The organism is Citrobacter sp. Cpo148 (assembly GCF_030332375.1).
GTDB classification, from domain to species: Bacteria; Pseudomonadota; Gammaproteobacteria; order Enterobacterales; family Enterobacteriaceae; genus Citrobacter; species Citrobacter portucalensis.
In genome coordinates this window covers 1-57671 of record NZ_JAOWHY010000047.1, presented here as the reverse complement: position 1 = coordinate 57671, position 57671 = coordinate 1, and the positions used below count along the sequence as shown (strand labels likewise).

Here is a 57671-nt window from a genome sequence, read left to right as displayed (position 1 = left end):
GCCCTGCTGTAACGAGTCGTCCAGCCATTGGGGGGAATAATCGCCTAAACGACTAAACAGCACCAGGTAAGGACTGCGCGCCACAATATTGATGGTGTCGATTTGCAGTAACGACATGCGCAAAATGGTCGCGAGAATATCTGCCGGGGTTGCCCGGCGGCGTGTTTTTTTCAGCAGACCTTGAGCAGCAAGGTGAAGATGACGGGCATCCGTCAGAGAAAGGCGCGGCAACGACATTTATGGCCTCATAAATGGTTCGCTGCCGCAGCGTGAATCAGTTAGCGAGTCAGCGAGATTAAGCTATTCAGCAATACATCAGGCCGATCGCCTGACAAATGTGCATCAACAGGTAAATACCACCAGTTTTCATCGGCAAATGCCCGGCACTTAACCGCATCTTTTTCCGTCATGACCAGCGTTTGCCCGGCGTCTACAAACGCACTGACGTCACTGTAGGTCAGAGACTGATGGTCTGCCAGCGCAATGCTTTTTTGCACGCTGGCACCACATGCTTTCAGCGTGGCAAAAAAACGCGGTGGATGACCAATGCCCGCCATGGCGACAATATTGGACAATTGCGCCACATCACGGCGTTCACCTGTACGTAAATTAACGGCCAGCCCCGGTTCAAGTCGCATAGGGATTTCCCCTGGTTGCGCAACGCCACCGTTAACAATAGTCGCATCCACCGATTTAAGGCGACCTGCGCGTTCCCGCATTGGACCAGCGGGAAGCCACCAGCCGTTGCCAAACCGACGTTCGCCGTCAATGACTACGATTTCAACATCTCGCGCCAGACGATAGTGCTGTAGTCCATCGTCCGTCACAATAATCTGCACGTCGTGTTGGGCCAAAATGGCTTTTACCGCATCCGATCTTACCGGGGATACCGCTACCGGCACGCCGGTACGTTGGGCGATCAGCACAGGTTCATCGCCCGCTTCTGCGGTAGTAGTATCAGCGGTTAGCAACAGCGGGTAAGCAGTCGCTTTCCCGCCATAACCACGCGACACCACACCCACGCGAATCCCGCGTTGTCGCAGTTGTTCAACCAACCAAATCACCACCGGCGTTTTACCGTTTCCGCCCGCGGTAAGGTTTCCGACCACCACAACCGGGACTGGCGCGCGCCATGCGCGTTTAAGCCCCAACTTGTAGCATAAGCGGATCGCGCCACTCACCAGGCCATACAGCCAGGAGAGTGGAAGTAACAATCGCCACAGCGGCGATTCACCAGACCAGATACGTGCGATCATTGACCAAATTGCATTTTATGTAATTGCGCATACACCCCGCGCTGCTCAATCAACTCGCTATGGGTTCCGCGTTCGACAATCAGACCATCCTCCACCACGATGATTTCGTCGGCTTGTTCAATGGTTGAAAGACGGTGAGCAATGACCAGAGAAGTACGGTTTTTCTGTAGCTCATCCAGCGCAGACTGAATCGCGCGTTCAGATTCAGTATCAAGAGCCGATGTTGCTTCATCAAGGATCAGAATTGGGCTGTCACGCAACAAGGCACGGGCGATAGCGATACGCTGACGTTGTCCGCCGGAAAGCAGGACGCCGTTTTCACCAATCACCGTATCCAGGCCATTATCCATCTTGTTGATGAAATCCATGGCGTAGGCCATCTGTGCCGCTTTTTCGATCTGCTCACGGCTGTACATATCGGTACGCGCGTAGGCGATGTTGTTGGCAACCGTATCGTTAAACAAGTGCACATTCTGCGAAACCAACGCAACCTGATCGCGCAGTGATGCCAGGGTATATTCGCGCAGATCGTGTCCGTCCATCAGAATCTGCCCTTCATCAATATCGTAGAAGCGCGTAATCAGGCTGGCGATGGTGGATTTCCCTGAGCCCGAACGGCCGACCAGAGCAACAGTTTTACCCGCGGGAATATTCAGGTTGATGTTACGCAGAGCCGGTACTTCACGTCCCGGATAAGTGAAAGTCACGTTGCGGAACTCGAGATCGCCGGTAGCACGCTCGATCACACGTTTACCTTCATCTTTCTCCTGTTCGCTATCCAGAATCGTAAATAAGGTCTGGCATGCCGCCATACCGCGCTGGAACTGCGCGTTGACGTTGGTCAGCGATTTCAACGGACGCATTAATGCGATCATTGAGGAGAAGACAACCGTAATTGTCCCTGCTGTCAGGTTTTCCATTACGCTTGGGAAGCTAGCCGCATATAACACGAAGGCCAGTGCCAAAGACGCAATCAGCTGGATGATAGGGTCGGAGATAGAAGAAGCGGAAACCATCTTCATACCCTGCAAACGCATCTTGTTGCTGACCTTATCAAAGCGCTTGGTTTCGACTTCCTGACCACCAAAAATCAGAACTTCTTTGTGGCCTTTCAGCATCTGCTCCGCACTGGTCGTAACCTGACCCATGGTGTTTTGCATGTTTTTACTGATGCTACGAAAGCGCTTGGAAACCACACGGATTGCCACTGACACAATTGGCGCCAGTACAATCAGGATCAGTGACAGCTGCCAGCTGTAATAGAACATCATGATAAACAGGCCAATAATTGAGGCCCCTTCACGTACCACGGTGATCAGCGCACCGGAAGACGATGACGCAACCTGTTCTGAATCATAGGTAATACGCGATAACAATGTCCCTGTAGACTGTTTATCAAAAAAGGAGACGGGCATGCCCATCATATGGCCAAACAGGCGGCGGCGCATGGTCATAACCACTTTGCCTGACACCCATGAAATACAGTAGCTGGAGACATAGCTGGTTAAGCCACGAACTATCATCAGCCCAATGACCACCAGCGGCATCCACAGCAGCACCGAGCGATCCGTTTTACCAAAACCATCATCCAGTAATGGTTTAAGGAGCGATAACATGAAGGTATCGCTGGCCGCGTTAAGGACTAACGCTATACCCGCCACGATCAGACCCGATTTAAAAGGCGCTATGGTTGGCCATAGTCGGCGAAACGTCTGCCACGTAGAGAGATCTTTATCGTTATGCATTCAAAAAACCAGCATTTGTTAGAATAGCCGCATATTCTACCCGTTATCCTCCGACACGCCAAACCACTGATGATACCAACGAGGTAAAATCTGATCCCGCATGCTGCGTATGCGCAAGTTTTTTTGGTAAAAATCCAGCGTAATCTGCCCCTGATGGGGGGTATCCAGCCATTGATAATTTTGTTGCCGATAACGTTGCTTCACTTTCCAGGACGGCAGACGCCAGGCGTTGTAACGGGATGCAGAGGCGAGTGCGACCTGCCCGTCAACCCGCTGAATGAGTGCCAGTGATGATGAAGTATTGCTGCCATGATGTGGAACCTGCATCACCGTCGACTGAAGGTGCTGCCAATAGTGACTTAGCATTTTTTGTTCAGCAGGAGATTCGATATCGCCGGTCAGCAGAATACTCTGATATCCGTCATCGACCTTAACCACACAGGAGTGGTTATTCCCCTGGTCTGTATTTCCACGCACAGGCCAGTGCGCACTGAAGGTTAACCCTTGCCATTGCCAATGATCTCCGCGAAAACACGGGAGATGACCTTTCCAGCTCAGCGGACTTCTTACCCATAGCGACGGCCAGGCTTGTTGTAAGGAGTGCAACCCGCCGCGGTGATCCATGTGCTCATGGCTTAAAATAATTCCTTCTGGCTCCAGATTATGCCAACGCAACCAGGGAATAATCAGATGTTCTGCGCTATCGCCTTCAGGCCATGCCAGACCGGTATCGTAAAGCAACGCTTTCCCATTTCGCGCGATCACCATCGCCAGCCCCTGCCCGACATCCAGCATATGCACTTGCCACACATCAGTACGCGGTGCACGCCAAAGCGGCCCACTCAGTAAAAGGAGCACAGAGAAACAGACCACCGGTAGCGTACGCAAGATATTTAGTCGCCATGCGATAATCATCATTCCGGGTAAAAATGCGAGCCATTGCCAGCGTGCATCAATATTGATCCACCCTTCAGGCAGACTTCTGAGCCCCCAAAATAGCAGCGCCAGAGAACGATCCGCCAGATACCACAGGCTTGATTCAACCATCACCGTCCCGGCTAAATGCATGATCATGCCTGCTAATATCAAGGGTACGGAAACAAACGTGACCAAAGGGACGGCAAACAAATTAGCCAGAAACGAGGTCAGACTAAAACCGTGAAACATTGCGATTTGCACGGGAAGAAGCAGAAGCGTAATACCCAATTGCAGATGAGCCAGCGCCAGAAATTGACGTCCAGCACGCGACAGCGGCCAGTCCGGGAGCGGTACCCATTGGTACCAGAACAGCAGTGCCGCAACGGCAGATGCAGACAACCATAGGCTTTGCGAAAGAACAGCAACAGGATCCACCACCACGATGGCTGCCAGACAGCAGATCCAGACCGACCATCCACTCCACTGTCTGCCGCTAAGTCTCAGCGCCCCCCAGACTAGCAGCGCAACAACCGTTCGTAATGCCGGGGGTTGCAGCCCCGTCAGCCAGGCATAAAATGTGGCGCAGACAATCCCACCCACTAATGGCATCTGCCAGCAAATCCACCTTGTTGGCATAAAAAATTGTCCAGCACGTATCAATCCTGCGGTCAGTAATGCAGCAAACGCAATATGCAGCCCGGAGATAGCCATCAAATGAGCCGTGCCGGTATCACGCATAATCGTTTTCACCTCTTGTGACACAGACAAGCGCTCCCCCATTCCCAGACCCAGTATGACCTGCTGCCAGGGATAGTCGGTGAGTGCCGTTTTCAGCGAGGAGAGATACCGCGAACGCAAACTGCATTGTGGTGTGATTACCGAAGCCTGCAAGAATCGTCCCGTCAGCGGTTGATGCTGTGCCAATGCGTAACGCTGGCTATCAAATCCGCCTTCGTTTAATTGACCATGTACAGCGCGGACTTTCAACGTCATCGCCCATGTCTGACCCGCACAAACATCACCGGGTAAATACTGCCCGTACAAGACGATTCCTTGCGCAGGAAAGATTCGTTTCCCCTGAAGGTGAGTGATCTGGCCGTAGTGCGTTGTCATATTGTCAGTTCCGGTTATCCGCACAATGGCTTGCTGGGTTTTCGCAGGCAGCGTATTACCGGCCCACAGAGCCTCTTTCGCGGCCAGGATTCCCCAAAGAAAAAACAGCAGGGTTAGTCCGGCGGAACGCATATATTTGTAGGGGAGAAAACAGAGCAGACATGCCAGACAAAATACAATGCCGATACACAACATGCCTGGCAGCATAGGTAATAGCATGAGTGGGAGAATGCCGAGTAATGCGCAGGTACTCACCGTTGTTATTTTCATCAATCACCTCCCTGTTACAGGGAGTGTGCAGTACTCTTCGACGGTTGTCTGGCATCAATTTATCGTTATACGACCTGAGTTCCGCAGACATTTAGTGATGGTTGTAACGTACAAATTAACTGGGATGAGGATTCCAGGATAGGTGGACAGAAATGAAAAAAGCACCCATTTGGGTGCTTTTCTCGGCGTTAAGTCTCGCTAAAAACTTAACCGTAAATATTGGCGCGATCGCGCAGTTCTTTACCTGGTTTAAAGTGCGGAACGTATTTCCCTTCCAGATCCACTTTATCGCCGGTCTTCGGATTACGTCCGGTGCGTGGTGCGCGGTAATGCAAAGAGAAGCTGCCGAAACCGCGGATTTCAATACGCTCGCCCTGCGCAAGAGTCGAGGCCATATGTTCCAGCATCTCTTTAACTGCATCTTCAACCGCTTTCGCGGGAATATGAGGTTGCTGGGTTGCAAGTCTTTCAATCAATTCTGACTTGGTCATGATTCCTCCGGTTCCTTAAAGGCATAATTAGCTGCTGCATTGATTAAGGGCGGCCGTAGCCGCCCTTTGTCATTGATTACAGGACGAATCCTGTAATCTGTCAAGCTACTCGTCACCCTTTGTGCCGTTAACAGCACAAAGGATTTAGAGCACTCGATATTACTCGCCTTTAGCTGCTTTGAAAGCTTCAGCCATTGCGTTGTTAGAGAAGTTAGCATCTTCCTGTTTGTTAACAGTTGCGATTGCATCTTTCTCATCAGCTTCGTCTTTAGCACGAACAGACAGGCTGATTGCACGGTTCTTACGATCAACGCCGGTGAATTTAGCTTCAACGTCGTCGCCTACGCTCAGAACCAGAGTTGCATCTTCAACGCGGTCACGTGAAGCTTCAGAAGCGCGCAGGTAACCTTCAACGCCGTCAGCCAGTTCTACGGTTGCGCCTTTAGCGTCAACTGCAGTGACTTTACCGTTTACGATTGCGCCTTTCTTGTTCAGTGCAACCCAGTTGTTGAACGGATCTTCTGCGAGCTGTTTAACGCCCAGAGAGATACGCTCACGCTCTGCGTCAACCTGCAGAACAACTGCTGCGATTTCGTCGCCTTTTTTGTATTCACGAACTGCTTCTTCGCCTGCAACGTTCCAGGAGATGTCAGACAGGTGAACCAGGCCGTCGATGCCGCCGTCCAGGCCGATGAAGATACCGAAGTCAGTGATAGACTTGATTTTACCTTCAACACGGTCACCCTTGTTGTGGGTTTCCGCGAACTGCTGCCATGGGTTGTTTTTGCACTGCTTCAGACCCAGGGAGATACGACGACGTTCTTCGTCGATATCCAGAACCATAACTTCCACTACATCGCCAACGTTAACAACTTTGGACGGGTGGATGTTTTTGTTGGTCCAATCCATTTCGGAAACGTGAACCAGGCCTTCAACGCCTTCTTCGATTTCAACGAAGCAGCCGTAGTCGGTCAGGTTGGTCACGCGACCAGTCAGTTTGGTACCTTCCGGATAACGCTTAGCGATAGCTACCCATGGATCTTCGCCCAGCTGTTTCAGGCCCAGAGATACACGAGTACGCTCGCGGTCGAACTTCAGCACTTTAACAGTGATTTCGTCGCCAACGTTTACGATTTCGCTCGGATGCTTAACGCGTTTCCATGCCATGTCGGTGATGTGCAGCAGGCCGTCAACGCCACCCAGATCAACGAATGCACCGTAGTCAGTGAGGTTCTTAACGATACCTTTAACTTCCATGCCTTCCTGCAGGTTTTCCAGCAGCTGATCGCGTTCTGCGCTGTTTTCGGATTCGATAACGGCACGACGGGAAACAACAACGTTGTTACGCTTCTGATCCAGCTTGATTACTTTGAATTCAAGCTCTTTGCCTTCCAGGTGCAGCGTGTCGCGGACCGGACGAACGTCTACCAGGGAACCCGGCAGGAACGCGCGAATACCATTCAGCTCAACAGTGAAGCCACCCTTGACTTTGCCATTGATAACACCAGTAACGGTTGCAGCTTCTTCGTAAGCTTTTTCCAGCGTGATCCAAGCTTCGTGACGTTTAGCTTTTTCACGGGACAGCAGGGTTTCACCGAAGCCGTCTTCTACTGCATCCAGAGCAACGTCAACTTCGTCACCAACCTGGATTTCCAGCTCGCCCTGGGCGTTTTTGAACTGCTCTGCCGGAATGGCGGACTCAGATTTCAGACCAGCGTCAACCAGTACTACGTCTTTGTCGATAGCAACAACAACACCACGAACGATGGAACCCGGACGGGTTTCGATTTCTTTTAAGGATTCTTCAAACAGTTGAGCAAAAGATTCAGTCATGTTTAATCTTCAGGTTTCATATTTAACGTCCACCTGGCTCCATGCCGGATGGGGTTGTTTAACATACCCGCTGTCAATCCATTGCAACGGGGGTACTGCAAATTCGGTCGCACTTAAGCGAGAGCCAGTTTTTGGCGCGCGTATTGTAACGCTTTTTCAATCACTTGCTCAATGCTTAATCGGGTTGAATCCAAAACTAAAGCATCAGCAGCGGGAACCAGCGGCGCTACAGCACGATTACGATCGCGATAATCGCGTTCTTCGATCTCGGCCAAAAGGCGTTCAAAGTTAACACTAAAGCCCTTTTCCTGCAACTGTAGCATACGTCTATGCGCACGTTCTTGCGAGGAGGCGTCCAGAAAAATTTTCACCGGCGCATCCGGGAACACCACGGTGCCCATATCACGTCCATCAGCAATCAGACCTGGGGATTCGCGAAATGCGCGTTGACGACGTAATAACGCTTCACGCACGCGGGGAAACGCCGCAACCTGAGAGGCGGCATTCGCTACTTCCTGAGTACGTATTTCACCGCTGACATCTTCACCTTCAAGAATGACTTCCAGGTTGCCGTCTGTTGAGATAAAACGCACATCAAGGTGTGAGGCAAGCGGTACCAGAGCATCTTCAGATGTGACATCAACATGGTGATGTAACGCTGCGAGCGCCAGTACGCGGTAGATCGCGCCTGAATCTAACAGATGCCACTGCAATGCTTCCGCCATTGCCTTGCACAAGGTGCCTTTACCTGCACCACTTGGGCCATCAATGGTAATAACCGGGGCAATTGCCGTCATCTTTTTCTCCTTAAACGGGCGTACATTAACGTGAACGCCGCGCATTATACGCGCCAACGCCAACGATCGTTATCTTTGTGTGAAAAATGCAGAATCATTGAAGCTGAGTGTAGAATAAATAGGCAATCGGAGATGTCAGAATGTGCCGCACCCGAAAGTGCGGCAATAAAATCAGGCAGATGTACTAATACGAGCCAACTGTTCGAAATAATCCGGGAAGGTTTTGGCGGTACATTTTGGGTCAAGAATGGTCACCGGCGTGTCAGACAGCGCCACCAGCGAGAAACACATCGCCATGCGGTGATCGTTGTAGGTCGCGATGTCCGCAAATTGCAATGTTGCAGGCGGGGTGATGCGGATAAAGTCATGCCCCTCTTCCACTTCCGCGCCCACTTTGCGTAACTCCGTCGCCATCGCGAACAGACGATCGGTCTCTTTGACGCGCCAGTTGTAGATATTACGTAATGTCGTGGTGCCTTTAGCGAACAGCGCCGCCGTTGCAATGGTCATCGCCGCATCAGGAATATGGTTCATATCCATATCCACTGCGTTCAACTCGCCGTGAGTACAGGCAATAAAATCGTCGCCCCATGTAATGGTTGCGCCCATTTTCTCCAGTACATCGGCAAAACGAATATCACCCTGCATGCTGTTGCGGCCAATCCCAGTAACTTTTACCGTACCGCCTTTAATAGCACCCGCCGCAAGGAAATAGGAAGCGGAAGAAGCATCACCTTCAACCAGGTATGCACCCGGTGACTGATACTGCTGCTGCCCCTTCACGACAAAGCGCTGGTAGTTTTGATTTTCAATTTCAACACCAAACGTTTTCATCAGGTTCAGTGTGATATCAATGTAAGGTTTGGATACCAGGTCACCTTTAATTGCGATCGTCGTATCCTGCGGCGCCAGCGGCGCAGTCATCAGCAACGCAGTGAGGAACTGGCTGGAAACGCTACCATCTACCTCAACCTGGCCTCCGGTAAAGCCACCGCGCAGACGTAAAGGTGGATAGTTTTCCTGCTCCAGATAGTCAATTTTGGCTCCGCCCTGGCGCAGCGCATCAACCAAATGGCCAATCGGGCGCTCTTTCATGCGCGGTTCGCCCGTCAGCACGATGTCATTGCTGCCCAGACATAGCGCTGCGGCCAGTGGGCGCATTGCGGTTCCGGCGTTGCCAAGGAACAGCTCAACTGCACCTTCTGCGTGCAACACACCGCCATTGCCAACTATCTCGCAGCGGGTACGATCGGCAGAAAGGGTATAGCTAATCCCTAACGCATTCAGAGCATTGAGCATATGGCGAACATCATCGCTGTCCAGCAGATTGGTCAGGACAGTGGTGCCATTGGCTAATGCAGCCAGCAGCAAAGCGCGGTTAGAAACACTTTTGGATCCAGGCAGATTGATGGTGCCATCCACCCGCGCAATGGGTTGTAACGTCAGGGATTCCATGAAACTCGACTCTCAAAAACAGACATAAAAACCCCACAGACGGGCTGTGGGGATGAAAAGTACAGCAGATTAGCCGCGGCGGCGTTCGAAATCGACCATGAAATCGGTCAGTGCTTTAACACCTTCAAGCGGCATGGCATTGTAGATGGACGCACGCATACCGCCGACTACACGATGCCCTTTCAGCGCGTGCAGGCCCGCAGCAAAAGACTCTTCCAGGAACAGTTTATCCAATGCGCTGTCAGCCAACTGGAACGGTACGTTCATGCGTGAACGGTTGGATTTCGCCACATCGTTACGGTAGAAATCGCTGTTATCGATTACGCCGTAGAGCAATTCCGCTTTTTGCTGGTTAATTTTATCCATCGCATTAACACCGCCCTGCTTTTTCAGCCATTTAAAGACCAGGCCAGACAGATACCAGGCAAAGGTTGGCGGCGTATTGAACATGGAATCGTTGTCATTCAGCACGGTATAGTCGAGGATTGACGGGCATGAGACATGAGCTTTACCCAGCAAATCTTCACGGACGATGACAATCGTCAGACCGGCCGGGCCGATATTTTTCTGTGCCCCGGCATAAATTACGCCATAACGACTAACGTCAAGCGGTGCGGAAAGAATGGTAGAGGACAGATCCGCCGTGACCACAACGTTGCTGGCAAAATTCGGCGTTTCATCGATCGCAATGCCATCGATGGTTTCGTTCGGGCAATAGTGCAGGTATGCCGCGTTATCAGAAAGCTGCCATTCACTCATCGGCTTAACAGCACGCAGGCCGTCCACGGTGACTTTGGCATCAATAACGTTTGGCGTGCAGTATTTTTTCGCTTCTTTAATTGCGCTGGCGGCCCAATAACCGGCATCGACGTAATCCGCGGTGGTTTTATCGCCCAGAATATTTAACGGGATACCCGCGAACTGCCCGCGACCACCACCATGGCAGAACAACACTTTATAGTTGGAGGGGATGCTGAGAAGATCGCGAAAATCCTGCTCCGTTTCCTCTGCGACCTGGATGAATTCTTTGCCACGGTGGCTAATTTCCATCACTGACGTGCCAAGACCGTTCCAGTCACAAAGATCCTGTTGAGCCAGTTTAAGTACTTCTGCCGGTAACATTGCCGGACCTGAACTAAAATTGAAGACCTGAGCCATTTCCCCTCACCACGTTGTGTTGTTGTCCAATCAACATCCTGTCATTGACGATAATCCGGTGACAGACATTGGTATAAGTTATTCCTGTGGATATCGGTTTTATCATTCAGTGACACGCGCCGCAATGGGTAAAACTGGCAAGGGTAAAAATGTGTCATCGGTCACACAACAGAATCTATCGGATTGACGGGTAAAAACCGAGATTTTTGCTGTCAGGTAACCCGTTTTGCCCGACTGGCCTTCGACCATTCTGGATTTGCACAGCGCGGACATAATTGATGATCTCCGGCCTTCATTTGCACCACTTCGCTACAACGTATGCAGGCATAGTCCCCTGCTTCAGGTATTACTTTAAATCGTTGCGTACAACGTTTAGGCAAAATACTGAGCCCCGGCTTTACGTCTTCATCGGCAAAGAAGTAGACGCTGATTTGCCCATTCGTCTCCAGAATAGCCAGTTTCACTTGTCCCAATTGCTCCACGCCGTTCAAACGCAGTTCCATAAAGAATTCAAATTCCGTCATATTGGCGCTATTGAGCTTTGACCATGCCAGCTCGCCGTCTTCAATGATCACGACGGGTTTGCCCTCCAGAAGGTCCTCCATTTTTTCACTATGCGCCATTAGCCACATTACCAGCCGATACAGCACAGCAAGAGTAATAAAGACCACCAGCACCGGCAGCATCGGAACATCGTCATAAAACGCCACGTCTCCCGCGGCGGAACCCAGCGTAAGGATGATAAGGACTTCAAAAAGCGACATCTGGCGTACGCCACGACGTCCGGTGATTTTTAAAAACAGAAAAACCAATATAAAGGTGTAAAGGCTGCGTAGCGCAACTTCCCCCAGAAAATCCATGGGCACCTTATCAAGCGCCATACGGTGTAAATCGAAAGCTTTCATTAATATGCTCTAAACGTGATTGGCTGTAAGAAAGCATAGCCAATGCTTTTATTTACGCATGGGCTCCGGCGACGATAGCGCCGTTCATTGAAAACCCGTATCATTGCGCGCTTTCCGTACGACAAAAGTGATTTTCATGACGCAAACATTTATCCCCGGCAAAGATGCCGCTCTGGAAGACTCCATCGCTCGCTTCCAGCAAAAATTGCTCGACCTCGGTTTTCAAATTGAAGAAGCTTCGTGGTTGAATCCCGTCCCTAACGTCTGGTCTGTACATATTCGCGACAAAGAATGCGCGCTGTGCTTCACCAACGGTAAAGGCGCGACAAAAAAAGCGGCGCTGGCTTCTGCGCTGGGCGAATACTTTGAGCGTCTGTCGACTAACTACTTCTTTGCAGATTTCTGGCTGGGCGAAACTATCGCCAATGGCCCGTTCGTACATTACCCGAACGAAAAATGGTTCCCGCTGACTGAAAAAGACGATGTTCCAGAAGGTTTACTGGATGAACGTCTGCGTGCGTTTTACGATCCAGATAACGAACTGACCGGCAGCATGCTTATCGATCTACAGTCTGGTAATGAAGAGCGTGGCGTCTGCGGCCTGCCGTTTACCCGCCAGTCTGATAACCAGACCGTCTACATTCCGATGAATATTATCGGCAACCTGTATGTTTCTAACGGCATGTCTGCGGGTAACACACCTAACGAAGCTCGCGTTCAGGGCCTGTCTGAAGTCTTTGAGCGCCATGTGAAGAACCGTATTATCGCCGAAAGCATCAGCCTGCCAGAAATCCCGGCCGAGGTGATGGCGCGCTATCCGGCAGTGGTGGAGTCCATCGCCACACTGGAAGCGGAAGGTTTCCCAATTTTTGCCTACGATGGCTCGCTGGGCGGCAAGTATCCGGTGATTTGCGTTGTCCTGTTCAACCCGGCCAACGGTACCTGCTTTGCCTCCTTCGGCGCACACCCGGATTTCGGCGTTGCGCTGGAGCGTACCGTGACTGAACTGCTGCAGGGCCGTGGTCTGAAGGATCTTGATGTCTTCACCCCACCGACCTTCGACGATGAGGAAGTGGCAGAGCATACCAACCTTGAAACTCACTTCATCGATTCCAGCGGTCTGATCTCCTGGGATCTGTTCAAGCAGGATGCCGACTATCCGTTCGTTGACTGGAATTTCTCCGGCACCACGGAAGAAGAGTTCGCCACCCTGATGGCCATCTTCAATGCTGAAGATAAAGAAGTGTATATCGCTGACTATGAGCACCTGGGCGTTTACGCGTGCCGCATTATTGTTCCGGGAATGTCTGACATCTATCCGGCAGAAGATCTGTGGTTAGCCAACAATGCTATGGGCACCCATCTGCGTGACACCATTCTCTCTCTGCCAGGCAGTGAGTGGGATAAAGAAGACTACCTCAATCTGATTGAACAGTTGGATGAAGAAGGTTTTGACGACTTCACCCGCGTGCGCGAGCTGCTCGGTCTGGCGACCGGTGCGGATAACGGTTGGTACACCCTGCGTATTGGCGAGCTTAAAGTGATGCTGGCGCTGGCCGGTGGCGATCTGGAGCAGGCCCTGGTGTGGACCGAATGGACGATGGAATTTAACGCCTCCGTCTTTAGCGCGGAACGTGCAAACTACTATCGCTGCCTGCAAACATTGTTGCTACTGTCTCAGGAAGAAGACCGTCAGCCGCTGCAGTATCTGAACGCATTCGTCCGCATGTACGGCGCTGAGGCGGTTGAAGCGGCAAGTGCGGCACTGAGTGGTGAAGCGCCGTTTTATGGACTTCAGCCAGTAGACAGCGATCTGCACGCATTCCCGGCACATCAGTCTCTGCTGAAAGCCTATGAGAAATTGCAACGCGCGAAAGCGGCACACTGGTCAAAATAGTGACAAAAAACTTGCCTCGAGTAGGCTAAATGTATTGTCTGAGCTATATTACGGGGCGCTTAAAGCGCCCCGTTTTTTATTTTGGTCAAACCAAAAAATAAATGTAAAAGCAAGGTTAAATATTAGTAGTTGATATTAAAAAAATTAGCTTATTAATGTGGTTTTTTATCTCAATTACTCCATTTTAATTAACCATCCCATAGGAGGCTGAAAGAAAAAATTCAACTCACTTTATAATTTTTAAAATTTATTTTTATATGGATAATCAACATGTTACACCGTAATCGCATAAAAACCATGCGTCTTGCGGGCCTATAAGCCAGGCGAGATATGATCTATATCAAATTCTCATCTATAATGCTTTGTTAGTATCTCGTCGCCGACTTAATAAAGAGAGAGTTAGTGTGAAAGCTGACAACCCTTTTGATCTTATTCTACCTGCTGCAATGGCCAAAGTTGCCGAAGAAGCAGGCGTCTATAAAGCAACGAAACATCCGCTTAAGACGTTCTATCTGGCAATTACTGCCGGTGTATTCATTTCAATTGCCTTTGTTTTCTATATCACCGCCACAACCGGCACTGGTACTATGCCTTTCGGCATGGCGAAATTAGTAGGTGGTATCTGCTTTTCCCTGGGGCTGATCCTTTGTGTTGTCTGCGGTGCAGACCTCTTCACTTCAACCGTACTGATCGTCGTTGCTAAAGCCAGTGGTCGTATTACCTGGGGTCAGTTAGCGAAAAACTGGCTTAACGTTTATGTCGGCAACCTGATTGGCGCCCTGATCTTTGTGTTACTCATGTGGCTTTCTGGCGAGTATATGACCGCCAACGGCGCATGGGGGCTCAACGTTCTGCAAACAGCCGACCACAAAGTGCACCATACTTTTGTTGAGGCAGTGAGCCTTGGTATCCTGGCTAACCTGATGGTGTGTCTGGCCGTATGGATGAGCTACTCGGGCCGCAGCCTGATGGACAAAGCGTTTATCATGGTATTACCGGTCGCAATGTTTGTTGCCAGCGGTTTTGAGCACAGTATCGCAAACATGTTTATGATCCCTATGGGTATTGTAATACGCGATTTCGCCACCCCGGAATTCTGGACCGCAGTTGGGTCTTCTCCGGAGAATTTTTCTCACCTGACCGTGATGAATTTCATCACCGATAACCTGATTCCGGTTACGATCGGTAACATTATCGGCGGCGGTTTGTTGGTCGGGTTGACATACTGGGTCATTTATCTGCGTGGTAACGATCATCATTAATCTGTTGATGCCCATTACACGCAGTAAATAAAAAATCCACTTAAGAAGGTAGGTGTTACATGTCCGAGCTTAATGAAAAGTTAGCCACAGCCTGGGAAGGTTTTACCAAAGGTGATTGGCAGAATGAAGTAAACGTACGTGACTTCATTCAGAAAAACTACACTCCGTATGAGGGTGACGAGTCCTTCCTGGCTGGCGCAACTGATGCGACCACTGCACTGTGGGACAGCGTGATGGAAGGCGTTAAACAGGAAAACCGCACTCACGCGCCTGTTGACTTTGACACCTCCGTTGCTTCTACCATCACTTCTCACGACGCTGGCTACATCAACAAAGCGCTCGAGAAGATTGTTGGTCTGCAGACTGAAGCTCCGCTGAAACGTGCGATCATTCCGTTTGGCGGCATCAAAATGGTTGAAGGTTCCTGCAAAGCGTACAATCGCGAACTGGACCCGATGCTGAAAAAAATCTTCACCGAATACCGCAAAACCCACAACCAGGGCGTATTCGATGTTTACACCAAAGACATTCTGAACTGCCGTAAATCCGGTGTTCTGACTGGTCTGCCAGATGCGTATGGCCGTGGCCGTATCATCGGTGACTACCGTCGCGTTGCGCTGTACGGTATCGACTACCTGATGAAAGACAAATACGCTCAGTTCGTCTCTCTGCAGTCCGATCTGGAAAACGGCGTAAACCTGGAAGCAACTATCCGTCTGCGTGAAGAAATCGCTGAACAGCACCGCGCTCTGGGTCAGATCAAAGAAATGGCTGCTAAATATGGCTGCGATATCTCTGGTCCGGCTACCAACGCTCAGGAAGCTATCCAGTGGACTTATTTCGGCTACCTGGCCGCAGTTAAATCTCAGAACGGTGCAGCAATGTCCTTCGGTCGCGTATCCACCTTCCTGGATGCTTACATCGAACGTGACCTGAAAGCAGGCAAAATCACCGAGCAAGACGCACAGGAAATGATCGACCACCTGGTCATGAAACTGCGTATGGTTCGTTTCCTGCGTACTCCTGAATATGATGAACTGTTCTCCGGTGACCCGATTTGGGCAACTGAATCAATCGGTGGTATGGGCGTTGATGGCCGTACTCTGGTTACCAAAAACAGCTTCCGCTTCCTGAACACCCTGTACACCATGGGTCCTTCTCCGGAGCCGAACATCACTGTTCTGTGGTCTGAAAAACTGCCTCTGAACTTCAAGAAATTCGCCGCTAAAGTGTCCATCGACACCTCTTCTCTGCAGTACGAGAACGATGACCTGATGCGTCCGGACTTCAACAACGACGACTACGCTATCGCTTGCTGCGTAAGCCCGATGGTTGTTGGTAAACAAATGCAGTTCTTCGGTGCGCGTGCAAACCTGGCGAAAACCATGCTGTACGCAATCAACGGTGGTGTTGATGAAAAACTGAAAATGCAGGTTGGTCCTAAATCTGAACCGATCAAAGGCGACGTTCTGAACTTCGACGAAGTTATGGACCGCATGGATCACTTCATGGATTGGCTGGCTAAACAGTACGTCACCGCGCTGAACGTTATCCACTACATGCACGACAAGTACAGCTACGAAGCCTCTCTGATGGCGCTGCACGACCGTGACGTTATCCGCACCATGGCGTGTGGTATCGCTGGTCTGTCCGTTGCTGCTGACTCCCTGTCTGCAATCAAATATGCGAAAGTTAAACCGATTCGTGACGAAGACGGTCTGGCTATCGACTTCGAAATCGAAGGCGAATACCCGCAGTTTGGTAACAACGACTCTCGCGTTGATGACATGGCGGTTGACCTGGTAGAACGTTTCATGAAGAAAATTCAGAAACTGACTACTTATCGTAACGCTATCCCGACTCAGTCTGTTCTGACCATCACCTCTAACGTGGTTTATGGTAAGAAAACTGGTAATACCCCAGATGGTCGTCGTGCTGGCGCGCCGTTCGGACCGGGTGCTAACCCAATGCACGGTCGTGACCAGAAAGGTGCTGTTGCCTCTCTGACCTCCGTTGCTAAACTGCCGTTTGCTTACGCTAAAGATGGTATTTCTTACACCTTCTCTATCGTTCCGAACGCTCTGGGTAAAGACGACGAAGTTCGTAAGACCAACCTGGCTGGTCTGATGGATGGTTACTTCCACCACGAAGCGTCCATCGAAGGTGGTCAGCACCTGAACGTGAACGTCATGAACCGCGAAATGCTGCTGGATGCGATGGAACATCCGGAAAAATATCCGCAGCTGACCATCCGCGTTTCTGGCTACGCAGTACGTTTTAACTCCCTGACTAAAGAACAGCAGCAGGACGTTATTACTCGTACCTTCACTCAGACCATGTAATTGGTTTTGACTGAAATCGTACTTTAAAAAGCGTACAATAAAGGCTCCACGTAAGTGGGGCCTTTTTAATAGCCTGCTTTGTCAGCTATCTATACTTATATACTCGATGGATTTCGAGTTGCATTGAGGCGGCAACGGAGTGAATCCCCTGGAGCGTACAGAAGTACGTGACTGGGGTGAGCGAAGGAAGCTAACAAAGATGCAGCTTGAAAGACGAAAAGTATGGGTAGCAGCCAAAACAGACTCGACACAGTTAATAACTGTGCACTAACACTGGCCCCGGATGGGCCACACCTGGAGAAACACCGCAATGTCAGTTATTGGTCGCATTCACTCCTTTGAATCCTGTGGCACTGTTGATGGCCCGGGCATCCGCTTTATTACCTTCTTTCAGGGCTGCCTGATGCGCTGCCTGTATTGCCATAACCGTGACACGTGGGATACACACGGCGGTAAAGAAGTCACCGTCGACGAATTAATGAAAGAGGTGGTGACCTATCGCCACTTTATGAACGCATCCGGCGGCGGCGTGACGGCGTCTGGCGGCGAAGCTATCCTGCAAGCTGAATTCGTACGTGACTGGTTCCGCGCTTGTAAAAAAGAAGGTATTCATACCTGTCTGGATACCAACGGTTTTGTTCGCCGCTACGATCCGGTGATCGATGAGCTGCTGGAAGTCACCGACCTGGTCATGCTCGATCTCAAACAGATGAACGATGAAATCCATCAGAATCTGGTCGGCGTATCTAACCATCGTACGCTGGAGTTCGCGCGTTACCTGTCAAACAAAGACATCAAAGTGTGGATCCGCTATGTTGTCGTACCTGGCTGGTCTGATGACGATGACTCCGCACACCGCCTCGGCGAATTTACCCGCGATATGGGTAACGTTGAAAAAATTGAGCTGCTGCCTTACCACGAGCTGGGCAAACACAAATGGGTGGCAATGGGCGAAGAGTACAAACTGGATGGCGTCAAACCACCGAAGAAAGAGACCATGGAGCGCGTGAAGGGCATTCTCGAGCAATATGGACATAAAGTGATGTATTGAGTTTTAGCCACCACGAAACGGCTGCCCTGAACGGCAGCCGTTTTGCTATCTAAGCGACAACCACTCGAATTAAAGGAAAGGACGCCATGCGGTTATTCATTTCTGGCATGTTGCTGTTATCTGCCCAATACGTAAATGCCGCCAGCAACTGTGATATCAACGCCATTGTGCAACATGCGTGGCCAGATGCAAAACCGACAGCGGAAGGCAAGCTACTCACACAACATAATCAGGTTATCGATATCACAGGTAACTCACCGCAAAGCGCAATTTGCCGTGTCTGGCCAGCCCACCCGGAACTGACCCTAGCGGCGATTCCGCTGATGGCACAACAATATAGCGATTACGATCGCATTGGCGATCTGGAGCTTCTGGTACTGGATTCCACAAACCTCGACGTAAAACAGCGGCTACGCCTGCCCGAACGTATGAATGACGATGCCATTCAAATTACCGGTCTGGCGCTGGATACTGCGCGCTGGAAAGTTACCCCAGATCAGACCGCATTTGGCTTACGAGTCGCCCGCACCAGCAGTTCCCGTGTAAATCCTTTTAGTGAAGATGCGCTATCGCTGTTTGTTATTGAAAATAATCAACTACGGGCGGTATTAAACGGAATCGTACTTGAGAATAGCACCGGTGAATGGGACGGGAACTGTGTGGGAACATTCCACGATATTAAACGCACCCTTGCCCTTGCGCCTGATTCACATAATGGATACTTCGATATTCGGGTAAACGAGAAAAACGTGGAATCAACGGCCTATACAGACGCCAACGAGCAGTGCGCATCAAAGGATAAACCGGGGAAAGCCAGTTGGGTACTGCGTTATGATGGCAAACAGTATGCCATCCCAAAAGAACTGTCCCCGTTGTTTTGAGAGGCAAAGCAGGAGATAGCATCACTATCTCCTGCTCTTCTGCCACACTTGTCTTTAGCGTCCTCTTCTCGCCAGTAGCGGGAAAATCAATCCCAGCCCAACCAGCACAAATGGCGTCACGATATTCAGCGTGAGCTGGAATGTCCACTCAGGGGTAAAGGCTTCCATTTTCGGGAAAATCCCGGTCAGACAGGCAAATGCGGTAAAGGCAAAGCACCAGATCCCCACGGTCATCGCAAGCGAGCGGTTGCGAATAAAGACATATTCCGATTTATATTTTTGCGCCAGGCGAATAACGGCAATGAACGCCACAAACACCCATAAATAACGCAATGGCATCACGACAGAGTTAAGATTCAATAGCCATTTATACAGGTTGTTCATATCGCCAATTCCCAGTGTTGGCAACATAATCAAAATCGCCACCAGCACCAGCGTCAGAATATAACCATTTACCGGCGTACCGGAAGCGTTGGTTTTACACAGGCTCTCGGGAATATATTTACGATCAGCATCACCCAGCAGAACTTTAAGCGGTGCATCAATAGAAAATACCAATGCCGCAATCTGTCCCAGCGTATTGGCAATCGCGTAAATAACCATCAGCGAATTACCCATACCATAATACTCACCCAATTTCTGGAAGGCGTAATATTGACCATTCGTCATCAGGTCATCTGGAATATGCCGGGAGTCAAACATCATTCCCATAGCCAGCGAACCGAGAATCGCGCATACCGCCACCATAACAGCCAGAACGAGCATCCCTTTTGGAAATTCTTTGCCCGGATTACGTGTCTGATTAACGTATGGCGAAATTTTCTCCGCACCGCCCACGGCAAAGACCAGCATGGAGATCGTAGTAATGTAGGTAAAATCGATGTGCGGGATAAACGATTCCCAGGTGATATTGGTTGTCGCTATTTGCACATCCGTAATTGCAGGCGCGGTTACCGCCATCACGACATACAAAATGGACATCACAAACATCGCGATGCCAGCAACTGACCCAACAATTTTCAGCGACTTCATGCCACGGGACGCAACCCACATGAAAAAGACAAACAGCGCCAGCGTCAGCCCCTGCAACGCCACGACGGTGTACTCTTTAATCAACGAACCATCGCCCTTCAGCGCCCATCCCAGCGCAATCAGAATAGCCTGCGGTTTTTGCGCCAGATAAGGTATATGAACAACCCAATAGGTCCAGGCAGCAAGATAGGCCAACCCTGGCCCCATGGTATGTTTAATCCAGGTACTGACGCCGCCTTTACCCTCTTTAAAGGTTGAGCCAAGCTGCCCGACGATCAACGCATAAGGAATAAAATAGAGCGCGAAAATAAATATCCAGGAGGAGACAACAACCAATCCCTGATTAGCATAGTTGTTGACGACGTTACCAAAACCCCAGACGGTAATAAATGACATTAATGCAATGTTGTACCATCGCAATTGTTTTTCCTGCACACCAGCCATACGCAATCCTTTGTGGAAGCTTTTTGATTATCAATATATGAGGCGTGGGATTATGCGCGGTAAAATGAGCGAGCGGAAACGGCAGGATGTAAAACTATAACCTTCTGCACACTTTATTTTCAGGGCAGACGTGTGCGATTAAATAATGCAGGTTCCCATAAAGCATACATAAACAGTATGTATGGGAACCTGTTCATATTCTGTTAAATCAGGTCAAATGTGCGCAATAGAATTGGGCGTATGGCCCGTCTTACGCAGCAGCATTAGTAAATAAATAAACGATACGCTGGCGATCATGATAAACAGCAAGCTATCTGAATAATTCTGCATCAGCATCGCAGTAAATGAAGGTCCCAGCAGGCTGCCCACGGTATAGCTCAATAACAATGCCTGATTCATGGCGACCAGCTGATGATGTTCCACCTTTTCACAGGCCCAGGCCATCGCGACCGGATAGAGGGTAAAGCCTGCCGCACCCAACATAAACAACGCGGGCGCCATCGCCGCCTGGTTCAGCATGGCGATACTCCCGACGATCACCACGAAGACCTGGACGCGTAAAACCAGCAGACGTCCCAGCTTATCCGCCAGACGGCCAATCGGCCATTGCCCCAGAATACCGGCACTTACCAGAACCGCCATCCAGAAACCAATGCTGGCGTTGCTCACCCCCTGATGGTTGAGATACAGCGGCATCAGGCCATACAAAGACCCCAGCACGATCCCGGAAATAATGCAGCCATTAACGCCCAGGCGCGCCTGACGCAACCTCAGCATGGAGACAATAGGCGTAGACTGCTGTTCATCGCCCTGCTGATTAGCAATGCGCGTAAAGAGCAGTGGCAAAACACCCGCCAGGATAGTACCCGTCACCCACGGCAGGACGTTCATCAATTCTGTTGATACTTTACTAACCAGCAGTTGGCCTAAAAACGTTCCCACGTAATAGATCATCATATAGGCGGCAAGTAACCGTCCGCGATTACGTGACGTCCCGCTGCACATCAGCGCGCTTTCCACGACCACCCAGATCATGGCGCAGCCAACACCGGCGATAAAACGCCATGTCATCCAGCTCCAGAATCCCACCATAATCCCCAGCCCGACACAGCCCGCGGCGAAAATAAGCGAGGCGATGTAATAGCTGCGATTAAAACCAAGGTGTTTTATTAAATACCCTGTCAGCAACGTCCCTACCAGATTACCGGTAAAGTAAGACGAGCTCACCACGCCTACCTGCCAGGTAGGCAGATTTTCATGGGCGAGCCAAAGCGGGACGAGCGTGTTTAACACGGCGATCGCCAGGGTCAACAGAAGTAGCCCGCACAGCAATAGCATGACGGGACGGGTATAGGTGGACATGAATAAAAACCGTGAGGAAGTTCAAATTTCATGCGCATCATGCCACTGCTAAAAACATTGTCAATCGGCGGAATCAGAGGGCTGAGTCGCTTTCTGGTCGATCGATTTGCATTACTGATTCTTAATGTGAATAGATAAAAAATACAAAAACACATCTGCTTGTTTTTATTGATCTAAAACAAAAGTCTCGCGTTACGTTCAGTCGAAAAATTTCATGGACTCCCCTTACTTTTATTTCTTACTAAACTCTATGCGGGATGCTGAGCTGCATTGTCTTCAAAATAGAACAGTGAGTTCTTATTTATCTATCTAATCCAAATATCGTTCTTTTCGTAGACTTAAACTCATCAAATTTCCCCCACTGATACTGAACAGGAGAAATACCATGACTAAACCTTACGTAAGACTTGATAAAGACAATGCGGCAGTACTGCTGGTCGACCATCAGGCTGGCCTGCTCTCTCTGGTTCGGGATATCGATCCCGATAAATTTAAAAACAACGTGCTTGCGCTCGGTGACTTAGCAAAATACTTCAACCTCCCAACCATTCTGACAACCAGTTTTGAGACAGGACCAAACGGACCGCTGGTACCGGAACTGAAAGCTCAATTTCCGGATGCGCCCTACATTGCTCGCCCAGGAAACATTAACGCATGGGATAACGAAGATTTCGTGAAAGCAGTAAAAGCGACCGGCAAAAAGCAGCTGATTATCGCTGGTGTCGTGACGGAAGTTTGCGTCGCTTTCCCAGCGCTCTCGGCTATTGAAGAAGGTTTTGACGTCTTTGTTGTCACCGATGCTTCAGGCACGTTTAATGAAATTACCCGCCATTCAGCATGGGATCGGATGTCTCAAGCAGGCGCTCAATTGATGACATGGTTCGGAGTAGCATGCGAACTGCACCGCGACTGGCGCAACGATATCGAAGGTCTGGCGACGTTGTTCTCTAATCACATTCCGGATTATCGCAATCTGATGACCAGCTATGACACGTTAACTAAGCAGAAATAAAGACTGGGGCAAAACCCTGGCCTGACATGTAGCCGGATAGCGCGCAGCTTGAAGACCTACGGATATTGTAGGCTTGATAAAGCACGAGGCGCCATCCGGCATATTATGGATTAACTCGCCACCGCCATACCGACGGTCATATGCAGCCCGTAGAACACACCACGACCAATCAGCTCGCCGACTAACAGCAGAATAAACGCGACGGAAAGCAACGGAACGGCAGGCTGGTAACCCTTCACTTGCGGTACTATCCAGCAGCACAACGCTAACGCCAGCGCCACGATCCGCCACGCCATCAGCGAACCGTAATCCGGAACCAGCGCAGAGGCCTGTTGAATCGAACTGTGGATTGTCGCCAGTTCAGTCCCCTGCATTACCGACATGATGGCACTCACGACCAGAGCAAGCACTGATATAGCCGGCAGCAGGCGCATCGCCCAACCATCCACGCCAGCAATTCTCAGTAACAGATATCCCAGCAGCGGACCGCCCATAAACATCGTCAGGAAGAAGCCCAGCGGTGTCCAGACGCTGTACCAGGTCGGTACGGTATCGATGGTGTTATACACGCGCACCATCATCCAGACAAAAACCACACCCAGCACCATGGTGACAACTAACCACAGATTGCGTAATGCGGGCGATATTTTCTTCAACATAGCCAGCAGCCAGCCGATACCGCCAACGGCAAAGAAGAGCGAGCCGCTGGCAATTTCGTTACTCAACGCAGATGACCCAACGCGATTGAGTGAGTTAAAGGCGCGCATCGGTGAGCCCAAATGGAGCATGGAAGCAATAAATCCAATGCCCATTAATACCCACAGCCCAAACATGCAGGTAATTACGCGTTGCTGCGATTCTGGGCGTAAGCCCCCTTTCATCAACGCCAGCGCCAGAACAATAAAACCGCCAACCACACACTGTCCGAAGACCGTGAAGATCATCAGCGGCCATTCATGCCATCCACTTCCCATCTTACACCTCCTTCGGATTGGCCAGATAACCTGTGGTATCCCCGGTCGGGCAGCTATTGGCGTTAGGTTTGATGACAATGCTCGGTTTGGTAAAGTGCGCGTCCGGCAGTGGCGCAACCGCAGCCAAAGTACCGTGTTTTTTGCGCAGTTCATCAATTGGGCCAAAATCCAGCGCACGCAGCGGACAAGACTCGACGCAAATAGGTTTCTTACCTTCAGCGACGCGCTCATGGCAGCCATCGCATTTGGTCATGTGCCCTTTGTCAGCATTATACTGTGGTGCGCCGTAAGGACAGGCCATGTGGCAATAGCGGCAGCCGATGCACACATCTTCATCGACAACGACAAAGCCATCTTCACGTTTGTGCATCGCACCGCTCGGACACACTTTGGTACAGGCCGGGTCTTCACAGTGGTTACACGCAATGGAGAGGTAATAGGCAAAGACGTTCTGATGCCAGACGCCGTTGTCTTCCTGCCAGTTACCGCCGGCGTACTCATAAATGCGGCGGAAGCTGACTTCAGGGGTTAAATTTTTGAAATCTTTGCACGCCAGTTCGCAGGTTTTGCAACCGGTGCAACGGCTGGAATCAATAAAAAATCCATACTGGGTTGTCATCGGTTACTCCTTACACCTTTTCAACCTGAACAAGGTTCGTGTGTGATGGGTTCCCCTTCGCGAGAGGAGACGGACGCTGGGTCGTCAGGACGTTAATACAACCGCCCTGGTCCACGCGTTTTGCGTCCGGGTCATACCACGCCCCTTCGCCCAATGCCACCACGCCAGGCATCATACGCGGCGTTACTTTCGCCTCGATGTGCACTTCACCACGATCGTTAAAGATGCGCACCTTGTCGCCGTTGTTAATGCCGCGTCGCTGTGCATCCATCGGGTTGATCCACATTTCCTGACGGCAGGATGCTTTCAGAACATCCACGTTGCCATAGGTCGAGTGAACGCGAGACTTATAGTGGAAGCCGGTCAACTGCAGAGGGAATTTCTCCACCAGCGGGTCGTTTAAGCTCTCAAAACCTGGGGTATAAATCGGCAGTGGATCAATCACATCACCTTCCGGCAGTTCCCAGGTTGACGCGATCTCGGCAAGCTGCTGCGAATAAATTTCGATCTTACCTGACGGCGTGGTCAGCGGATTGGCGTTAGGATCCTCACGGAACGCCTTGTAGGCCACGTGATGTCCCTGTGGGTCGCGCTGTTTAAAGATCCCCTGCTTGCGGAATTCTTCAAACGTTGGCAGTTCAGGAATGGCTTTGCGCGACTGCTCGTACAGATGACGCATCCACTCTTCCTGAGTACGACCTTCTGTAAACTGCTGCTCAACACCAAGGCGTTTCGCTAGCTCACTGGTCATCTGGTAGATAGTCTTGCATTCGAAGCGTGGTTTGATCGCCTGATCGGTGAAAATCACATACGACATATTTCCGCAGGAGGCATCCAGTGCGAAGTCCATCTGCTCCGAAGCGGTGCAGTCCGGCAGCAAAATATCCGCGTATTTCGCCGAGGAGGTCATATGGCAGTCGATGACAACGATCATCTCGCACTTCTTATCATCCTGTAGGATTTCATGTGTGCGGTTGATATCAGAGTGCTGGTTAATCAGACAGTTACCGGCATAGTTCCAGATCATCTTAATCGGAACATCGAGCTTATCTTTGCCACGAACACCGTCACGCAGCGCCGTCATCTCCGGACCTCGCTCAATGGCGTCCGTCCACATAAACATAGAGATGCTGGTTTCGACTGGGTTTTCCAGCGTAGGCATACGTTCAAACGGCAAACTGTATGAGCCCTCACGCGCCCCGCTGTTGCCGCCGTTAATCCCAACGTTACCGGTAAGGATTGCCAGCATAGAAATGGCACGAGTCGCTATTTCACCGTTAGCATGACGCTGCGGTCCCCACCCCTGACTGATATATGCCGGTTTAGCGCTACCGATTTCACGTGCCAGTTTGACGATTCGATCAGCAGGAATACCGGTAATTTGCGCTGCCCATTCCGGGGTCTTGGCGATACCGTCTTTGCCCTGCCCAAGAATATACGCCTTATAGTGACCGTTTTTCGGTGCGTCGGCCGGTAAGGTTTTCTCGTCGTAACCCACGCAGTATTTATCAAGGAACGGTTGATCAACCATGTTTTCGGTGATCAGCACATACGCCAGACCATTCACCAGCGCCGCATCGGTACCTGGGCGGATCGGGATCCATTCATCCTCACGACCCGCGCCGGTATCCGTGTAGCGGGGATCGATAATGATCATGCGGGCATTGGATTTTTGTCGCGCCTGTTCAAGGTAATAGGTTACCCCACCCCCGCTCATACGGGTTTCACCAGGGTTATTCCCGAACAGAACCACCAGCTTGCTGTTTTCAATGTCGGACGGGCTGTTACCGTCAGCCCAGCCGCCGTAGGTGTAATTCAACCCGGCAGCGATTTGCGCTGAAGAGTAGTCACCGTAGTGGTTAAGGTAGCCGCCGCAGCAGTTCATCAACCGTGCCACCAGCGTTTTACCCGGCGGCCACGAGCGCGTCATGGTGCCGCCCAGCGTACCCGTGCCGTAGTTCAGGTAGATAGACTCGTTGCCGTAGTCTTTGATAAGACGCTGCATATTGCTGGCAATGATGTCGTAGGCTTCATCCCAGCTGATACGCTCAAATTTCCCTTCGCCACGTTTACCGACACGTTTCATCGGGTATTTCAGACGGTCGGGATTATAAACGCGACGACGCATGGAGCGACCACGCAGACAGGCGCGTACCTGGTGCAAGCCGTCATAGTTGTCATCACCGGTGTTGTCGGTTTCAACATACTTTATTTCACCGTCTACCACGTGCATACGCAGAGGACAGCGGCTACCACAGTTCACCGTACACGCGCTCCAGATGACTTTCTCATTGGCCTGTGTCGGATTAAGGGCTTCTGCAGCATTTGCAATACGGGTAAATGGCAGGGTAAACGCGCTACTGGCCACCGCCAGTCCGCCTATCGCCGTCGTTTTCACCAAACCTCGGCGACTAACCTCAGCTGCCAGCATGGCATCGGGGATCTTAGTTTTCATAGTGGCTCACTCTGCTGCTCACAATAAACAAAAGAGAAATACTCGTTATATAGGTTTTAATATAGCGCTAATATCGATATACAGACTGGTAGATACCGAATTTGCGAAAAGACAGAGATAAATACTGACTTTCATTCGAAGGCAGTATTACTCCTATGGAGGTAGGCGTTATTGTCCGACGTCAAACGGGCATAAAAAAAGCGCCCTGAGGCGCTTTTTTAGCAAAGAAAGGTAGCTTAGCCGATAAACTCCAGGCCATTCATGTACGGACGTAACACTTCCGGAACCTGAATACGGCCATCAGCCTGCTGATAGTTTTCCATCACCGCAACCAGCGTACGTCCAACCGCCAGACCAGAACCGTTCAGCGTATGTACTAAACGGGTCTTTTTGTCGGATTTGCTGCGGCAACGCGCCTGCATACGACGAGCCTGGAAATCCCACACGTTGGAGCAAGAGGAGATTTCGCGATAGGTGTTCTGCGCCGGGATCCACACTTCCAGATCGTACGTTTTGCATGCGCCGAAGCCCATGTCGCCTGTGCACAGGATGATCTTACGGTACGGCAGGCCCAGCAGCTGAAGAACCTTCTCAGCATGGCCGGTCATCTCTTCCAGCGCGTCCATAGAGTCTTCCGGGCGAACGATCTGCACCATTTCAACTTTATCGAACTGGTGCATACGGATCAGACCACGGGTATCACGACCGTAAGAACCTGCTTCAGAACGGAAGCACGGCGTATGCGCGGTCATTTTGATCGGCAGCGCATCTTCGTCAATGATTTCGTCGCGAACCAGGTTGGTCAGCGGAACTTCTGCCGTTGGGATCAGCGCATAGTTGCTGCTGTCAGCTTCTTCATCCAGCGGACGGGTGTGGAACAGATCGCCAGCAAATTTCGGCAGTTGCCCTGTTCCGTACAGCGTGTCATGGTTAACCAGATATGGAACGTAGTTTTCGCTGTAACCATGCTGTTCGGTATGCAGATCCAGCATGAACTGAGACAGCGCACGGTGCATGCGCGCGATCTGCCCTTTCATCACGACGAAACGAGAGCCGGTCAGCTTAACCGCAGCGGCAAAATCAAGACCCGTGTGCATTTCACCCAGGGTAACGTGATCGCGCACTTCGAAATCAAACTCACGCGGAGTACCCCAACGGCTGACTTCAACGTTGTCATTTTCATCTTTACCCACCGGAACGTCGTCCGCTGGCAGGTTAGGAATGGTCAGCGCAATGTCGCGGATCTCGGCCTGTAAGGTATCAAGTTCAGCTTTCGCGGCATCCAGCTCTTCGCCCAGTTTGTTCACTTCCAGACGTAAAGACTCGATATCTTCCCCGCGCGCTTTTGCCTGGCCGATGGATTTCGATCGAGAGTTACGCTCTGCCTGCAGGTTTTCAGTTTGTACCTGCAGAACTTTACGACGCTCTTCAAGAGCGCGCAGCTTATCTACATCCAGCTTAAAGCCCCGGCTTGCCAGTTTTTCTGCGACTGCGTCTGGCTCATTACGCAGCAGATTGGGATCGAGCATGCTTATCCTGTGCTTATCGAATTAAAATAGGAGAAAGTGACCACAGCCTGCGGTCACAGGGATACAGAGACAACATTACCGCAACGATAACACTAACGGTAGCGTTTTATAGGGCTATTTTGATCCTGTCCGGCGAGCCAGGCGAGCTTTTCGCCAATCTTGCCTTCAAGACCTCTGTTTGTGGGGTGATAATAGCGCGTTTGTGCCATTTCCTGCGGGAAGTACTCTTCTCCGGCGGCGTAGGCATTTGGTTCATCATGGGCGTAACGATACTCCTGACCATAGCCCATTTCTTTCATCAGCTTAGTTGGCGCATTGCGCAGGTGGACCGGCACGTCGTAATCCGGACGTTCGCGGGCATCAGCCAGCGCGGCTTTGAAGGCGGTGTAAACCGCATTACTTTTCGGCGCGCAGGCCAGATAAACAATTGCCTGAGCAATCGCTCGTTCACCTTCCGCGGGTCCCACGCGGGTAAAGCAGTCCCATGCGGAAATTGCCACCTGCATGGCGCGAGGATCGGCATTGCCCACATCTTCAGAGGCAATTGCCAGACAGCGACGGGCTACATACAGCGGGTCACCGCCTGCACTAATGATGCGCGCATACCAATAAAGTGCCGCATCCGGGGCGCTGCCGCGAACCGATTTGTGTAATGCGGAGATGAGATCGTAAAAACGATCGCCTTTATTATCGAAGCGTGCGCTGCGTTCACCGGCAATTTCAGTGAGCAATTCTGGTTTCAATACGCGCTTACCGGAATCATCAACTTCGGCCATATCGGCCATCATTTCCAGCGTATTCAGCGCTCGCCGCGCGTCGCCATTCACCAGTTCGGCAATCGCCCGACGCGTCTCTGGTGGCAGTACGATATCCTGACCACCGTAACCACGGGCATTATCTGACATCGCCTGGTCCAGCACCTGTTCAATATCGTCGGTGGTTAACGATTTCAGTAAATAAACACGCGCCCGCGACAACAGTGCCGAGTTCAGTTCAAACGAGGGATTTTCAGTGGTGGCGCCAATAAACGTGATGGTACCGTCTTCAATATGCGGTAAAAACGCATCCTGTTGGCTTTTATTAAAACGGTGAACTTCGTCCACGAACAGGATCGTACGTCGACCCGCGTTACGATTCTGACGCGCCCGCTCAATCGCTTCACGAATTTCTTTTACACCAGACGTGACCGCCGAAATTCGTTCAACATCGGCGTTAGCGTAACGGGCAATAACTTCGGCTAGCGTGGTTTTCCCCGTCCCCGGCGGACCCCATAAAATCATAGAGTGCAGGTGCCCGGCCTCGATGGCGCGCGGCAAGGGTTTACCCGCAGCCAGCAGATGCTGCTGGCCGATGTACTGCGCTAAATTTTCTGGCCGCATACGTGCGGCCAGTGGCTGAAAGGTATTATCAGAAAAGTCGAGCGACAGATTGCTCACTCACACGCCTCTACTTACGTTGATCGTCAACCGTTACACCTTGCGGCGGGGTAAAGGTGAATTTCGAAGGTTCAATCGCACCATTCTGCTGAGATTTCAGCTGATAGCTGCTGCGCTGATCGTCTTGCTCAACGGCACTGAACTGATGGATCGTCCCGTCCCGCCCAACATTGATAGTAAACTGCTTCAGGTTACCGCTGCTGGTTTTTGGCGTCAGCACGAAATCGTCGCCGTTTTGCTTAATGTTGTACTGTTGCCAGTCGCTGGCCTGGTTACGCGCAATCAGCATGAACGGCGTGTTGCCCGTGGCGTCTTTCAACCAGGTCGCAGTCGCCTGCTCAACAAACGGGTTGAAGAACCACAGCGTTTTACCATCGGAAACCAGGATGCTCTCGTCAGGCTGCGTCATATGCCAGTTAAACAGATTAGGGCGTTTAACCCATAAGTCGCCCTGACCTTCCTGCACCGCCGCGCCGCTACCGTCCGTGACCTTCTGAGTAAAGCTGGCATGGAAGCTACTGACTTTATCCAGACGGCTTTTCAGGTCGCTGGCAGCATCAGCCCAGACGCTGCTCACCACAAAGCTAGACAGTAATGCACAGGTGATTGCGATTCTTTTCATCGTTATTCCTCAAAATACGTCACTCCCAACGGGGAGATCCCTCTGCTATCCATTTCAGGCCAAAAATCAGCATGAGGAAAGTAGAAAATACTGAATTACTTAACTTTGCAATCATTCGAAGGGCGGCGGAGCCAGCACTTCACGATTACCATTATGCCCTTGTTCGCTGACTATTCCCTGCGCTTCCATCTGTTCGATGATGCGCGCCGCTCGGTTGTAACCGATACGGAACTGACGCTGGACGCCGGAGATTGAGGCTTTGCGTTTCTGAGTAACAAAGTTCACCGCCTGATCGAACAGCGGATCCAGTTCTTCGCCACCATCAAAGCCGCCACCGCCGCCTTCGCTTTCGCTGTCAGAGGTAATGCCATCAACGTATTGTGGACGGCCGCGCGCTTTCCAGTCCTGCACCACCGCGTGAACTTCTTCATCGCGTACAAAGGCGCCGTGTACACGCACAGGGATCGTCGAGTTTGGTGCAGAATAAAGCATGTCACCCATACCCAACAGCGATTCCGCGCCGCCCTGGTCAAGGATGGTACGCGAGTCAATTTTACTGGACACTGTAAATGCGATGCGCGTCGGGATGTTCGCTTTAATCAGACCAGTGATAACGTCAACTGACGGTCGCTGGGTTGCCAGCACCAGGTGGATACCCGCCGCACGCGCTTTTTGCGCCAGACGAGCGATCAGTTCTTCCACCTTTTTGCCAACGGTCATCATCAGGTCTGCGAATTCATCCACCAACACCACGATATACGGCAGTTTTTCCAGCACCGGATGCTGAACATCCATGCTGTCGCCCGGCTTCCAGTATGGGTCTGGAATCGGACGTCCCATACGGGCGGCTTCAGCAATCTTATCGTTATAACCGGCAAGGTTACGCACGCCAAGCGCCGACATCAGTTTGTAGCGACGTTCCATTTCATTGACGCTCCAACGCAAGGCATTAGCGGCATCTTTCATGTCGGTCACAACTTCAGTCAGCAGATGCGGAATACCTTCATAAACAGAAAGCTCCAGCATTTTCGGGTCAATCATGATAAAGCGAACGTCTTCCGGCTGCGCTTTGTACAGCATGCTGAGGATCATGGCGTTCACCCCAACAGACTTACCAGAACCGGTTGTCCCCGCCACCAGCAGGTGCGGCATTTTAGCCAGATCGGCCACCACCGGTTCGCCCGCAATATCTTTGCCCAGCACCACAGTCAGCGGAGATGAGTTATCACGGAATTTAGCGTTATCCAGCACTTCACGCAGATAAACGGTTTGACGTTTTTTGTTCGGTAACTCTAGTCCGACATACGGTTTGCCTGGAATAACCTCGACCACACGTACCGCCGCGGTCGACAATGAACGCGCCAGATCTCGTGACAGGTTAGAAATACGCGCTGCTTTAACCCCTGGAGCCAGATTAAGCTCAAAGCGGGTAATCACCGGGCCAGGAGAATAGTTCACCACATCGGCTTTAATGCGGAAATCCGCCAGACGCGCTTCCACCAGACGTGCCATTTGTTCCAGTGCGAACGTATCTATCGGCTCAACTTCGCTCGGCGGCGGCGTGAGCAGATCTAACGATGGCAGCGGCGTGCTTGGACGGTGCGCCGGACGACTATCCCCATTACGCATCAGCAGCGGATGGATCAGACTATCCTGCGGCGGCGGTGTAACAGGCTGCGCTGGCTGCTGATAATGCTGCTGCGGTGCAACTGGCTGCGCTGGCTGTTGATAATGCTGCTGCGATGCAACAGGCTGCGCTGGTTGCTGATAATGCTGCTGTGGTGCAACTGGCTGTGCCGGTTGCTGATAGTGCTGTTGCGGTGCAACTGGCTGCGCCGGTTGCTGATAATGCTGCTGCGGCGCAACTGGTTCCTGGTACTGCGGCGCGGGCTCCGGCATTACGCCAGGCGTAAACAGCGGCTCATGCGGCCCCTCATCCACCAGCGTTTTCATTGGCGAAAATTCAAAGTCATCGAGGGAGAATGGATTCGCTCCGGCAGGCTGTTCACCGGAATAACGCTGCTGCTGAGAAGAAGCAAACTGGCGGGCCAGTTCCGCTTCTGCGGCTGAATCTTCGTCATCAGTCTGGTGGGTATCGTCCTGATACTCTTCGCCATAACGATGCTGCTGCGACTGAGCGAACTGACGTGCCAGCTCGTCCTGCTGCATTGCATCCATTTCATCGTCACTGTACGCATCTGTATCAAGCTGCTCTTCGCGCGCTTTCTCTTCAGCCATACGCTGTGACGGCAGTTTTATGCCATATGAAGCCAGCTCACGACGAGTAGGCACGCGCACACGATTCGGACGCGGCAACTGCGGGCCAATGCCCTCTTTCACCTGCGGACGCGGCGTACCGCTGCCTGCAAGGCTAAAGACAGGTGCTGCGGCAGCGGCACTCACCCCTAACGCGGCGCTTTTTACGCCAGCGGCCAGCGGTGCAACGGCAGCAACAGACTCAACGGGCGGTATGGATGCAGTCGTCGGCATAGACGGCGTAGACGGCTTAACACGCTCAGGTTCCTGAGCAGGTTCTGGAATCGGCTGATACCATGCGGCCAGTTGCTCACGCTCACGCGCACGTTTCTCTTCGACTTCTTCAAAGTAATAGAGCGGCGGACGAGTCGGTTTAACTTCTTCAACCACCGGCTCAGGTTCCACCACTGTTGGTTGTTCAACCACAGGCTGCTGGAACGTAGTGCTCTGTTGAAAAGTTGGATCCTGCTGATAAACAGGTTGCTGTACAGGCTCCGGCTGATAACCAGGCTGCTGGAATGCGGCGTTCTGTTGAGAGGTCGGATCCTGTTGATAGACAGGTTGCAGCACGGGCTCCGGCTGATAAACAGGTTCCGGCTGCGGCGCGACAGGCTGCGTATAAACAGGTTCAACGGGCTGCTGTGCGTAATATTGCGGCTGCGGACTCTGCTCCACAACCGGTTGTTGCCATGGCTCATAAGGCTGCTGCACCGGAGGTTGCGCGTACTGGGCTGGCTGCGGATAACCTTCAGGCGCTGGTGCAATCGCGGCATCACCGGTTTGCGGGCCAGGCACGGGTTGCCAGGCCACGGTTGGGACCGGTTGCTCCATAACAGTGTTGGTCACGGGTGACGTTTGCAGTAACGGATCGACCGGTGCGCTCCAGGCCTGAGCGGCTGTTGTAGCTGCAGCTGCTGCAGCTACAGGCTCGGTCACCGAGTGGCCGTTAAGCAGTGGATCAAGTTCGTCATATTCAGGCAGCGTCGCGCGATTACCGGAAAACAGCACATCATTAGGATCGGCAACCACGCCACGGGCGCTGTATTCAATTTCGTCTTCATCATCCATGCGTTTGCCGGAGAACAGCGCCGCATCGGTATGACGACCAAGCGGGTTGGTAAATTTCTCCGCCAGACGTTTACGGCGCGCTAACGCACCGCGCAGGATACGAGCTCGGCGCGATTCATGGGGTTTGCCATCAGCGGCGTCGACAGACTCTTCTTCGTCTTCATACTCTTCGTCATCGACCCAGGTATCGTCGCGGCGGGTACGGTTGCTGGCAAACGTCAGGATATTGAGTAACCAGCCTCCCAGTTTTTCCGCAATGCTCACCCATGACCAACCGGTGAACAGCGTTAATCCCGCTGCCCAAATGCACAACAACGTCAGCGTGCCGCCGCTGCTGTGCAGCAATGGTTGTAGCGTGGTGCTGAGCAGACTGCCGATCACGCCGCCAGAGGCGAAATACCAGATGTCATCGGCGTTAATTGCGGCCAGCCCGCAGGAAGTGAGAATCAGCGCCAAAACGCCAATAATGCGCAGCGAGACGGCAAAATAATCGACGTATTCGTCGCTGGCCTGATGTCGCCAGGCAAACCAGCAACCACCGACAATGATGACGGGGATGGTGTAGGCCATGACGCCAAAAATAAAGAACAGCGTGTCCGCCAGCCATGCTCCAGGTATTCCACCCAGATTATGGATAGGCTCATGCCACGCGGTTTGCGACCAACTGGGATCCGAAGGGTTAAAGCTGAGTAAGGCAGCCATCAACCAGACGGCAAAAAGGGCAATAAGGATCAGTAGCGCTTCCAGAAGTCGGCGCCCGCTGCTTAACTTCGTCAATGTGACGTCTTTGTCTTCAGTGTATTCCTGGCTCAAAAACGGCTCTCCAGGTTTCGGGCTTTTCCTGCCCGATGCTAAAACGGACAACAGCACCGGGTTGCCCCGGCACTGTTGCTGTATGGATTAACAGGAGTGTAATCAAACTGCGTCGATTTTGCACCTGTTCCGTGTTAGCGCGTCTTAATTACCAGACGATTGCTCTGTTTGACTTCTTCCATTACTACATAAGTACGTGTGTCATTCACGCCAGGCAGACGCAGCAGGGTTTCCCCCAACAGCTTACGGTATGCTGACATATCCGGTACGCGTGTTTTCAGTAAATAGTCGAAATCACCGGAAACCAAATGACACTCTTGAATTTCTTCAAGTTTTTGTACTGCAGAGTTAAATTGTTCAAACACATCCGGGGCGCCACGATTCAGAGTAATCTCAACAAAAACCAGAAGTGATGCATCCAGATAATGCGGGTTTAACAGCGCTGTATAGCCCTGAATAAAACCCTGTCTTTCCAACCGACGCACACGCTCAAGGCAGGGCGTTGGTGAAAGTCCCACACGTTTAGAAAGCTCGACGTTAGAAATACGCCCATCCTTTTGCAGCTCATTAAGAATGTTACGATCGATACGGTCGAGATCTTTGCCAGGGCGCTTCTTACTATCTACCATTATTATTGTCTCTCTGTATTCCTTCCCTACTCCTGCCTGACTCTACCAACATCACTGTTCAGAGTCGCTACCCATCAAAATAAACCGCAACCCAGAGGGATTTTCGGTTCGCAATGTCTGGGTTTATGGTGAGAAGACCGTTGCCTGTCGGCGGCTATCGACATCACGAATGGCATCTGTCCACACCATGCGTAGATTTCGCTAACACGGTAAACATGGTATCTACATGCATGATTATGCAGCACATACATGACACAGTTTTTTTCTTCCTTGAATGTTTTCGCAAAACAGCAGGGGATTGTCAAAGCAAAACATCGATTTTTAGTACAACATGCCAGTTATTCATTCGCAGTGATGGAAAATCGTCATTTTATCACCTTATAACTGACCGATTTTAAGTAGAAATCGTTATAGTATTACGACTAATTCTGCCGTTCATCGGTTCCCGCTATTACACATATTGTTAACAAAATCGCCATACTCTTTTTTTACGTCTGTAAATTCCCTACAATCCTGCTCATTGCCTGCTAACAACTATGGGGATCTCATGGGCGCAACCAAACACAGTAAACTTCTTATTCTGGGCTCTGGCCCTGCGGGGTATACCGCTGCGGTCTACGCTGCACGCGCGAACCTGCAACCGGTACTGATTACCGGTATGGAAAAAGGTGGTCAGTTGACCACAACAACAGAAGTGGAAAACTGGCCTGGCGATCCGCACGATCTCACAGGCCCATTGCTGATGGAACGCATGCACGAACATGCGACCAAATTTGAAACTGAAATTATTTTTGATCATATCAGCAAAGTTGATCTGCAAAACCGCCCTTTCCGTCTGACCGGCGACAGCGGTGAATACACCTGTGACGCACTGATCATCGCCACCGGTGCGTCAGCACGCTACCTGGGTCTGCCTTCAGAAGAAGCCTTCAAAGGCCGTGGCGTTTCCGCCTGCGCGACCTGCGACGGTTTCTTCTACCGTAACCAAAAAGTTGCGGTGATCGGCGGCGGCAACACCGCTGTTGAAGAAGCGCTGTACCTGGCGAATATCGCATCTGAAGTGCATTTGATTCACCGTCGCGACAGCTTCCGCGCCGAGAAAATCCTGATCAAGCGTTTGATGGATAAAGTCGAAAACGGCAACATCGTGCTGCATACCCACCGCACACTGGAAGAAGTGACCGGCGATCAAATGGGCGTAACCGGACTGCGCCTGCGCGATACGCAAAACACTGACAACATCGAGTCACTTGACGTTGCAGGGTTGTTTGTCGCTATCGGCCACAGCCCGAATACCGCCATTTTTGACGGTCAGCTTGAACTGGAAAATGGCTACATCAAAGTTCAGTCCGGTATTCATGGTAACGCCACCCAAACCAGCATTCCGGGTGTATTCGCCGCCGGTGACGTGATGGACCATATTTATCGCCAGGCGATCACTTCAGCAGGCACCGGTTGTATGGCTGCGCTTGACGCAGAGCGTTATCTCGACGGTCTGGCAGACGCTTGCAAATAAGTTTTACAAATCAGTAACAAAAGTAAAAAAGGCGACTATAAGTCGCCTTTATTTTTGCCTCGTTGTAACATTGTCCTGCCCAAAAATTCCAATAACTCACCTGCTAAGCGTGCAATGAATAAAACCCGTCAAAAAGAGCTGACCCGCTGGTTAAAACAGCAAAGTGTAATTTCCCAACGATGGCTGAACATTTCACGCCTGTTGGGGTTCGTGAGCGGCCTGTTAATTGTCGCTCAGGCCTGGCTCATGGCCCGAATTCTCGACCATATGATCATGGACAATATCCCCAGAGAGGCGCTTCTGCTCCCTTTCATTGTGCTGGTATTGATTTTCATCCTGCGTGCATGGGTCGTCTGGTTACGCGAACGCGTCGGGTTTCATGCTGGCCAACATATCCGCTTTGAGATTCGCCGCCAGGTGCTTGACCGTCTGCAACAAGCAGGTCCCGCCTGGATACAAGGTAAACCAGCCGGGAGCTGGGCTACGCTAATCCTGGAACAGATTGATGACATGCATGATTACTATGCACGTTATCTGCCGCAACTGGCGCTGGCCGTATGCGTCCCCTTATTGATCGTGGCGGCGGTATTCCCGTCAAACTGGGTAGCCGCCCTTATTCTGCTTGGAACTGCCCCGCTGATCCCGTTGTTTATGGCGATGGTTGGTATGGGTGCAGCCGATGCTAACCGCCGCAACTTTCAGGCTCTTGCTCGCCTCAGTGGCCATTTCCTCGATCGCCTGCGGGGCATGGAAACGATAAGAATCTTTGGCCGCGGTGAAGCTGAAACAGAAAGCATCCGCGCAGCGTCACAGGATTTCCGCCAGCGTACCATGGAAGTCCTGCGTCTGGCGTTTCTGTCATCCGGTGTCCTTGAGTTCTTTACCTCCCTGTCCATCGCACTGGTCGCGGTTTACTTCGGTTTTTCCTACCTCGGTGAACTCGATTTTGGCCACTACGGGACGGGCGTCACATTGGCTGCTGGCTTCCTGGCGCTCATTCTGGCGCCGGAATTTTTCCAACCCCTGCGCGATCTGGGCACGTTTTATCACGCCAAAGCACAAGCCGTTGGTGCTGCAGACAGTCTGAAAACCTTCATGGAAACCCCGCTTGCACATCCTGAGCGTGGTGATATTGAGCTGACAACAAAAGACGCAGTTTCAATTGAAGCAGAAGATCTGGTCATCACCTCGCCGGAAGGTAAAGTGCTTGCTGGTCCGCTCAACTTTACCCTGCCAGCGGGCCAACGCGCGGTGCTGGTTGGCCGCAGCGGCTCCGGCAAAAGTTCGTTGCTCAATGTCCTGTCCGGTTTTCTCTCTTATCAGGGATCGCTGCGGATTAACGGCTTTGAGCTGCGCGACCTGTCGCCTGATTGCTGGCGCAAACAGCTGTCCTGGGTTGGACAAAACCCGCAGCTCCCTGCCGCCACGTTACGCGATAACGTGCTGCTCGCTCGCCCCGATGCCAGCGAAGAACAGCTGCAAGCCGCACTCGACAGCGCCTGGGTCAGTGAGTTTTTACCACTTCTGCCACAGGGTGTGGATACACCAGTAGGCGATCAGGCTGCTCGACTTTCTGTCGGACAAGCGCAGCGCGTTGCCGTGGCTCGCGCCTTACTCAATCCATGTCAGTTGTTGTTGCTTGACGAGCCCGCCGCCAGCCTTGATGCACACAGCGAACAACGCGTGATGCAGGCGTTGAAAGCAGCGTCACGCCGCCAGACCACGCTGATGGTGACACACCAACTTGAAGATCTTGCCGACTGGGACGCTATCTGGGTGATGCAGGACGGACAGATCGTTGAACAAGGCACTTATGCCGAACTTAGCGCAGCCAACGGGGCGTTTGCGACATTACTGGCTCATCGTCAGGAGGACATTTAAATGCGCGCTTTGCTACCTTATCTGACGCTGTATAAACGTCACAAATGGATGTTAACCCTGGGGATCGTTCTGGCGATCGTCACACTGCTGGCAAGTATTGGTTTGCTGACGCTTTCCGGCTGGTTCCTGTCGGCTTCTGCTGTGGTGGGTGTCACCGGGATTTACAGTTTTAACTATATGCTCCCTGCTGCCGGGGTACGCGGTGCGGCAATCACCCGAACCGCGGGCCGCTATTTCGAGCGGCTGGTCAGCCACGACGCGACGTTCCGCGTGCTGCAACATTTGCGTATTTATACCTTCAGCAAACTGCTGCCGCTCTCCCCTGCTGGCCTGTCCCGTTATGGACAAGGTGAATTGCTTAACCGCGTGGTGGCAGATGTCGACACGCTCGATCATCTCTATTTGCGCGTGCTCTCCCCGCTTGTGGGTGCTTTTGTCGTCATCATGGTGGTCACGCTGGGGCTAAGCGTTCTCGATTTCACGCTGGCTATCACTCTCGGCGGTATTATGCTGCTGACCTTATTTATCTTGCCCCCACTCTTTTATCAGGCAGGTAAAAGCACCGGGCAAAGCTTGACGCATTTACGTGGGCAGTATCGTCAGCAGTTAACATCCTGGCTGCAGGGCCAGGCTGAACTGACCATCTTTGGCGCCAGTGAACGTTACCGCGCCCAAATGGAAGCCACCGAGTTGCAGTGGCATGAAGCCCAACGACGTCAGTCTGAATTAACGGCGCTATCACAGGCGGTCATGCTGTTAGTCGGCGCACTGGCAGTGGTTGTGATGTTATGGATGGCCTCCGGCGGCGTGGGTGGCAATACCCAGCCTGGCGCACTGATCGCGCTGTTTGTCTTCTGTGCGCTGGCCGCGTTTGAAGCTTTGGCACCCGTCACCGGGGCGTTTCAGCATCTCGGACAGGTTATTGCCTCTGCGCTGCGCATCACCGAACTGACCGAACAACAGCCAGAAGTCACCTTCCCGGATGCCGGTTCTCCAGTTTCTGAGCAGGTCACTCTCACGCTACACGATGTTTCATTCAGCTATCCGGGGCAAGCACAAAAAGCGCTCGACACCCTTTCGCTGCAGGCTCAGCCCGGTGAACACATTGCGATTCTCGGTCGCACCGGCTGCGGTAAGTCAACGTTACTACAATTGCTGACCCGCGCATGGGATCCGCAGCACGGCGAAATTCTGATTAATGAGCAGCCGATTTCAGCCCTCAGTGAAACCACGCTGCGCCAGAGCATTAGCGTCGTGCCACAGCGCGTGCACCTGTTCAGCGCGACGCTTCGCGATAACCTGCTGCTGGCAGCACCGCACGCCAGTGATGACACATTATCCGCAATGCTGTGCCGCGTCGGTCTGGACAAACTGCTAGAGGGTGATGGACTCAATGCCTGGTTAGGCGAAGGCGGTCGTCAGCTTTCTGGCGGCGAACTCCGTCGTCTGGCTATCGCTCGCGCCTTATTGCACGATGCCCCACTGATGCTGCTGGATGAACCGACCGAAGGGCTTGATGCCACAACAGAAAGCCAAATGCTTGAATTAATTGGCGATGTCATGCGCGATAAAACCGTACTGATGGTGACACATCGTCTGCGTGGCTTGTCACGTTTTGATCAAATAATAGTGATGGACAACGGACACATTATTGAGCAAGGTAATCACGCAGATTTGTTAGCCCGGCAGGGGCGTTATTACCAGTTTAAGCAACGTCTGTAAGCTATTATTGAACGATCAAACTCGCGTAGTGGAGTTTCGCTGTCATGCGCCTGGTGCAATTGTCCCGCCATTCTATAGCCTTCCCTTCACCGGAAGGCGCTTTACGCGAGCCTAACGGTTTGTTGGCGCTTGGCGGCGATCTCAGTCCAGCTCGACTGTTAATGGCCTACCAGCGCGGAATTTTCCCGTGGTTTTCACCTGGCGACCCCATTCTTTGGTGGTCGCCCGATCCACGCGCCATTCTTTGGCCCGAGAAATTTCATCTCAGCCGCAGCATGAAACGCTTTCATAAAAACTCCCCTTATCGTGTGACGCTCAATTACGCGTTCGGTCAGGTGATTGAAGGCTGCGCGAATGACCGGGAAGAAGGCACCTGGATAACGCATGATGTAGTGGACGCCTACCATCGCCTGCACGAGCTGGGCCATGCGCACTCCATTGAAGTATGGCGACAAAATGAATTAGTGGGCGGTATGTATGGCGTGGCGCAAGGTACGCTATTTTGTGGCGAATCAATGTTCAGCCGTCAGGAAAATGCGTCCAAAACCGCACTGCTTGTTTTTTGCGCTGAATTTATCCGTCAGGGCGGAAAATTAATCGACTGCCAGGTATTAAATAGCCACACAGCTTCGCTGGGCGCCGTCGAAACCCCACGTCGGGAGTACCTTGAATACCTGAGCAGACTGCGCCAGCAGCGGCTACCGAGCCATTTCTGGGTTCCCAGGACGTTATTTTCGTCTCAGGGGTGAATGTTTTCGGCACATTTTTTGTCGGGGTGTTATAATTGTCGCGCAGAGTTGGTTTAGCCCATTACCCCGCCGCCGTTAAGGAACAGTTCGCGTCAGGCAACGCCTATCGTTTATCTCCTCGTTCCCTTACACGTTGCGCTTTAAGTGCGGCTTTGCCGTGTGTGGTTAGAGTAATGCGCCAAACCCGATTTGCTGTGTTTTAAACGCACAAATCTTTACTTATTAAAAGAACTTCGGCATTATCTTGCCGGTTCAAATTACGGTAGTGATACCCCAGAGGATTAGATGGCCAAAGAAGACAATATTGAAATGCAGGGTACCGTTCTCGATACGTTACCTAATACCATGTTCCGCGTAGAGTTAGAAAACGGTCACGTGGTTACTGCACACATCTCCGGTAAAATGCGTAAAAACTATATCCGCATCCTGACGGGCGACAAAGTGACTGTTGAGCTGACCCCGTACGACCTGAGCAAAGGCCGCATTGTCTTCCGTAGTCGCTGATTGTTTTTAACGCCCGAATGGCGTCCAGATAATAAAAGGTCGGTTTAACCGGCCTTTTTTGTGGGCCAAGGTCAGGTATTTAATCCTCAATCATCCGCGCATATTCTTCCGTTAAGAAATCCACTAATGTGCGTACTGACGGCAATAATCCCCTGCGTGATGGAAAGACTGCGTGAATTATTTCTCGCTTCGGTTCCCAGCCGTCGAGCAATGCCACCAGTTCACCCGCAGCTACTTGATCTTTTACCATCAGCTGTGGAAGTTGAACTACCCCCACACCGGCAACTGCGGCTTCACGTAACGCCAGCATATCGGTGGTGATCATACGTGGCGTGAAATGCACCTCCGCACGTGCGCCCTGCGGCCCGAATAACTCCCAACGATGCACATGTTTACCCGTCGCCAGACTCAGGCCAGGCCAACGCGTCAGCTCCGCCGGAGAATGTAGCGTTCCCATTTGCTCGATTAACTGCGGGCTGGCATACAAACGATGTCCCCTGTCCGCCAGCACACGCATCACCAGGTCGCTATCCTCAAATGGTCGGGGCCTGACGCGAATCGCCACGTCCAGGCCCTCTCCAACAACGTCCACGCGGCGGTTAGTGGCCTCCAGTTGCACTGATACGTCAGGATAACGCGCCATAAAACGGGCAAGCATTGGCCCGATATGCACATGCAGCAGCGTGACCGGACACGTCAACTTCACCACGCCACGCGGTTCAACCTGTAACGCGGCAATCGCATCCTGCGCTGCCTGCGCTTCCACCAGCATCGCCTTACAGTGTTCGTAAAAGGTTTGCCCAACTTCCGTCACGTTAAACTGGCGGGTGGTTCGCTGAATCAGTCGAACTCCCAGCGTCTCTTCCAGTTGCGCTATCCGTCGGCTTAGTTTTGATTTCGGTTCATCAAGCGCCCGACCCGCCGCCGCGAATCCCCCTTCCTCTACAACATGTACAAACCATGCAAAATCATTGAGATCCGGCTTCGTCATTTTATTGTCCTATTAATGAGACAGTGAGGACTATTTTAGCTACTACTCAGCTCGCTGTCATGAATATAAGCTTATTTACATCAAGATTACGCCACAGAGGAGACACATATGAAACAAGTAACAGGCGTCTACACCGCACCTCGCCCACACTGGGTTGGCGATGGATTTCCGGTTCGCTCGATGTTTTCTTACCAGTCTCATGCTGAACAGCTAAGTCCGTTCCTGCTGCTGGATTACGCCGGTCCACATACGTTTACGCCGGGTAACGAAAAACGCGGCGTAGGTGAACACCCTCACCGTGGTTTTGAGACGGTGACCATCGTTTACAGCGGCGAAGTTGAACACCGTGATTCAACCGGTCGCGGCGGCATTATCGGCCCCGGGGACGTGCAGTGGATGACCGCAGGAGCAGGAATATTACACGAAGAGTTCCATTCACCTGAATTTACCCGTCAGGGTGGCGAACTGGAAATGGTACAGCTGTGGGTCAATCTGCCAGCAAAAGACAAAATGGCCGTTCCGGGTTACCAGGGCATCAGCAGCGATGTGATCCCCACTGTCGCCCTGCCTGATGAAGCAGGGAGCGTTCGTGTGATTGCGGGCAGCTATCAGGATACAAAAGGCCCGGCACATACCTTCTCGCCGCTGAACGTCTGGGATATGCGTGTGCAACGTAATCATCAGCTCACGTTGTCCCAGCCGGAAGGATGGAGCACTGCCCTAGTGGTATTGAAAGGGAATATCACCGTAAACGGCACTACGTCTGCCAGCGAAGCGCAACTGGTGGTGCTGAGCCAGCAGAGGAAAACGCTGCATATTGAAGCCTCCAGCGACGCCAGCGTGCTGCTGCTTTCTGGAGAACCGTTGAACGAGCCGATTGTAGGTTACGGTCCGTTTGTAATGAACACGAAACAAGAAATCGCTGAAGCCGTACGCGATTTTAACACCGGCCGCTTTGGCCAAATCTGAATCGAAGGAGAAGAATATGTCCAGTCCTGCAAACTTTAATGGTTCACGTCCGGTCATCGATGTGAATGATTCCGTCATGCTGCTTATCGATCATCAGAGCGGGTTGTTCCAGACCGTCGGCGACATGCCAATGCCAGAACTGCGTGCGCGTGCCGCCGCGCTGGCTAAAATGGCGACTCTGGCGAAGATGCCGGTGATTACCACGGCATCCGTACCGCAGGGACCTAACGGTCCGCTGATCCCTGAGATCCACGCCAATGCGCCGCATGCCCAATACGTGGCGCGTAAAGGCGAAATCAACGCCTGGGATAACGAAGATTTCGTAAAAGCGGTCAAAGCAACTGGTCGTAAAACGCTGATTATCGCCGGTACGATTACCAGCGTGTGCATGGCTTTCCCGGCTATCAGCGCGGTTGCGGAAGGCTATAAGGTTTTCGCTGTGATCGACGCTTCCGGTACTTACAGCAAAATGGCGCAGGAAATCACCCTGGCTCGTGTTGTTCAGGCTGGCGTCGTGCCGATGGATACCGCCGCAGTCGCTTCTGAAATTCAGGGCACTTGGAACCGTGAAGACGCCGCCGAATGGGCGGAAGTGTATACCAAAGTCTTCCCGGCTTATCAGTTGCTGATCGAAAGCTACAGCAAAGCTCAGGAAGTCGTGACCAGCGGCGAAAAACTGGACTCTCAGCGCTAATCCTTTCCTCCGCGCCTGCCTGGGCGGAGGAATATGTATATTGCGTAACCAAACGAGAGTTAACACGTAAATTCTGCTTGACCGTTTTAGCGCAACTCCCTATAGTAGCGCCCCGTTGCCCCCCAAGCGGTCAGGCAGCAATACAATATGGTGAGGTGTCCGAGTGGCTGAAGGAGCACGCCTGGAAAGTGTGTATACGGCAACGTATCGGGGGTTCGAATCCCCCCCTCACCGCCATATTTTAAGAAGAGCTCGTACGAAAGTACGGGCTTTTTTTTCGCATGTTGCATTTGCCGGATGCGGCGCAAGCGCCTTATCCGGCCTACATTGCTACAGCCTTGCATATCTCCGTAGGCCTGATAAGCGAAGCGCCATCAGGCATGGCAGTTATTGTCGGCTGAGCAGCGTTAGCACTTCATAGTGCGCGGTGTGTGGGAACATATCGAAAAGTTGGACGCGTTCAATGCGATACCCGGGCAACTCACGAATATCCTTCGCCATGGTTTGCGCATTACAGCTGGAATAAACGATATAACGCGGTGCCATGCGGGAGAGAAAATCGCACAGCGGCTTTCCAATCCCGCGACGCGGCGGATTCACCAGCACCAGGTCAGGTACTTCACCCTGAGCGGTAGCAAACTGGGTTGAATCCAGCGCCTGAAAATGCAGATTCTGCAACCCAAGCTCCTGCGCTGACTGCTTCGCGCAGGTAATCGCTTCTGGCGCGATTTCAATCCCCGTCAGTTTCATTTGCGGTGTAGCACAGTGCAGACCAAAACCCCCTACACCGCAAAACAGATCCCACATATGATTAACCGGAAGCTGACGCACCCAGTCACGCGCCGTGGCATATAACTGCCCCGCCACTACCGGATTGGTCTGGAAGAAGCTCTGCGGGCGGATCCACAACGGCACATCGTTAAAGCGTTCCGCCAGCGCCTGTTGTTCCGTCAGGAAGATTTCTGTCTCCCCTTCCATAATCGCCATATGCACCGGCTGAATATTGGCAGTGATCACTTTTAACTGTGGGAGTTGTGCCTGCAACCAGGGTAGCGCCGCGCGCAGCTGTGCCAGTTTTGCGTCAGAACGCAGGACAAAACGCAGCATCATACCGCCGTCGTATCGGCTTTCCGTTAACAGCAGATATTTCAGCTCCCCGCGTTTGCGCGCCACGTTATAGGGCGTCAGCCCCGCCCGAGCGATAAACGGCTTAAGCGCGGAAAATACGGGCGCAAAAGACTCAGGATAGAGCGGACAGTCGCACAAGTCCTCAGGCGCACCGTCACGATGCAGCATTCCCAGCAGCGGTTTTTCCACGCTGCCGCTGACTACCATTTTGGCTTTATTACGAAACGCGCTTTCCGGACCACTGACCGGCGCGCACCATTCTCCGACCGGATACTCGGCCAGCAGATTCTGCAGATCGGCTGTTTTTTCGAAGAGTTGATCGGCGACAGGCTGTGTTATCCACTGACAGGAGCGGCAGCGTTCGGCGTCATAAAGTGCGCACTGCATACAAAGACCTACAAATTAACCGGGGGCCAAGATTATACACGTTATTGCAAACGGAAGAACCGCCTGCTGGACGCAGGAACAAACAGCAGCAGCAATACCAGCATATCCGGCAGTTTTTGCATCACCAGCGTATGCAGGATTTCGCGTCTGGACTCCCCCGCAATGCTGAACAATTCTGGATATCCGTAGCCCAACGAAGCAGCCCACAGATAGACGCTGGCGATAATCTGGGTCAACAGATAGATCCAGCGTGCCCAGTTCCGTCCTTTTACCAGCGAAAATGCGCAGTAAATTTCGATAAATAGCAGCACCAGACTGCCCAGAAACACCAGCGTCAAATTCCAGGTCTGCACACTGCGATGAATAAACTCACTGGTTCCACGAAACCCAAGCGTATTAAAAATCATCAACAGATCGAGACAGCGGATCATGATAATAGCCAGCGCCGCCACCTGCACCAAAGCAGGGACGTTTAAGCGAGCATGTGATGTGGATGATTTCTTAAAAAATCCCAACGCGTCGTCTTCCATGAAAACGGCGCAACCACCACAGCTGCGCCGTATAGACAGGTTGGCAGATTTTAGTTTTTTCAGCCGCGTCTTGCACGTTGGATATCGCGGATCCGTTGTTTTTCTGTTCGCGCCATCAGATACCACGCGATAAATCCGATAATTCCTACCACACCAAGGATCAGCGTCGCCAGCGCGTTGATCTCCGGGTTCACCCCCATACGTACGCTGGAGAACACCAACATCGGTAACGTTGTGGCGCCAGGACCAGAGACAAAGCTGGCAATAACCAGATCATCGAGTGACAGCGTGAAGGCTAATAGCCAACCGGAAATCACCGCCGGCATAATCATCGGCAGGGTGATGACGAAAAAGACCTTCAGCGGCGTGGCGCCGAGATCCATCGCCGCTTCCTCAATGGAGTGATCCAGTTCGCGCAAGCGTGAAGAAATCACCACCGCTACGTACGCCGTACAGAAAGTGACGTGCGCCAGCCAGATGGTCAGCATGCCGCGATCCGCCGGCCAGCCGATGGCGTGAGCCAACGCAACAAACAGCAGCAGCAGCGACAAACCGGTAATAACATCCGGCATGACCAGCGGCGCGGTGATCATAAAGGCGAAACCATTCGAACCACGAAAACGACCAAAGCGCACCATTACCACGGCGGCGATGGTGCCAAGGATTGCCGCCATCGTCGCAGCACCCGCAGCAATCGTTAAACTCATGCCGACGGCGCTTATCATCGCGCTATCGTGGAAAAGCTCGCCATACCAACGTGTTGACCACCCCGCCCAGACCGTCACCAGCTTCGAGCTGTTAAACGAATAGATAACCAACATCAGCATAGGCGCGTACAGGAAGGTAAAGCCCACTACCAGGATAAAAATACGCCACGGCGAGCGAACGACCGGTAAGTTATTCATCCGTGTTCCCCCACGCTTTTTTGCTGATATTTATGGAACCACATGATTGGCACAATCAGTAACAGCAGCATAATAATGGCGACAGCAGAAGCCACCGGCCAGTCGCGGTTATTGAAAAACTCTTGCCAAAGCACACGGCCAATCATGATGCTATCCGGGCCGCCCAACAGTTCCGGGATCACAAACTCGCCAACAGCCGGAATAAATACCAGCATTGACCCGGCGATAATGCCGCCCTTGGTCAACGGTACAATCACGCTAAAGAAGGTCTTCAGCGGCCGGGCACCTAAATCCAGCGCAGCTTCCACCAGCGAGTAATCAATACGGGTCAGCGCGGTATAAATCGGCAGCACCATAAAGGGCAAATAGGCGTAAACAATACCGATGTAGACCGCCAGATTGGTGTGCAAAATCGTCAACGGTTGGTCGATGACACCCAGCCACATCAGGAAGTTGTTCAGCACGCCGTTGTTTTTCAGGATCCCCATCCAGGCATATACGCGAATTAAAAACGAGGTCCAGGACGGCAGGATCACCAGCAACAGCAGAATATTACGCGTTGAGGGTTTACTGTGCGCGACGGCCCATGCCAGTGGGTATCCCAGCAGCAGGCAACAGATTGTCGAAATTCCCGCCACCTGTAACGATTGCATGTAGGCATCGAAATAGAGCGGATCGTCCGTCAATTGCAAAAAATTGCCTAAATTGAGCGTGATGGATAACTGATCGTCAGCCCATGAAACGAGGTCCGTATAGGGAGGAATAGCGCGCGCCATTTCAGCCAAACTGATTTTGAAGACGATCAGAAAAGGCAGCAGAAACAGGAGCAGCAGCCACACATACGGCAGCGCGATCACCAGCTTGCGCCCGTGCTTCATTTGCAGCCGCGACATAAACAGCGTGAATCGCCCTGCTTTATCCACGCGTGCCGGAGGTTCAAGTGTACTCATCTTCGCTCCTTAAACCGTCAACACCACACAGCTGTCCGCATCCCAACATAAACGGACCTCGTCACCCCAGGTTGGTAACCCTTTACGATAACGATGTTCATTTTGTAGCTGGGCGCTCAACATCTGGCCGCTTTTCAAACGTACGTGGTACACCGACAAATCCCCCAGATAGGCAATGTGCACCACTTCGCCTACAGCGAAGTTATAACCCTCTGGCGGAGGGGCTTCGCAGAGCATGATTTTTTCCGGACGCAGCGCAACATACACCGGGACGTTATCGACAACAGAAGCATCGGCGTCCACTTTCAGCGGATGCACCAGACCAGGAGACTCAATCACCAGACCATCTTCCTGGCGTTCTTTTAGCAGTCCCTCAAAAACGTTTACCGAACCGATAAACTCTGCGCTGTAACGCGTAGTCGGATGCTCATAGATCTCTTCCGGCTCGCCAATCTGGACAAATTTGCCACGGTTCATGATCGCGATACGGCCCGCCATCGTCATGGCTTCTTCCTGATCGTGTGTCACCATCACGCAGGTAACCCCGACGCGTTCAAGGATATCCACCACTTCCAGTTGCATGCGGTCTCGGAGTTTTTTATCCAGCGCTCCCATCGGCTCATCCAGCAGCAGCAGTTTTGGCCGTTTCGCCAGACTACGCGCCAGTGCCACACGCTGACGCTGACCGCCGGAAAGCTGATGTGGCTTGCGTTTGGCGAACTCCTGCATATGCACGAGTCCCAGCATCTCATTCACCCGACTGGCGATTTCAGCCTTCGGCAGCTTGTCCTGCTTGAGGCCAAAGGCAATGTTCTGCTCCACCGTCATGTGCGGAAACAGGGCATAGGACTGAAACATCATATTAATCGGACGCAGATAAGGCGGGACATGCGCTAAATCGACGCCATCCAGCATGATTTGCCCGGTAGTCGGCAGTTCAAATCCCGCCAGCATCCGTAGCAGAGTCGATTTGCCACAGCCGGACGCGCCGAGCAGAGCAAATATTTCACCTTTGTAGATAGTAAGATTGACGTCATCAACGGCGTGCTGACCGTCAAATGACTTGGTCAGATTGCGAATTTCAAGCAGCGGGGTCAGCGCCTTGCGGATTTTCGCTTGTGGGCGTGGGGTTGCATCATTCACTCAGGTGCTCTCCGGCATAAAACAAAGAAACGGTGCAAATAACGCACCATAACGGTGCGTATTGCCGGGTTATATGTGTCCGGGTTCAACGCTGCCCGGCAGGCAAAAATCCTGCCGGGTCATGTCCCAAACATCGGTTTATTTCCCGCTTTTTACCTTCGTCCATGCGCGGGTACGTACACGATCGATCTTCGGATCCTGTACTTTCAGTGTGAACAGCTTGGCGCGAACATCTGCAGGCGGGTAGATACCCGGGTTGTCACGAACTTCAGGGCTGACCAGAGCCGTCGCTTCTTTGTTGGCATTGGCATAAAACACGTGGTCGGAGATATGCGCAATCACATCAGGGCGCAGCAGGTAATTGAGGAACTGATAGGCTTCATCTTTGTTTTTCGCATCGGCAGGCATCGCGAATACGTCAAAGAACGCCATTGCACCTTCTTTAGGAATTGAGAAGGATATATTGACGCCATTTTTCGCTTCTTTCGCACGGTTTGCCGCTTGCCATACGTCCCCTGCCCAGCCAATCGCGACGCAGGTATCACCGTTTGCCAGGTCGTTAATATATTGCGAGGAGTGGAAGTAGCGAATATTTGGGCGCAGCTTCAACAGCAGGTCAGTTGCCGGACCGGTGTAATCATCCGCTTTGGTACTGTTTGGGTCTTTACCCAAATAGTTCAGCACCGTGGCAAACACCTCTTCGGGCGCATCGAGGAAAGAGACGCCGCAGCTTTTGAGTTTTTCCAGATTTTCTGGCTTGAGGATCAGATCCCAGCTATCAACCGGCGCATCCGGTCCCAGCACCGCTTTGACTTTATCCACGTTATAGCCAATGCCGGTCGTTGCCCACATATACGGCATCGCAAACTTGTTATCCGGATCGTGTTTACCCACCAGCTTCAGCAGTTCAGGATCAAGATTTTTCCAGCCCGGCAATTTGCTCTTATCTAGCGGCTGGAATACGCCTGCAGTCAGTTGACGCTCAAGGAAGCTGGCAGAAGGAACGACAAGGTCAAAGCCGGTACTGCCAGCCATGAGCTTACCTTCCAGTACTTCATTGGAATCAAATACGTCATAGATAACTTTAATTCCGGTCTCTTTTTCAAAATTAGCCACCGTATCCGGGGCAATATAATCAGACCAGTTATAAATATGCAGCGTTTTTTGTTCAGCAGCGAGCGTGCCGGCAGAGACGGCCATCAGAGCACCCGCAACCAGGCCTGATAACCATTTTTTATTTAAGGCGGTCATAATCTCTTTCCTTCTGAAAGTTCGTTAACAAACGAACAAAAATGTCACACTCTAATGATATGCAAGAAACGTGCATATTCTTTCATGCGGCACCGATGAAAAGAGGGACCTCTCCTCACGCCGCTATTGCTCGCTGGCATCCGCCCAGGCATTCAACATACATCGTGGCCACAGGACTGGTCACAAGGGCTGTTTAAATGATGACGTTGGTAAGCTTCGCAAGAATAACTTTAGCCAGGAATTGTGGATATAGCCCAGATTAAAAAACGTCTTTTATCAATTTTTTATGCAGGAATTGTCTATGACATAAAGCGGAAGGCGCTGAATCGAGGTGAATAATTCTTTAATGAAAGGTTAAATGCAGAATAAAAACAGGCAATACGCAACCGCTCTGGCAGCGGCTGCGCAATATATGTCCAGATTCAGGAAGAATTAATGGAGGAAATGAATTTCAGCGGTGCTGTTTTGCGCATCTTCTTCAGCATTAAATAACAGCTGATGCGCTCCGGCTTCGAGGATCACCATCGATATTTGCTCTTCGCTCTGGCGAACAAAACATTCAAACTGCTCAAACGTTACGCCCGGCGTAACGGATAAAGACTGGCAAACCACCAGCTTTGGCAGATTATCATCCTGCATATCCAGAAACGCTTTCACAGTCAGTGAACTGGCATTGATCGCAGACAGATCGGCTGCCAGTGGCAGCAATGCAGAAGGTCTGACTTCCGCCATCGCAGAAAACAGAATGACGTTATCAACCAAATCAACTTTTGCATCAAAGATGCCGTCAAAATTCTGCATGTGTGGCAAGTGCAGCGCCTGACAGGTATCGCATTCAAAAAAACTCATGCCCAGGTCGTCGAGCCATTGACGCAACGTATCCAGAGTGGGAACGACCAGTGATGTCATAATAATGTGCGACCTCTATTGATGAAAAAATACCGGCACAGCTTACGCAAAAAGAGCGTGTCATACCACGATCGCAATCGATATTGCGCTTAGCCGCCGATTTTAAGACAAAATTCAGGAGTAGCATGGCGCTCGATCCACTGGATCATTTTCGCGGCAATGTCTATTCCAGTGGTTTTCTCCACGCCTTCCAGCCCCGGAGACGCGTTAACCTCCATGACCAGTGGCCCTCGATCAGCGCGCAGAATATCAACGCCTGCAACGTCCAGGCCCATCGTCCGGGCGGCTTTGAGCGCAATTTCTCTTTCGCGCGGCGTGATACTCGCAATAGTCGCCACACCACCGCGATGGAGATTAGAACGAAAATCGCCCTCTTTAGCACGTCGTTCAATGGCGGCCACTACTTCATCGCCCACCACGAAACAGCGGATATCCCGCCCCTTCGCTTCTTTGATATATTCCTGAACCAGGATATGGGCATTCACCCCACGAAAGGCATCTACCACGCTTTCTGCAGCCTGCCGCGTTTCCGCCAGCACCACGCCGATCCCCTGGGTGCCTTCAACCAGTTTCACCACCAACGGCGCACCGCCAACCATGTCAATCATGTCGCTGGTATCGTCCGGAGAGTGAGCAATTCCGGTGATGGGTAAATCAATTCCCTGACGCGCCAGCAGTTGTAGCGAACGCAGCTTATCGCGCGCTCGCGTAATCGCTACCGATTCATTCAACGGATAGCTACCCAGCATCTCAAACTGGCGCAGCGCCGCCGTCCCATAAAAGGTAATCGCGGAACCAATCCGCGGGATCACCGCGTCGAAATGGGGAAGCTGACGGCCCTTGTAATGAATAGAGGATGCCGCCGGGCTGATGTTCATATAGCAAGAAAGGGGATCGATAACTTCAACCAGGTGACCGCGCTGCATCGCCGCTTCACGCAGGCGTTTACAAGAATAGAGCGTTCCGTCCCGGGACAAAATGGCAATTTTCACCCTGCACCTCTCTGAATGACCTGGTAAAAGCTGGCGTATCATACACTGGGTTAAAATCTTTAGCGCGTGGCCCATCCCTGTTTATGCAAATATTCCAGGATAAAGGGGCGACTTTCTTTAATGATGGTACGGCGAATATGATCGCTCCAGGTGTCGCGGCGGGTATTGCTGCCTCGGGTCAGATAGTACTGCGCGAGCTGCTCATCATATTGCGCCAACACATCACTGTTGAGTGGCTGGTATTGGTTTTCATGCACCACAAGCGACGCGGGCAGGCGCGGCTTGATATCCGGGTTATCCGCAGGCCAGCCGAGGCACAATCCAAAGAGCGGCAGAACATGTTGCGGAAGCTTCAGCAGTTCGGTGACCGGCTCAATATTGTTACGCAAACCGCCAATAAACACGCCGCCAAGTCCCAGCGACTCTGCCGCCGTCAACGCATTTTGCGCCATCATTGCAGTATCAACCACACCCAGCAGCAGCTGTTCCGCCAGCCCAAGTTGCGCGTCAGGGCAAATCTGCAAATGACGGTTAAAATCAGCGCAAAACACCCAGAACTCAGCGGCCTGTGCCACATGCTTTTGACCGCCAGATAAGGTAGCCAGTGATTCACGCAAGGATTTATCCGTTATGCGAACGATCGTCGTGCACTGTAGAAAACTGGAGCTTGACGTTCCCTGAGCGGCGGCAATAATCGCCTCACGCTGTACATCCGAAATGGCTTCATCAGTAAAATGGCGAATGGAACGGTGGCTGCGGAGTAAATCAATGGTTGGAGTCATCTCTTTTGTCTCTGTCTGAATCAGTTGAATCACCGGGTGTGCGAGACATCAGTTGCGGTGCCAGCAGTTGAGCAACACGCCACATCAACGCCACCGCAGCAGGGAGCATCAGCAGTACGCCCAGAAATATCATCACCACACAGGCTAACGGGCTGTTAAGCGGTGCGGGCAAGGTGAGGTAATCGTTAAGCGATAGCAGCGCCAGCGATAACAAAACCATCCCAATTATTTCCAGCATCAATACGCTTTTGGGTAATACACCAATTGTGCGCATACGCGGCCTCCCGGCGAAATGGCTTCCATTATAAAACGTTCCGGCTTGCCGTGTTTAACAGATATAGCTTGAGGATATCAAAGCAACAGGCTGAACCTGCTTTCCATCCGTCACAAATCGCGGCATCATAACCAGTATTGCCATCCGGCCTGATAAGTTCGAGGAGAAAGAGATGTTTGCCGTTATTTTTGGTCGCCCAGGGTGCCCGTATTGCGTGCGCGCAAAAGAATTAGCAGAAAAATTAAGCAGTGAGCATGAAGATTTTAACTTCCGCTACATTGATATCCATGCTGAAGGAATTACCAAAGCAGATCTGGAAAAGACGGTAGGTAAGCCAGTTGAAACCGTTCCGCAGATTTTTGTCGATCAAAAACACATCGGCGGCTGCACGGATTTTGAAGCTTGGGCAAAAGAGAACATGAATCTGTTCGCCTGATAGCGGTATCTACGCCCTCACCTTGAGGGCGTCATCAGTTCTTTTTTCGCCGTTGATGCTGATTGAATAAGCTACTGATAAATAAAAAACATAATGCGCCAAGTGCGCACCAAAACACCGCACTAAACAACCACGCCAGCTCTTGCCACAATGAACGCGTCGGCATAAAAACGAACCGCATCAGTAACAGGCAGCACGGCGCCGCCAACATTGCACCAAGCAGGGGTTTGAGCACTTCCCGACGATGGGAAAAAAAGCTTGCTGCAGCACCAGGTAAGATAAAAAACAACAATCCGACCTCAGGATGCCCTGCCGCTCTGAATGCCCCTTTCACGTTCAGCGTTAATGAAAGACACACCACAATAAAGAGCACAAAGCAGCAGACCGCACTCGCCCAACTTTGCTTATGTTTCAATCGTTCCTCCTGACACATTCTCTATCGAACACTCTTTTCGCCCGCAGGCGTCCAGTCAGATAAAGTAACTCGGCATTCCATGCCAAAAACACACCCACACGATTCTTATAGCCGTTGATACGTAATGAGATTAAACTAACCGCATATATTGTTATGCTGCATTATTCGGGGCTGTGTACGATGCTATCGCCCCTTAATTTCTGGCAAAAACATTAGCGTAAATTGCCATTTCTTTCAATAGCTTACTGGTAAACAAGAAGTTAGTCTCCGTGAATATAAACGTCGCAGATTTGTTAAATGGGAATTACATCCTGTTATTATTTGTGGTCCTGGCTCTGGGCCTGTGTCTGGGCAAATTACGTCTGGGTTCAGTCCAACTCGGTAATTCCATTGGCGTTTTAGTGGTCTCCCTATTATTAGGTCAGCAGCACTTTAGTATTAACACCGATGCATTAAATCTCGGCTTTATGCTGTTTATTTTTTGCGTCGGCGTCGAAGCCGGTCCCAACTTTTTTTCGATTTTTTTTCGCGATGGGAAAAATTATCTAATGCTTGCCCTGGTGATGGTCGGTAGCGCAATGCTGATCGCGCTGGGGCTGGGTAAGCTATTTGGCTGGGATATCGGCCTGACGGCGGGTATGCTGGCTGGCTCGATGACCTCAACGCCGGTGCTGGTCGGCGCGGGTGATACCTTGCGCCATTCAGGAATGACAGGGACACAACTTTCAAGCGCTCTCGATAACCTGAGCCTGGGTTACGCCCTCACCTATTTGATTGGTCTGGTCAGCCTGATTGTTGGTGCGCGCTATTTGCCGAAACTCCAGCATCAGGACCTGCAAACCAGCGCCCAACAAATCGCGCGTGAACGAGGTCTGGACACCGACGCCAATCGTAAAGTGTACCTCCCGGTGATCCGCGCCTATCGCGTTGGCCCTGAGCTGGTGGCATGGGCCGATGGTAAAAATCTGCGCGAACTGGGTATTTATCGCCAGACTGGTTGTTACATTGAACGCATCCGCCGCAACGGCATTCTGGCCAACCCGGATGGTGATGCGGTGTTGCAAATGGGCGATGAGATAGCCCTGGTGGGTTATCCAGACGCCCATGCTCGCCTCGATCCCAGCTTCCGTAACGGTAAAGAGGTGTTCGATCGCGATCTGCTCGATATGCGCATCGTCACTGAAGAAATTGTGGTGAAAAACCACAATGCCGTTGGTCGTCGCCTGGCCCAGTTGAAACTAACCGACCATGGTTGTTTCCTGAACCGCGTGATCCGCAGCCAGATTGAAATGCCTATTGATGACAACGTCGTGCTCAATAAAGGCGACGTGTTACAAGTCAGCGGTGATGCTCGTCGCGTGAAAACCATTGCCGATCGTATCGGCTTTATTTCAATTCACAGTCAGGTGACCGATCTGCTGGCCTTCTGCGCCTTCTTTATCATCGGTCTGATGATCGGGATGATCACCTTCCAGTTCAGTAATTTCAGCTTCGGCATCGGGAATGCGGCAGGACTGCTGTTCGCCGGGATCATGCTGGGCTTCCTGCGAGCCAACCACCCCACATTTGGCTATATCCCACAGGGTGCGCTGAATATGGTGAAAGAGTTTGGCCTGATGGTTTTCATGGCAGGCGTCGGTTTAAGCGCAGGCAGCGGCATTGGTAATGGCCTGGGCGCGGTCGGTGGTCAAATGTTGATTGCCGGTCTGGTGGTCAGCCTGGTTCCGGTTGTCATCTGTTTCTTGTTTGGTGCTTACGTATTGCGCATGAACCGTGCCCTGCTGTTTGGTGCCATGATGGGCGCACGTACCTGTGCTCCGGCAATGGAAATCATCAGCGACACCGCACGCAGCAACATCCCTGCGTTAGGTTATGCAGGGACCTACGCGATTGCCAACGTTCTGCTGACATTAGCGGGGACACTCATCGTCATTGTCTGGCCAGGCCTTGGTTAGCGCTGAAATTTTCCCTTAATTGAAAAATTTTTGCAGGTAAGCAGAACTTTTCTTCAAGGCGTCAGTCATAACTATTGCCACTGCTTTTCTTTGATGTCCCCAATTTGTGGAGCCCATCAACCCCGCCGTTTTGGTTCAAGGTTGATGGGTTTTTTGTTGTCTGAAATTCATCCCCCTTCCAATCAACCACTTAGATAACTTCTTTTTCATGTGTGGCGACAAAATGGCGACAGCGCTTTTGTTATGGCGGCACCAGACGTACAAAACCCGCCAGCGGCGGGTCAGTATTAGTAAGCAAATTGTTCCTGCATACCCTTTGGATGAGGCGGTGCTGCGCTGATTTTTTGAGGACGGCATACTGAGCGCACAAAAGTCTCATGCGTCACGAAAGTATGCCCGCATTCGATGTTAGTGCACTGGTTGTAGCGTTCTTTGGTCTCATTGGAAACCTGGAAGCTGCTTCGGGTATGTGCAGCCTGCCCGCACATAGGACAATTCATCATAATAATCAGCCCTCATTATTAACCAGTTCGCAATAATGATACATCATTGTTCGCAATTTGGAACTAATCATTCCATTGCGAACTCATCTATTTTCACTTCAAGCTCCATGCTGGTCGTAAATCCATTATCCGGGCTGACAGAATGCGTCAGGGTGGTAATGGTCCATTCTGCATCATCGATCGGCTGCTTAAACCCCGCCACCTTCACCGGCATTTCCGTATAGAGATCAGCCCGCCCCTCAGCGAGCTGCAGGGAAAATGAAGCAACCCCACGCTGCAGGCGTTCCCACTGCATTTTTGCTGCGCGCTCTGCATTGCTCCGGTTGGCGTAGGTACGATTAAGAATCAGCACGTTTTCATCCGTTCCCACCAGATAATCTCCCTGTTTTGCTTCCGGCTCTTTGGGTGTGGTGGTTTTCTTTCGACGACGCTTAACACTGGTTGTCTCTTTTTTCCTGGG

The 57671-nt window shown here is 51.8% G+C and carries 48 protein-coding genes, 1 tRNA gene and 1 pseudogene (1 of these 50 running past the window's edge); 16 read left to right on the top strand and 34 right to left on the bottom strand.

Annotated elements, in window-relative coordinates:
- The 10 genes from OGY10_RS17355 to OGY10_RS17310 form a co-directional block, all read right to left on the bottom strand.
- Window positions 1-237, bottom strand: the beginning of a protein-coding gene (locus OGY10_RS17355; RefSeq protein ID WP_286577116.1) for a winged helix-turn-helix domain-containing protein. Its footprint begins 996 nt before the window's first position; only the first 237 of its 1233 coding nucleotides appear in the window; it begins with the start codon at window positions 235-237; the stop codon falls past the left edge of the window.
- Between the two features lie 41 nt (window positions 238-278).
- A complete protein-coding gene (lpxK, locus tag OGY10_RS17350) occupies window positions 279-1256 on the bottom strand; it encodes a tetraacyldisaccharide 4'-kinase (protein WP_032942888.1) in 978 nt (325 codons plus the stop codon).
- Window positions 1253-3001, bottom strand: a complete 1749-nt coding sequence (gene msbA / locus OGY10_RS17345; protein ID WP_048214571.1) for a lipid A ABC transporter ATP-binding protein/permease MsbA — start codon at window positions 2999-3001, stop codon at window positions 1253-1255. The genes lpxK and msbA overlap by 4 nt, the downstream gene beginning before the upstream one ends.
- Before the next feature lie 36 nt (window positions 3002-3037).
- Window positions 3038-5302, bottom strand: a complete 2265-nt coding sequence (locus OGY10_RS17340; protein WP_286577114.1) for a ComEC family protein — start codon at window positions 5300-5302, stop codon at window positions 3038-3040.
- A 206-nt stretch (window positions 5303-5508) separates the two neighbouring features.
- Complete coding sequence (gene ihfB, locus OGY10_RS17335) at window positions 5509-5793, bottom strand: integration host factor subunit beta (protein ID WP_003035780.1); 285 nt, start codon at window positions 5791-5793, stop codon at window positions 5509-5511.
- 159 nt (window positions 5794-5952) lie between these two features.
- The gene (gene rpsA / locus OGY10_RS17330; RefSeq protein ID WP_003035776.1) at window positions 5953-7626 is read right to left on the bottom strand and encodes a 30S ribosomal protein S1; all 1674 of its coding nucleotides are present in this window, start codon (window positions 7624-7626) and stop codon (window positions 5953-5955) included.
- A 113-nt stretch (window positions 7627-7739) separates the two neighbouring features.
- Window positions 7740-8423: a (d)CMP kinase gene (gene cmk, locus OGY10_RS17325; RefSeq protein WP_003831921.1), complete on the bottom strand. Its 684-nt coding sequence runs from the start codon at window positions 8421-8423 to the stop codon at window positions 7740-7742.
- A 171-nt stretch (window positions 8424-8594) separates the two neighbouring features.
- Window positions 8595-9878, bottom strand: a complete 1284-nt coding sequence (aroA, locus tag OGY10_RS17320) for a 3-phosphoshikimate 1-carboxyvinyltransferase (protein ID WP_003831919.1) — start codon at window positions 9876-9878, stop codon at window positions 8595-8597.
- A gap of 69 nt (window positions 9879-9947) precedes the next feature.
- Window positions 9948-11036 (bottom strand): 3-phosphoserine/phosphohydroxythreonine transaminase, encoded by a 1089-nt coding sequence (gene serC / locus OGY10_RS17315; protein WP_191226216.1) that lies wholly within the window; start codon window positions 11034-11036, stop codon window positions 9948-9950.
- Between the two features lie 212 nt (window positions 11037-11248).
- A complete protein-coding gene (locus OGY10_RS17310; RefSeq protein WP_008784261.1) occupies window positions 11249-11941 on the bottom strand; it encodes a DUF421 domain-containing protein in 693 nt (230 codons plus the stop codon).
- A gap of 136 nt (window positions 11942-12077) precedes the next feature.
- Between OGY10_RS17310 and ycaO the strand changes: the two genes are divergently transcribed.
- The 5 genes from ycaO (at window position 12078) to OGY10_RS17285 (ending at window position 19374) form a co-directional block, all read left to right on the top strand.
- Entirely contained in the window at window positions 12078-13838 is a 1761-nt protein-coding gene (ycaO, locus tag OGY10_RS17305) for a 30S ribosomal protein S12 methylthiotransferase accessory factor YcaO (protein WP_191226217.1), read from the top strand.
- 404 nt (window positions 13839-14242) lie between these two features.
- Window positions 14243-15100: a formate transporter FocA gene (gene focA / locus OGY10_RS17300; RefSeq protein WP_003831909.1), complete on the top strand. Its 858-nt coding sequence runs from the start codon at window positions 14243-14245 to the stop codon at window positions 15098-15100.
- A gap of 59 nt (window positions 15101-15159) precedes the next feature.
- A complete protein-coding gene (pflB, locus tag OGY10_RS17295) occupies window positions 15160-17442 on the top strand; it encodes a formate C-acetyltransferase (protein WP_003035753.1) in 2283 nt (760 codons plus the stop codon).
- 310 nt (window positions 17443-17752) lie between these two features.
- Complete coding sequence (gene pflA, locus OGY10_RS17290) at window positions 17753-18493, top strand: pyruvate formate lyase 1-activating protein (protein WP_003035751.1); 741 nt, start codon at window positions 17753-17755, stop codon at window positions 18491-18493.
- An 86-nt stretch (window positions 18494-18579) separates the two neighbouring features.
- Window positions 18580-19374, top strand: a complete 795-nt coding sequence (locus OGY10_RS17285) for a PA3715 family protein (RefSeq protein ID WP_249418631.1) — start codon at window positions 18580-18582, stop codon at window positions 19372-19374.
- 54 nt (window positions 19375-19428) lie between these two features.
- Here OGY10_RS17285 and OGY10_RS17280 read toward each other — a convergent pair whose 3' ends face one another.
- Window positions 19429-20850 (bottom strand): amino acid permease, encoded by a 1422-nt coding sequence (locus OGY10_RS17280; protein WP_003035749.1) that lies wholly within the window; start codon window positions 20848-20850, stop codon window positions 19429-19431.
- Between the two features lie 213 nt (window positions 20851-21063).
- Window positions 21064-22212, bottom strand: coding sequence for an MFS transporter (locus OGY10_RS17275; protein WP_003831907.1), 1149 nt, complete (start codon window positions 22210-22212; stop codon window positions 21064-21066).
- 385 nt (window positions 22213-22597) lie between these two features.
- Here OGY10_RS17275 and ycaC point away from each other — a divergent pair, with 385 nt between their 5' ends.
- Entirely contained in the window at window positions 22598-23224 is a 627-nt protein-coding gene (gene ycaC / locus OGY10_RS17270; protein ID WP_003035746.1) for an isochorismate family cysteine hydrolase YcaC, read from the top strand.
- Between the two features lie 110 nt (window positions 23225-23334).
- Here ycaC and OGY10_RS17265 read toward each other — a convergent pair whose 3' ends face one another.
- The 8 genes from OGY10_RS17265 to lrp form a co-directional block, all read right to left on the bottom strand.
- Window positions 23335-24198, bottom strand: a complete 864-nt coding sequence (locus OGY10_RS17265) for a dimethyl sulfoxide reductase anchor subunit family protein (RefSeq protein WP_191226218.1) — start codon at window positions 24196-24198, stop codon at window positions 23335-23337.
- 1 nt (window position 24199) lies between these two features.
- Window positions 24200-24817, bottom strand: coding sequence for a DMSO/selenate family reductase complex B subunit (locus OGY10_RS17260; RefSeq protein ID WP_286577111.1), 618 nt, complete (start codon window positions 24815-24817; stop codon window positions 24200-24202).
- Window positions 24818-24827: 10 nt separating this feature from the next.
- Window positions 24828-27272 carry a dimethylsulfoxide reductase subunit A gene (gene dmsA / locus OGY10_RS17255; protein ID WP_191226220.1) on the bottom strand — a complete coding sequence of 815 codons (2445 nt, stop codon included), beginning with the start codon at window positions 27270-27272 and terminating at the stop codon, window positions 24828-24830.
- Between the two features lie 236 nt (window positions 27273-27508).
- Entirely contained in the window at window positions 27509-28801 is a 1293-nt protein-coding gene (gene serS / locus OGY10_RS17250; RefSeq protein WP_003831902.1) for a serine--tRNA ligase, read from the bottom strand.
- A 92-nt stretch (window positions 28802-28893) separates the two neighbouring features.
- Window positions 28894-30237 (bottom strand): replication-associated recombination protein RarA, encoded by a 1344-nt coding sequence (gene rarA, locus OGY10_RS17245; protein WP_048214581.1) that lies wholly within the window; start codon window positions 30235-30237, stop codon window positions 28894-28896.
- A 10-nt stretch (window positions 30238-30247) separates the two neighbouring features.
- Window positions 30248-30859: an outer membrane lipoprotein periplasmic chaperone LolA gene (lolA, locus tag OGY10_RS17240; RefSeq protein WP_003831898.1), complete on the bottom strand. Its 612-nt coding sequence runs from the start codon at window positions 30857-30859 to the stop codon at window positions 30248-30250.
- Window positions 30860-30970: 111 nt separating this feature from the next.
- Window positions 30971-34996, bottom strand: coding sequence for a DNA translocase FtsK (gene ftsK / locus OGY10_RS17235; protein WP_191226221.1), 4026 nt, complete (start codon window positions 34994-34996; stop codon window positions 30971-30973).
- 134 nt (window positions 34997-35130) lie between these two features.
- On the bottom strand, window positions 35131-35625 hold the full coding sequence (gene lrp, locus OGY10_RS17230) for a leucine-responsive transcriptional regulator Lrp (protein WP_002439523.1): 495 nt from the start codon (window positions 35623-35625) through the stop codon (window positions 35131-35133).
- 547 nt (window positions 35626-36172) lie between these two features.
- On the opposite strand from lrp, the gene trxB reads away from it, so the two are divergent.
- The 5 genes from trxB to infA all read left to right on the top strand — a co-directional run bounded on the left by trxB (window position 36173) and on the right by infA (window position 41997).
- Window positions 36173-37141 (top strand): thioredoxin-disulfide reductase, encoded by a 969-nt coding sequence (gene trxB, locus OGY10_RS17225; RefSeq protein WP_191226222.1) that lies wholly within the window; start codon window positions 36173-36175, stop codon window positions 37139-37141.
- A 114-nt stretch (window positions 37142-37255) separates the two neighbouring features.
- The gene (gene cydD / locus OGY10_RS17220) at window positions 37256-39022 is read left to right on the top strand and encodes a heme ABC transporter permease/ATP-binding protein CydD (protein WP_191226223.1); all 1767 of its coding nucleotides are present in this window, start codon (window positions 37256-37258) and stop codon (window positions 39020-39022) included.
- Complete coding sequence (gene cydC / locus OGY10_RS17215; protein ID WP_125363333.1) at window positions 39023-40744, top strand: heme ABC transporter ATP-binding protein/permease CydC; 1722 nt, start codon at window positions 39023-39025, stop codon at window positions 40742-40744.
- 44 nt (window positions 40745-40788) lie between these two features.
- A complete protein-coding gene (gene aat / locus OGY10_RS17210) occupies window positions 40789-41493 on the top strand; it encodes a leucyl/phenylalanyl-tRNA--protein transferase (protein WP_191226224.1) in 705 nt (234 codons plus the stop codon).
- Window positions 41494-41778: 285 nt separating this feature from the next.
- Window positions 41779-41997: a translation initiation factor IF-1 gene (gene infA, locus OGY10_RS17200; RefSeq protein ID WP_002211347.1), complete on the top strand. Its 219-nt coding sequence runs from the start codon at window positions 41779-41781 to the stop codon at window positions 41995-41997.
- 79 nt (window positions 41998-42076) lie between these two features.
- Here the strand turns inward: infA and OGY10_RS17195 are convergent, their stop codons facing one another.
- Window positions 42077-42988 carry a LysR family transcriptional regulator gene (locus OGY10_RS17195; RefSeq protein ID WP_003831675.1) on the bottom strand — a complete coding sequence of 304 codons (912 nt, stop codon included), beginning with the start codon at window positions 42986-42988 and terminating at the stop codon, window positions 42077-42079.
- Window positions 42989-43096: 108 nt separating this feature from the next.
- Between OGY10_RS17195 and OGY10_RS17190 the strand changes: the two genes are divergently transcribed.
- From OGY10_RS17190 to OGY10_RS17180, 3 genes are all read left to right on the top strand, one after another.
- Window positions 43097-43957, top strand: a complete 861-nt coding sequence (locus tag OGY10_RS17190) for a pirin family protein (protein WP_191226225.1) — start codon at window positions 43097-43099, stop codon at window positions 43955-43957.
- Window positions 43958-43973: 16 nt separating this feature from the next.
- A complete protein-coding gene (locus tag OGY10_RS17185) occupies window positions 43974-44651 on the top strand; it encodes an isochorismatase family protein (protein ID WP_003831673.1) in 678 nt (225 codons plus the stop codon).
- Window positions 44652-44800: 149 nt separating this feature from the next.
- Window positions 44801-44888 (top strand) — tRNA-Ser (locus OGY10_RS17180).
- Between the two features lie 150 nt (window positions 44889-45038).
- Here the strand turns inward: OGY10_RS17180 and rlmC are convergent.
- From rlmC to OGY10_RS17130, 10 genes are all read right to left on the bottom strand, one after another.
- Window positions 45039-46166 carry a 23S rRNA (uracil(747)-C(5))-methyltransferase RlmC gene (rlmC, locus tag OGY10_RS17175; protein WP_191226226.1) on the bottom strand — a complete coding sequence of 376 codons (1128 nt, stop codon included), beginning with the start codon at window positions 46164-46166 and terminating at the stop codon, window positions 45039-45041.
- Between the two features lie 41 nt (window positions 46167-46207).
- Window positions 46208-46696 carry a YbjO family protein gene (locus OGY10_RS17170; protein WP_003035378.1) on the bottom strand — a complete coding sequence of 163 codons (489 nt, stop codon included), beginning with the start codon at window positions 46694-46696 and terminating at the stop codon, window positions 46208-46210.
- Between the two features lie 59 nt (window positions 46697-46755).
- On the bottom strand, window positions 46756-47601 hold the full coding sequence (gene potI, locus OGY10_RS17165; protein ID WP_008784246.1) for a putrescine ABC transporter permease PotI: 846 nt from the start codon (window positions 47599-47601) through the stop codon (window positions 46756-46758).
- Window positions 47598-48551 carry a putrescine ABC transporter permease PotH gene (gene potH / locus OGY10_RS17160; protein ID WP_071445005.1) on the bottom strand — a complete coding sequence of 318 codons (954 nt, stop codon included), beginning with the start codon at window positions 48549-48551 and terminating at the stop codon, window positions 47598-47600. The genes potI and potH overlap by 4 nt, the downstream gene beginning before the upstream one ends.
- A 9-nt stretch (window positions 48552-48560) precedes the next feature.
- A complete protein-coding gene (potG, locus tag OGY10_RS17155; protein WP_003831665.1) occupies window positions 48561-49694 on the bottom strand; it encodes a putrescine ABC transporter ATP-binding subunit PotG in 1134 nt (377 codons plus the stop codon).
- Between the two features lie 138 nt (window positions 49695-49832).
- Window positions 49833-50945 carry a spermidine/putrescine ABC transporter substrate-binding protein PotF gene (gene potF, locus OGY10_RS17150; RefSeq protein WP_003035370.1) on the bottom strand — a complete coding sequence of 371 codons (1113 nt, stop codon included), beginning with the start codon at window positions 50943-50945 and terminating at the stop codon, window positions 49833-49835.
- A 432-nt stretch (window positions 50946-51377) separates the two neighbouring features.
- Window positions 51378-51854 (bottom strand): type III secretion system chaperone family protein, encoded by a 477-nt coding sequence (locus OGY10_RS17145; protein WP_003831662.1) that lies wholly within the window; start codon window positions 51852-51854, stop codon window positions 51378-51380.
- An 89-nt stretch (window positions 51855-51943) separates the two neighbouring features.
- Window positions 51944-52846 (bottom strand): 30S ribosomal protein S6--L-glutamate ligase, encoded by a 903-nt coding sequence (gene rimK / locus OGY10_RS17140; protein ID WP_003831660.1) that lies wholly within the window; start codon window positions 52844-52846, stop codon window positions 51944-51946.
- Window positions 52847-52905: 59 nt separating this feature from the next.
- On the bottom strand, window positions 52906-53628 hold the full coding sequence (gene nfsA, locus OGY10_RS17135) for a nitroreductase NfsA (RefSeq protein ID WP_286577104.1): 723 nt from the start codon (window positions 53626-53628) through the stop codon (window positions 52906-52908).
- Complete coding sequence (locus OGY10_RS17130) at window positions 53612-53902, bottom strand: DUF1418 family protein (RefSeq protein ID WP_003831656.1); 291 nt, start codon at window positions 53900-53902, stop codon at window positions 53612-53614. The genes nfsA and OGY10_RS17130 overlap by 17 nt, the downstream gene beginning before the upstream one ends.
- Window positions 53903-54074: 172 nt before the next feature.
- Between OGY10_RS17130 and OGY10_RS17125 the strand changes: the two genes are divergently transcribed.
- Window positions 54075-54338 (top strand): GrxA family glutaredoxin, encoded by a 264-nt coding sequence (locus OGY10_RS17125; RefSeq protein ID WP_008784241.1) that lies wholly within the window; start codon window positions 54075-54077, stop codon window positions 54336-54338.
- A gap of 34 nt (window positions 54339-54372) precedes the next feature.
- Here OGY10_RS17125 and OGY10_RS17120 read toward each other — a convergent pair whose 3' ends face one another.
- Window positions 54373-54753 (bottom strand): inner membrane protein YbjM, encoded by a 381-nt coding sequence (locus tag OGY10_RS17120; RefSeq protein ID WP_003035356.1) that lies wholly within the window; start codon window positions 54751-54753, stop codon window positions 54373-54375.
- A gap of 269 nt (window positions 54754-55022) precedes the next feature.
- Here OGY10_RS17120 and OGY10_RS17115 point away from each other — a divergent pair, with 269 nt between their 5' ends.
- Window positions 55023-56708, top strand: a complete 1686-nt coding sequence (locus tag OGY10_RS17115; protein ID WP_003831652.1) for an aspartate:alanine antiporter — start codon at window positions 55023-55025, stop codon at window positions 56706-56708.
- A gap of 287 nt (window positions 56709-56995) precedes the next feature.
- Here the strand turns inward: OGY10_RS17115 and OGY10_RS17110 are convergent, their stop codons facing one another.
- Window positions 56996-57211 (bottom strand): ogr/Delta-like zinc finger family protein, encoded by a 216-nt coding sequence (locus tag OGY10_RS17110; RefSeq protein WP_058842448.1) that lies wholly within the window; start codon window positions 57209-57211, stop codon window positions 56996-56998.
- 67 nt (window positions 57212-57278) lie between these two features.
- Window positions 57279-57671 (bottom strand): annotated as a pseudogene (locus tag OGY10_RS17105) (contractile injection system protein, VgrG/Pvc8 family); the annotation flags it as partial.

What these genes read in the sequence shown, in the direction of transcription:
- lpxK (WP_032942888.1), bottom strand. Translation starts at nt 1,256, where the DNA reads ATGATCGCACGTATCTGGTCTGGTGAATCGCCGCTGTGGCGATTGTTA.
- msbA (WP_048214571.1), bottom strand. Translation starts at nt 3,001, where the DNA reads ATGCATAACGATAAAGATCTCTCTACGTGGCAGACGTTTCGCCGACTA.
- OGY10_RS17340 (WP_286577114.1), bottom strand. Translation starts at nt 5,302, where the DNA reads ATGAAAATAACAACGGTGAGTACCTGCGCATTACTCGGCATTCTCCCA.
- ihfB (WP_003035780.1), bottom strand. Translation starts at nt 5,793, where the DNA reads ATGACCAAGTCAGAATTGATTGAAAGACTTGCAACCCAGCAACCTCAT.
- rpsA (WP_003035776.1), bottom strand. Translation starts at nt 7,626, where the DNA reads ATGACTGAATCTTTTGCTCAACTGTTTGAAGAATCCTTAAAAGAAATC.
- cmk (WP_003831921.1), bottom strand. Translation starts at nt 8,423, where the DNA reads ATGACGGCAATTGCCCCGGTTATTACCATTGATGGCCCAAGTGGTGCA.
- aroA (WP_003831919.1), bottom strand. Translation starts at nt 9,878, where the DNA reads ATGGAATCCCTGACGTTACAACCCATTGCGCGGGTGGATGGCACCATC.
- serC (WP_191226216.1), bottom strand. Translation starts at nt 11,036, where the DNA reads ATGGCTCAGGTCTTCAATTTTAGTTCAGGTCCGGCAATGTTACCGGCA.
- OGY10_RS17310 (WP_008784261.1), bottom strand. Translation starts at nt 11,941, where the DNA reads ATGAAAGCTTTCGATTTACACCGTATGGCGCTTGATAAGGTGCCCATG.
- ycaO (WP_191226217.1), top strand. Translation starts at nt 12,078, where the DNA reads ATGACGCAAACATTTATCCCCGGCAAAGATGCCGCTCTGGAAGACTCC.
- pflB (WP_003035753.1), top strand. Translation starts at nt 15,160, where the DNA reads ATGTCCGAGCTTAATGAAAAGTTAGCCACAGCCTGGGAAGGTTTTACC.
- pflA (WP_003035751.1), top strand. Translation starts at nt 17,753, where the DNA reads ATGTCAGTTATTGGTCGCATTCACTCCTTTGAATCCTGTGGCACTGTT.
- OGY10_RS17285 (WP_249418631.1), top strand. Translation starts at nt 18,580, where the DNA reads ATGCGGTTATTCATTTCTGGCATGTTGCTGTTATCTGCCCAATACGTA.
- OGY10_RS17280 (WP_003035749.1), bottom strand. Translation starts at nt 20,850, where the DNA reads ATGGCTGGTGTGCAGGAAAAACAATTGCGATGGTACAACATTGCATTA.
- OGY10_RS17275 (WP_003831907.1), bottom strand. Translation starts at nt 22,212, where the DNA reads ATGTCCACCTATACCCGTCCCGTCATGCTATTGCTGTGCGGGCTACTT.
- ycaC (WP_003035746.1), top strand. Translation starts at nt 22,598, where the DNA reads ATGACTAAACCTTACGTAAGACTTGATAAAGACAATGCGGCAGTACTG.
- OGY10_RS17265 (WP_191226218.1), bottom strand. Translation starts at nt 24,198, where the DNA reads ATGGGAAGTGGATGGCATGAATGGCCGCTGATGATCTTCACGGTCTTC.
- OGY10_RS17260 (WP_286577111.1), bottom strand. Translation starts at nt 24,817, where the DNA reads ATGACAACCCAGTATGGATTTTTTATTGATTCCAGCCGTTGCACCGGT.
- dmsA (WP_191226220.1), bottom strand. Translation starts at nt 27,272, where the DNA reads ATGAAAACTAAGATCCCCGATGCCATGCTGGCAGCTGAGGTTAGTCGC.
- serS (WP_003831902.1), bottom strand. Translation starts at nt 28,801, where the DNA reads ATGCTCGATCCCAATCTGCTGCGTAATGAGCCAGACGCAGTCGCAGAA.
- lolA (WP_003831898.1), bottom strand. Translation starts at nt 30,859, where the DNA reads ATGAAAAGAATCGCAATCACCTGTGCATTACTGTCTAGCTTTGTGGTG.
- lrp (WP_002439523.1), bottom strand. Translation starts at nt 35,625, where the DNA reads ATGGTAGATAGTAAGAAGCGCCCTGGCAAAGATCTCGACCGTATCGAT.
- trxB (WP_191226222.1), top strand. Translation starts at nt 36,173, where the DNA reads ATGGGCGCAACCAAACACAGTAAACTTCTTATTCTGGGCTCTGGCCCT.
- cydD (WP_191226223.1), top strand. Translation starts at nt 37,256, where the DNA reads ATGAATAAAACCCGTCAAAAAGAGCTGACCCGCTGGTTAAAACAGCAA.
- cydC (WP_125363333.1), top strand. Translation starts at nt 39,023, where the DNA reads ATGCGCGCTTTGCTACCTTATCTGACGCTGTATAAACGTCACAAATGG.
- aat (WP_191226224.1), top strand. Translation starts at nt 40,789, where the DNA reads ATGCGCCTGGTGCAATTGTCCCGCCATTCTATAGCCTTCCCTTCACCG.
- infA (WP_002211347.1), top strand. Translation starts at nt 41,779, where the DNA reads ATGGCCAAAGAAGACAATATTGAAATGCAGGGTACCGTTCTCGATACG.
- OGY10_RS17195 (WP_003831675.1), bottom strand. Translation starts at nt 42,988, where the DNA reads ATGACGAAGCCGGATCTCAATGATTTTGCATGGTTTGTACATGTTGTA.
- OGY10_RS17190 (WP_191226225.1), top strand. Translation starts at nt 43,097, where the DNA reads ATGAAACAAGTAACAGGCGTCTACACCGCACCTCGCCCACACTGGGTT.
- OGY10_RS17185 (WP_003831673.1), top strand. Translation starts at nt 43,974, where the DNA reads ATGTCCAGTCCTGCAAACTTTAATGGTTCACGTCCGGTCATCGATGTG.
- rlmC (WP_191226226.1), bottom strand. Translation starts at nt 46,166, where the DNA reads ATGCAGTGCGCACTTTATGACGCCGAACGCTGCCGCTCCTGTCAGTGG.
- OGY10_RS17170 (WP_003035378.1), bottom strand. Translation starts at nt 46,696, where the DNA reads ATGGAAGACGACGCGTTGGGATTTTTTAAGAAATCATCCACATCACAT.
- potI (WP_008784246.1), bottom strand. Translation starts at nt 47,601, where the DNA reads ATGAATAACTTACCGGTCGTTCGCTCGCCGTGGCGTATTTTTATCCTG.
- potH (WP_071445005.1), bottom strand. Translation starts at nt 48,551, where the DNA reads ATGAGTACACTTGAACCTCCGGCACGCGTGGATAAAGCAGGGCGATTC.
- potF (WP_003035370.1), bottom strand. Translation starts at nt 50,945, where the DNA reads ATGACCGCCTTAAATAAAAAATGGTTATCAGGCCTGGTTGCGGGTGCT.
- OGY10_RS17145 (WP_003831662.1), bottom strand. Translation starts at nt 51,854, where the DNA reads ATGACATCACTGGTCGTTCCCACTCTGGATACGTTGCGTCAATGGCTC.
- nfsA (WP_286577104.1), bottom strand. Translation starts at nt 53,628, where the DNA reads ATGACTCCAACCATTGATTTACTCCGCAGCCACCGTTCCATTCGCCAT.
- OGY10_RS17130 (WP_003831656.1), bottom strand. Translation starts at nt 53,902, where the DNA reads ATGCGCACAATTGGTGTATTACCCAAAAGCGTATTGATGCTGGAAATA.
- OGY10_RS17125 (WP_008784241.1), top strand. Translation starts at nt 54,075, where the DNA reads ATGTTTGCCGTTATTTTTGGTCGCCCAGGGTGCCCGTATTGCGTGCGC.
- OGY10_RS17110 (WP_058842448.1), bottom strand. Translation starts at nt 57,211, where the DNA reads ATGATGAATTGTCCTATGTGCGGGCAGGCTGCACATACCCGAAGCAGC.